49 protein-coding genes (1 of these 49 running past the window's edge) are annotated in these 57671 nt (G+C 66.8%); 23 read left to right on the forward strand and 26 right to left on the reverse strand.

The window, feature by feature from the left end; translation table 11 throughout:
• Positions 1–146 precede the first annotated feature (146 nt).
• Genes ACLQ62_RS09725 through ACLQ62_RS09745 form a run of 5 tightly spaced genes read right to left on the reverse strand, consistent with a single transcriptional unit; the run spans position 147 to position 6740 of the window.
• Positions 147–2360, reverse strand: coding sequence for an alpha-galactosidase (locus ACLQ62_RS09725; RefSeq protein ID WP_411721431.1), 2214 nt, complete (start codon positions 2358–2360; stop codon positions 147–149).
• A gap of 1 nt (position 2361) precedes the next feature.
• Entirely contained in the window at positions 2362–3657 is a 1296-nt protein-coding gene (locus tag ACLQ62_RS09730; protein ID WP_411721432.1) for an ADP-ribosylglycohydrolase family protein, read from the reverse strand.
• A 4-nt stretch (positions 3658–3661) separates the two neighbouring features.
• Positions 3662–4513, reverse strand: a complete 852-nt coding sequence (locus ACLQ62_RS09735) for a carbohydrate ABC transporter permease (protein WP_411721433.1) — start codon at positions 4511–4513, stop codon at positions 3662–3664.
• Positions 4510–5433 (reverse strand): carbohydrate ABC transporter permease, encoded by a 924-nt coding sequence (locus ACLQ62_RS09740; RefSeq protein ID WP_411721434.1) that lies wholly within the window; start codon positions 5431–5433, stop codon positions 4510–4512. The genes ACLQ62_RS09735 and ACLQ62_RS09740 overlap by 4 nt, the downstream gene beginning before the upstream one ends.
• A 29-nt stretch (positions 5434–5462) precedes the next feature.
• On the reverse strand, positions 5463–6740 hold the full coding sequence (locus ACLQ62_RS09745; protein ID WP_411721435.1) for an ABC transporter substrate-binding protein: 1278 nt from the start codon (positions 6738–6740) through the stop codon (positions 5463–5465).
• A 159-nt stretch (positions 6741–6899) separates the two neighbouring features.
• On the opposite strand from ACLQ62_RS09745, the gene ACLQ62_RS09750 reads away from it, so the two are divergent.
• Complete coding sequence (locus ACLQ62_RS09750) at positions 6900–8057, forward strand: ROK family protein (RefSeq protein ID WP_411721436.1); 1158 nt, start codon at positions 6900–6902, stop codon at positions 8055–8057.
• Positions 8058–8156: 99 nt separating this feature from the next.
• On the opposite strand, the gene ACLQ62_RS09755 is transcribed toward ACLQ62_RS09750, so the two are convergent.
• Together ACLQ62_RS09755 and ACLQ62_RS09760 are read right to left on the reverse strand one after the other, a co-directional pair.
• Positions 8157–9188, reverse strand: coding sequence for an isopenicillin N synthase family dioxygenase (locus ACLQ62_RS09755; RefSeq protein ID WP_411721437.1), 1032 nt, complete (start codon positions 9186–9188; stop codon positions 8157–8159).
• Between the two features lie 84 nt (positions 9189–9272).
• Complete coding sequence (locus ACLQ62_RS09760) at positions 9273–10322, reverse strand: hypothetical protein (protein WP_411721438.1); 1050 nt, start codon at positions 10320–10322, stop codon at positions 9273–9275.
• A gap of 351 nt (positions 10323–10673) precedes the next feature.
• Here ACLQ62_RS09760 and ACLQ62_RS09765 point away from each other — a divergent pair, with 351 nt between their 5' ends.
• Positions 10674–12326 (forward strand): alkaline phosphatase D family protein, encoded by a 1653-nt coding sequence (locus ACLQ62_RS09765; protein ID WP_411721439.1) that lies wholly within the window; start codon positions 10674–10676, stop codon positions 12324–12326.
• Entirely contained in the window at positions 12323–13609 is a 1287-nt protein-coding gene (locus ACLQ62_RS09770) for an alkaline phosphatase family protein (protein ID WP_411721440.1), read from the forward strand. The genes ACLQ62_RS09765 and ACLQ62_RS09770 overlap by 4 nt, the downstream gene beginning before the upstream one ends.
• A gap of 107 nt (positions 13610–13716) precedes the next feature.
• On the opposite strand, the gene ACLQ62_RS09775 is transcribed toward ACLQ62_RS09770, so the two are convergent.
• From ACLQ62_RS09775 to ACLQ62_RS09785, 3 genes are all read right to left on the reverse strand, one after another.
• Positions 13717–14691 carry an NAD(P)-dependent alcohol dehydrogenase gene (locus ACLQ62_RS09775; RefSeq protein ID WP_411721441.1) on the reverse strand — a complete coding sequence of 325 codons (975 nt, stop codon included), beginning with the start codon at positions 14689–14691 and terminating at the stop codon, positions 13717–13719.
• 195 nt (positions 14692–14886) lie between these two features.
• Positions 14887–16338: a flotillin family protein gene (locus tag ACLQ62_RS09780; RefSeq protein ID WP_411721442.1), complete on the reverse strand. Its 1452-nt coding sequence runs from the start codon at positions 16336–16338 to the stop codon at positions 14887–14889.
• A gap of 240 nt (positions 16339–16578) precedes the next feature.
• The gene (locus ACLQ62_RS09785) at positions 16579–16902 is read right to left on the reverse strand and encodes a nuclear transport factor 2 family protein (RefSeq protein ID WP_411721443.1); all 324 of its coding nucleotides are present in this window, start codon (positions 16900–16902) and stop codon (positions 16579–16581) included.
• A gap of 108 nt (positions 16903–17010) precedes the next feature.
• On the opposite strand from ACLQ62_RS09785, the gene ACLQ62_RS09790 reads away from it, so the two are divergent.
• The gene (locus tag ACLQ62_RS09790; protein ID WP_411721444.1) at positions 17011–17772 is read left to right on the forward strand and encodes an IclR family transcriptional regulator; all 762 of its coding nucleotides are present in this window, start codon (positions 17011–17013) and stop codon (positions 17770–17772) included.
• 238 nt (positions 17773–18010) lie between these two features.
• On the opposite strand, the gene ACLQ62_RS09795 is transcribed toward ACLQ62_RS09790, so the two are convergent.
• On the reverse strand, positions 18011–18832 hold the full coding sequence (locus tag ACLQ62_RS09795) for a nuclease-related domain-containing protein (RefSeq protein WP_411721445.1): 822 nt from the start codon (positions 18830–18832) through the stop codon (positions 18011–18013).
• An 86-nt stretch (positions 18833–18918) separates the two neighbouring features.
• Positions 18919–19842: a J domain-containing protein gene (locus ACLQ62_RS09800; protein WP_411721488.1), complete on the reverse strand. Its 924-nt coding sequence runs from the start codon at positions 19840–19842 to the stop codon at positions 18919–18921.
• Positions 19843–20075: 233 nt separating this feature from the next.
• Here ACLQ62_RS09800 and ACLQ62_RS09805 point away from each other — a divergent pair, with 233 nt between their 5' ends.
• The 4 genes from ACLQ62_RS09805 (at position 20076) to ACLQ62_RS09820 (ending at position 23452) form a co-directional block, all read left to right on the forward strand.
• On the forward strand, positions 20076–20753 hold the full coding sequence (locus ACLQ62_RS09805; protein WP_411721446.1) for a response regulator transcription factor: 678 nt from the start codon (positions 20076–20078) through the stop codon (positions 20751–20753).
• Positions 20746–22245 carry an ATP-binding protein gene (locus ACLQ62_RS09810; protein WP_411721447.1) on the forward strand — a complete coding sequence of 500 codons (1500 nt, stop codon included), beginning with the start codon at positions 20746–20748 and terminating at the stop codon, positions 22243–22245. Before ACLQ62_RS09805 ends, ACLQ62_RS09810 begins: the two co-directional genes overlap by 8 nt.
• A gap of 78 nt (positions 22246–22323) precedes the next feature.
• Positions 22324–22917 carry a PepSY domain-containing protein gene (locus tag ACLQ62_RS09815; protein WP_411721448.1) on the forward strand — a complete coding sequence of 198 codons (594 nt, stop codon included), beginning with the start codon at positions 22324–22326 and terminating at the stop codon, positions 22915–22917.
• 232 nt (positions 22918–23149) lie between these two features.
• The gene (locus tag ACLQ62_RS09820; protein WP_411721449.1) at positions 23150–23452 is read left to right on the forward strand and encodes a hypothetical protein; all 303 of its coding nucleotides are present in this window, start codon (positions 23150–23152) and stop codon (positions 23450–23452) included.
• A gap of 6 nt (positions 23453–23458) precedes the next feature.
• Here ACLQ62_RS09820 and nhaA read toward each other — a convergent pair whose 3' ends face one another.
• Together nhaA and ACLQ62_RS09830 are read right to left on the reverse strand one after the other, a co-directional pair.
• Positions 23459–24796, reverse strand: coding sequence for a Na+/H+ antiporter NhaA (gene nhaA / locus ACLQ62_RS09825; RefSeq protein ID WP_411721450.1), 1338 nt, complete (start codon positions 24794–24796; stop codon positions 23459–23461).
• Between the two features lie 129 nt (positions 24797–24925).
• A complete protein-coding gene (locus ACLQ62_RS09830) occupies positions 24926–26485 on the reverse strand; it encodes a CHAD domain-containing protein (protein ID WP_411721451.1) in 1560 nt (519 codons plus the stop codon).
• A 506-nt stretch (positions 26486–26991) separates the two neighbouring features.
• Between ACLQ62_RS09830 and ACLQ62_RS09835 the strand changes: the two genes are divergently transcribed.
• Positions 26992–27324, forward strand: coding sequence for a hypothetical protein (locus ACLQ62_RS09835; RefSeq protein ID WP_411721452.1), 333 nt, complete (start codon positions 26992–26994; stop codon positions 27322–27324).
• 200 nt (positions 27325–27524) lie between these two features.
• Here ACLQ62_RS09835 and ACLQ62_RS09840 read toward each other — a convergent pair whose 3' ends face one another.
• Positions 27525–28952, reverse strand: a complete 1428-nt coding sequence (locus ACLQ62_RS09840; RefSeq protein WP_411721453.1) for a lipase maturation factor family protein — start codon at positions 28950–28952, stop codon at positions 27525–27527.
• Positions 28953–29139: 187 nt separating this feature from the next.
• Between ACLQ62_RS09840 and ACLQ62_RS09845 the strand changes: the two genes are divergently transcribed.
• The 3 genes from ACLQ62_RS09845 to ACLQ62_RS09855 all read left to right on the forward strand — a co-directional run bounded on the left by ACLQ62_RS09845 (position 29140) and on the right by ACLQ62_RS09855 (position 35120).
• Complete coding sequence (locus ACLQ62_RS09845; RefSeq protein ID WP_411721454.1) at positions 29140–29715, forward strand: hypothetical protein; 576 nt, start codon at positions 29140–29142, stop codon at positions 29713–29715.
• 105 nt (positions 29716–29820) lie between these two features.
• Entirely contained in the window at positions 29821–33777 is a 3957-nt protein-coding gene (locus ACLQ62_RS09850; RefSeq protein WP_411721455.1) for a Pls/PosA family non-ribosomal peptide synthetase, read from the forward strand.
• Positions 33774–35120, forward strand: a complete 1347-nt coding sequence (locus ACLQ62_RS09855; protein ID WP_411721456.1) for a M1 family metallopeptidase — start codon at positions 33774–33776, stop codon at positions 35118–35120. Before ACLQ62_RS09850 ends, ACLQ62_RS09855 begins: the two co-directional genes overlap by 4 nt.
• Here ACLQ62_RS09855 and ACLQ62_RS09860 read toward each other — a convergent pair.
• Positions 35065–35721: a 4'-phosphopantetheinyl transferase family protein gene (locus tag ACLQ62_RS09860; protein WP_411721457.1), complete on the reverse strand. Its 657-nt coding sequence runs from the start codon at positions 35719–35721 to the stop codon at positions 35065–35067. The genes ACLQ62_RS09855 and ACLQ62_RS09860 overlap by 56 nt on opposite strands.
• Before the next feature lie 155 nt (positions 35722–35876).
• On the opposite strand from ACLQ62_RS09860, the gene ACLQ62_RS09865 reads away from it, so the two are divergent.
• Positions 35877–36425, forward strand: coding sequence for a pyridoxamine 5'-phosphate oxidase family protein (locus ACLQ62_RS09865; RefSeq protein ID WP_411721458.1), 549 nt, complete (start codon positions 35877–35879; stop codon positions 36423–36425).
• A 14-nt stretch (positions 36426–36439) separates the two neighbouring features.
• Here ACLQ62_RS09865 and ACLQ62_RS09870 read toward each other — a convergent pair whose 3' ends face one another.
• From ACLQ62_RS09870 to ACLQ62_RS09880, 3 genes are all read right to left on the reverse strand, one after another.
• On the reverse strand, positions 36440–36865 hold the full coding sequence (locus tag ACLQ62_RS09870; protein ID WP_411721459.1) for a hypothetical protein: 426 nt from the start codon (positions 36863–36865) through the stop codon (positions 36440–36442).
• 311 nt (positions 36866–37176) lie between these two features.
• Positions 37177–37728, reverse strand: coding sequence for a type 1 glutamine amidotransferase domain-containing protein (locus ACLQ62_RS09875; RefSeq protein ID WP_411721460.1), 552 nt, complete (start codon positions 37726–37728; stop codon positions 37177–37179).
• Between the two features lie 183 nt (positions 37729–37911).
• Positions 37912–38415, reverse strand: coding sequence for a MarR family winged helix-turn-helix transcriptional regulator (locus tag ACLQ62_RS09880; RefSeq protein ID WP_411721461.1), 504 nt, complete (start codon positions 38413–38415; stop codon positions 37912–37914).
• Positions 38416–38518: 103 nt separating this feature from the next.
• Between ACLQ62_RS09880 and ACLQ62_RS09885 the strand changes: the two genes are divergently transcribed.
• Both ACLQ62_RS09885 and ACLQ62_RS09890 read left to right on the forward strand, forming a co-directional pair.
• Complete coding sequence (locus ACLQ62_RS09885) at positions 38519–39136, forward strand: NADPH-dependent F420 reductase (RefSeq protein ID WP_411721462.1); 618 nt, start codon at positions 38519–38521, stop codon at positions 39134–39136.
• Positions 39137–39433: 297 nt separating this feature from the next.
• Positions 39434–41068, forward strand: a complete 1635-nt coding sequence (locus tag ACLQ62_RS09890; protein ID WP_411721489.1) for a stealth family protein — start codon at positions 39434–39436, stop codon at positions 41066–41068.
• A 108-nt stretch (positions 41069–41176) separates the two neighbouring features.
• Here the strand turns inward: ACLQ62_RS09890 and ACLQ62_RS09895 are convergent, their stop codons facing one another.
• A complete protein-coding gene (locus tag ACLQ62_RS09895; RefSeq protein ID WP_411721463.1) occupies positions 41177–42136 on the reverse strand; it encodes a phosphodiesterase in 960 nt (319 codons plus the stop codon).
• Between the two features lie 196 nt (positions 42137–42332).
• On the opposite strand from ACLQ62_RS09895, the gene ACLQ62_RS09900 reads away from it, so the two are divergent.
• From ACLQ62_RS09900 to ACLQ62_RS09920, 5 genes are all read left to right on the forward strand, one after another.
• Positions 42333–43799 carry a phytoene desaturase family protein gene (locus ACLQ62_RS09900; protein WP_411721464.1) on the forward strand — a complete coding sequence of 489 codons (1467 nt, stop codon included), beginning with the start codon at positions 42333–42335 and terminating at the stop codon, positions 43797–43799.
• 7 nt (positions 43800–43806) lie between these two features.
• Entirely contained in the window at positions 43807–44250 is a 444-nt protein-coding gene (locus tag ACLQ62_RS09905; RefSeq protein ID WP_411721465.1) for an SRPBCC family protein, read from the forward strand.
• A 184-nt stretch (positions 44251–44434) separates the two neighbouring features.
• Positions 44435–45955: an FGGY-family carbohydrate kinase gene (locus tag ACLQ62_RS09910; RefSeq protein WP_411721466.1), complete on the forward strand. Its 1521-nt coding sequence runs from the start codon at positions 44435–44437 to the stop codon at positions 45953–45955.
• Entirely contained in the window at positions 45936–46820 is an 885-nt protein-coding gene (locus ACLQ62_RS09915) for a hypothetical protein (RefSeq protein WP_411721467.1), read from the forward strand. The genes ACLQ62_RS09910 and ACLQ62_RS09915 overlap by 20 nt, the downstream gene beginning before the upstream one ends.
• Positions 46821–47427: 607 nt before the next feature.
• Positions 47428–48792 (forward strand): ABC transporter substrate-binding protein, encoded by a 1365-nt coding sequence (locus tag ACLQ62_RS09920; RefSeq protein WP_411721468.1) that lies wholly within the window; start codon positions 47428–47430, stop codon positions 48790–48792.
• A gap of 157 nt (positions 48793–48949) precedes the next feature.
• Here the strand turns inward: ACLQ62_RS09920 and ACLQ62_RS09925 are convergent, their stop codons facing one another.
• Both ACLQ62_RS09925 and ACLQ62_RS09930 read right to left on the reverse strand, forming a co-directional pair.
• Positions 48950–49918 carry a carbohydrate ABC transporter permease gene (locus ACLQ62_RS09925; protein WP_411721469.1) on the reverse strand — a complete coding sequence of 323 codons (969 nt, stop codon included), beginning with the start codon at positions 49916–49918 and terminating at the stop codon, positions 48950–48952.
• Positions 49918–50895, reverse strand: coding sequence for a carbohydrate ABC transporter permease (locus tag ACLQ62_RS09930; RefSeq protein ID WP_411721470.1), 978 nt, complete (start codon positions 50893–50895; stop codon positions 49918–49920). The genes ACLQ62_RS09925 and ACLQ62_RS09930 overlap by 1 nt, the downstream gene beginning before the upstream one ends.
• Positions 50896–51161: 266 nt before the next feature.
• Between ACLQ62_RS09930 and ACLQ62_RS09935 the strand changes: the two genes are divergently transcribed.
• A complete protein-coding gene (locus tag ACLQ62_RS09935; protein ID WP_411721471.1) occupies positions 51162–52196 on the forward strand; it encodes a LacI family DNA-binding transcriptional regulator in 1035 nt (344 codons plus the stop codon).
• 16 nt (positions 52197–52212) lie between these two features.
• On the opposite strand, the gene ACLQ62_RS09940 is transcribed toward ACLQ62_RS09935, so the two are convergent.
• The 4 genes from ACLQ62_RS09940 to ACLQ62_RS09955 form a co-directional block, all read right to left on the reverse strand.
• Positions 52213–52539: a Gfo/Idh/MocA family oxidoreductase gene (locus ACLQ62_RS09940; protein ID WP_411721490.1), complete on the reverse strand. Its 327-nt coding sequence runs from the start codon at positions 52537–52539 to the stop codon at positions 52213–52215.
• Positions 52540–52594: 55 nt separating this feature from the next.
• Positions 52595–53092, reverse strand: a complete 498-nt coding sequence (locus tag ACLQ62_RS09945; protein ID WP_411721472.1) for a bifunctional nuclease family protein — start codon at positions 53090–53092, stop codon at positions 52595–52597.
• Between the two features lie 57 nt (positions 53093–53149).
• A complete protein-coding gene (locus ACLQ62_RS09950; RefSeq protein ID WP_411721473.1) occupies positions 53150–53743 on the reverse strand; it encodes a helix-turn-helix domain-containing protein in 594 nt (197 codons plus the stop codon).
• 561 nt (positions 53744–54304) lie between these two features.
• Positions 54305–55828 carry a class I SAM-dependent methyltransferase gene (locus ACLQ62_RS09955; RefSeq protein ID WP_411721474.1) on the reverse strand — a complete coding sequence of 508 codons (1524 nt, stop codon included), beginning with the start codon at positions 55826–55828 and terminating at the stop codon, positions 54305–54307.
• Positions 55829–55986: 158 nt separating this feature from the next.
• On the opposite strand from ACLQ62_RS09955, the gene ACLQ62_RS09960 reads away from it, so the two are divergent.
• Both ACLQ62_RS09960 and ACLQ62_RS09965 read left to right on the forward strand, forming a co-directional pair.
• On the forward strand, positions 55987–56358 hold the full coding sequence (locus tag ACLQ62_RS09960) for a YccF domain-containing protein (protein ID WP_411721475.1): 372 nt from the start codon (positions 55987–55989) through the stop codon (positions 56356–56358).
• Positions 56359–56521: 163 nt separating this feature from the next.
• On the forward strand, positions 56522–57671 hold the 5' portion of the coding sequence (locus ACLQ62_RS09965) for a RecQ family ATP-dependent DNA helicase (RefSeq protein WP_411721476.1). 1010 nt of this gene lie beyond the right edge of the window; 1150 of the gene's 2160 nt are visible here — the first part of the coding sequence; the start codon lies at positions 56522–56524; its stop codon lies off the right edge, out of view.

Below are 57671 nucleotides of genomic sequence, written 5' to 3' on the forward strand. Positions count from 1 at the left end.
CCGCACTGATACCCGAGTAGAGGGTGCGGATGCCGACATCACCGGCCCCGAGGAGCGGCGTCTCGACATCGATAACGGATGCGACGCGCGGCGAGTCAAAGCGGACGAGATGGGGCACGGTGTGTTCTCCAGGGGTTGAGAGTCGATCAGGCGGGTTCGGAGGCAGACGTGGCAGGGCCGACGGCGACGAGCCGCACGACGAACGCCTGCTCCGGGTAGATGCGCGGCGCCTGCAAGCCCACGCGGGAAAGGACGGAGCCGCTAAAGGTCTGAGGCGCGGTGACCCAGTCGGGCTGACCGCTCGCGCTTTTCACCAGAGCCGCGCGCGACAGATCCACGGCCTCGACGCGGTACCGAATGTCATCGCGCAGGCCTGGCAGCCGAACCCGTCCGGGGTGCGCGGCAACGCCGGTCGCCATGCTGACAAAAGCGAAGAGCGCCTGCTCAGCGTCGGCACCGACAACCCCGTGCAGCCAGAACGCAGGGTCGGGATGATCGGCACGCACGACCGTGCCGGAATGCAGCAGTGACCGCTCGCTCTTGTACAGGGCGACCCACGCGGCGAGTTCGTCGAGCTCCTGCTCGCTCGCCAGACGCAGGTCCCACTCGATGCCGAAGGATCCGAACAGAGCGGTGGCCGCACGGAATGACAGGGAGTGCGTGCGGTGCGTGGTATGCGCGACCGGAGCGCCGACGTGGGACCCGATCAGTTCCGGTGGCAGCAGCTGTCCCGTCCAGCGCTGGATGGTCTGGCGCTCCAGCGCGTCGATACAATCGCTCGCCCAGACACGGTCGGTGCGCTCCAGGATGCCAAGATCGATGCGACCTCCGCCCGAAGCGCACGATTCGATCTCGAGCGCCGGGAAACGGCGGCGCAGCTCGTCGATCAGGGCATAGACAGCGAGCGTCTGCCGGTGCACGGCAGCCTCACCGGTGATGCGGTCGCCGCCCTCGACAAGGTCCCGGTTGTGATCCCACTTGACGTAGTCGACGCCGTAACGGTCGATCAGCTCACTCATCGACTCGAGAATGTACGCAAACGCATCCGGGTTGGCGAGGTTCAGCACCTGCTGGTTGCGCCCCGGGCGGGGCATCCGTTCACCCGAACCGAGAATCCAGTCCGGATGCTCGCGGGCGAGATCCGAATCCTCATTCACCATCTCCGGTTCGAACCAGAGCCCGAAATCCATGCCCAGCCCGCGGACGATCGACACGAGCGGGTCGAGGCCGTCGGGCCACACCTCGGTGTCGACCTGCCAGTCACCGAGGCCCGCTTGGTCGTTCCGGCGCCCACGAAACCAGCCGTCGTCGAGCACAAAACGTTCGACGCCGACACGGGCACCCCGCTCGGCGAGCTCGGTGAGCGCGGCGAGATCATGCTGAAAGTAGACCGCTTCCCACGTGTTGAGCACGACAGGACGAGGTGACGTCGGATGGCTGACCTGCGAGCGAAGGTGGCTGTGGAATCGACCGGCGACGGTGTCGAGGCCGTCGCCGTACGCGGCGAAGAGGGCGGGGCTGCGGTACGTCTCTCCCGGCGCCAGCCGCACCTCACCGGGCAGGTGCAGTTCCCCGCCGCCGAGGACACGCAGCCCCCCGAGCCCGAGCTCTGCGTACGTGCGATGGTTACCGCTCCAGGCGGTGTGCACCGCCCACACCTCGCCGCGTTGGAAGCCGAAGCCGGTCGTGCCTACAGCCAGCAGCAGGGTCGCGTCGGAACCGGTGCGGCCCCGTCGGTTCTCGCGCAGGTGGGTGCCTACCCCGAAAGGTGAGCGCTGCGGTGAGCGTTCGCGGAGGTGCCGGCCAGCGAAGTCGAGAATCTCCTGAGCCTCGGTGGGCACCGGAACAGTGAGCCGCACCCCATCCAGTTCGTATTCGTCCGTGCCGGTGTTCCGCAGCGATGCGTCCAGCCGCAGGAGACCGGAATCGAGGAGCGCGATGCTCACCTGGAGCGCGAGACCCGCAGCGGTGTCCGCGGCTTCGACCCGCAGCATCCGCTCCCCCGTTGCCTCGATCAGCTGACGCGAGGTCGCCTGGAACAGAGGCGAGAACCGCCGGCCTGAACGGTGCCCTTCAATTCCCGGCGTCCCGACCCAGCCGTCCGACGGCAGGGGCAGAACGGTGGGCGCGAGGGGAGCGCTCACTCCCTCGACGACGCCGATTCCGTCGGCGGCCGAGCGCAACGCGGCGAGATCGTCCCGATCGAGCGATACGGCCGCACCCCAGTAGAGAATGCGGGGCACAGTCGTCGCGGTGTCCACGACAAGGCTCACGCCGGCCGTGCTGAGGTGGAGGGGCAGATCCGATTCGGCGACCTGAGTTTCAGATGCGGCGGAGGCATCGATGTGGAGAGAAGACATGTCATTCCTTCTCGACGAGCCGCAGCGTTCGCGCCGTCAGTTCGTCGATTGTGATGCGGTCGAAGTCGCGCACGGCACTGCGAACGTGCACGGGTTCGGTGATGAGCAGGGACTCCGGGATGGCGGTCGAGCCGTGCAAAGCACCGAAGACGCTGCCGACGGTGGCCGCGTTTGAGTCGGTGTCACGGCCGCCCTCGATGGCAATACCCACCGCGCTGAGGAAGTCCTCGCCCCAGAGCAGCCCGGCAGCGATCTGTGCGGCGTTGTTGATGGTGTGCACCCAGCTATAGTGGCCCAGCTCCCGGTCGATCGTGTCGAGTGCGTCGACGTACGTCGCTCCCTGTTTGTGGAGTTGAAGCATCCGGGAAAGCGCCTCAGCAAGCCGTGATCCGGCGGGGACGACGACGAGGGAGCGTTCGAGCGCGTCGCGGGCGGATGCCGCGGCGAACGCCGCCGAGATCAGCGCCGCCGCCCACATCGCACCGTACATTCCGTTTCCGACATGCGAGAGCCGGGCGTCGGTGATGGCGAGGGCGGCGGCCGCACCCGGGTTCCCGGGATGCACGTAGCCGTAGACATCGACGCGAATGAGCGCGCCGATCCACTCCCGGTACGGGTTGCGGTGGGTCGCTGTGGCGGGCGGGGTGAAGCCGGCGAGGAGGTTGCGGTAGGCGGCCCGCTCCGCGGTGTACGTCTGAGTGAACGGCATCCGGTCGAGCCAGAGAGCAGCGAGCTGATCGGTGGTGAACTCGCGACCGTGACGCTCGAGCGCGAGCATCCCGAGGATCGTCCAGTCGATGTCGTCGTCGCGTGGGACCTCTTCGAACCGCCCAGCGGTTGCGATGGGAGCGGAGGGATGCAGCCCGGCGACGCCGTCGGGCAGCGGGTCGAGGAGCGGGAGGTAGCCCCGGAGCGGCCAGTGGCCTGCGGCGCGCAGGTAGACCTCCACTTCGGCACGGGTCAGGCCCTCGATCGGCTTGCCGAGCGTGTTGGCGACCGCGCGTCCAAGCCAGGCTCCGCGAATCTGATCGGGCAGGGCCGCAGCGTCGAACCCGGTGCGGGGTGCGGCGGCGCAGAGCGCGCGAAGCACCTGCTCGTCCTGTGGTTCGTCGTATGGCCAGTCCGGCCCGGGCCGCAGCTCACCGAGCCGGGCTTCGATGGTTCCCAGCAGTTCAATGTTCCCGGCCGCGGCCGCATCGCGGGCCACTTCGAGAAGATCCCCGACCGGATATCCGCTCACCTGCAGTTCCTCGGCCTCATCGGGAACGAGGTCACGGGCGTCAAGTACGTCGTGCATTTGTCTAACCTTTCACCGCGCCGGACATGAAGCCCTCGGTCACCTGGCGCTGCAACAGGATGAAGAGGAGGACCACGGGAAGGATCGTGATGAGCGCTCCCGCAGCGAGAGGGCCGATGTCAACGGATCGACCTCCGACGAACAGATAGAGTCCCGTGGTCAGCGGGCGGTATTCCCCGCTGGGCAGGTAGAGGAGCGGCACGAGGAAGTTGTTCCAGTTCGACAGGAAGCTGAACACGGTCAGGGTTCCGATGCCGGGTGCGGCCAGCGGCAGCATCACCTGCGCGAAGATGCGGGCCTCTGACGCACCGTCGATGCGTGCGGCCTGCTCGAGCTCATCGGGAAGGTCGGAGAAAAATGCCCGCATGAAGAAGGCGCCGAACGCCAGCCCGGTCGTCGTCAGCACAAGGATCGTGCCGACGAGGGTGTCGAGCATTCCCATGGTGCGCAGCTGAAAGTACAGCGGAATCATGTAGGCGAAGAACGGCACGAGCAGACCGAGCACCACCGCATAGAACAGGATGTTGCGCCCAGGGAACGGCAGGCGGGCGAACGCGTACCCAGCCATCGTCGACAGCACGACGGTGAGTACGGTGCTGGGGATGGAGAGCAGCACGCTGTCCCACAGGTACGAGCCGAACTCGCCGACCGTCCAGGCCTGCACGATGTTCTCGAACGAGAACGACGAGAAGAGGCCGAACGGATTGACCTTCACGTCCTGCTCCGTCTTGAGTGCGGTGGAGAGGATGAGGATCACCGGGAACAGCGACAGGAGTGACAGGACGATGAGAAGCAGGTGGTGCGAGGCGCGAACGACACGTCGGCGCGGCGAGATGCGGTTTCTCGGGATACTCATACGGACTCCTGAAGCGAGAGCCTGCGCTGCAGGCGGTTGAGCGCGATGGCGAAGGGAACGGCGAGCACGGTGATCACGAGCGCAAGCGCCGTGCCGTAGCTGATGCGGTTGAGCTGGAAGGCATTGCTGTAGGCGTAGGTGCCCAGCACTTCGGTCGCGTTCGACGGACCACCTCCGGTCATGATGAAGACGATGTCGAAGACGGCGAACCCGCCGACCAGCGTAAGCGTGACGATCATCAGGAACACGGGCATGATCTGAGGCAGCACGATGTACCAGACGCGCTGCAGAGAGTTGGCGCCGTCCATCCGTGCCGCATCGAGCAACTCGGCATCGACGTTGCGCAACGACGACAGCAACACGACGAAAACGAATCCGGTGGTCGCCCAGACCGCAGTCACGAGTACTGCATACAGGGCGGTGTTCGGGTTGCCGAGCCATCCTGTCGCGAAGGCGTCGAGGCCGACCAATCGAAGCAGCTGGTTGAGCCAGCCACGCATCGGATCGTAGATCCACCCCCACACCACTCCGGCCGCAACCGCGGGGAGAATGTACGGCAGGAACAGGGCGACACGGTACAGCGTGCTCCCGCGACGCACCCTCCACATCAGGAGGGCGAGCCCCAGGCCGATGACCACGGGTGCCGCCGTGCCGAGGACGATCCAGATGATGTTGTTCAGGAACGCCGGGCCGAGTGCGGGATCGGTGGCGAGTTCGAGAAAGTTGCCGAACCCGACGAACGCGGGCGAGGGGTCGACTCCGTTGTAGTCGAGCATCGAGTAGTAGATGGCGCTCCCGAGGGGGAACAGGAAGAAGACGATCACGAGTACGAGCAGTGGTGCTACGAGGGCGACGCCCAGGCGAGCCTGCGCTCGTCGGGTGACTCGCGGCGCTGAGTAACTTCTGGTCGATGAAGTCATCGTTCTGTCCTGTTTCCCCCTCGCCTTCATTACTTCCGTGCCGCTGTTTCGAGTTCTTCGGCTACTTGCTCCGGAGTCTTCTGCCCCGTGAACAGGGCCTGAAATCCGTCGTACATCGTCTGATTGAAGAGGTCGCTGGCGACCACGTCGATGTTCGTCCCGAGGTCGCTGGTTCCGCCGGCGAAGGTCGCAGTGTCATCGATCACCTGGGTGAGCAACGGCAGCGCCTCGACGTCCTTCGTGTCGATCGGGAACGGAGGGATGGTTCCGAGGTTTTCCACTCCCCACTTGCCGTGCTCCTCCGAGACCAGGAAGTCGACGAACTTGATCGCGGCATCCGGGCTGTCGGTGTTTGCGGAGACGAGCGGACCGGAGCCCAGACCGGCTGTGAAGATTCCGGGGCCGTCTTCGCTCGGGAACGGGATGTAGCCGACCTCGAAGTCGGTGTTCGCCTCAACCTCGGGGATGAACCAGCTACCGGTCGGCAACATGGCTGCCTCTCCGGAGTAGAACAGTGCGGCACCGGCGTCGTAGGAGATTGCGGTCGGGAACTCCGGCAGGTAGCCCGCGTCGTTGAAGCCGGCCCAGAGCGCCAGCGATTCGACGACCTCGGGCGACGTCCAGGAGGCCTTGCCGTCGATCAGGTCGGCGATACCCTCCGAACCCACTCGGCTCGAGAGTGTCATGCTCAGCAGGTGGCCTGCCTGCCAGCCTTCCTGGTCACTCACCGCGAACGGGATGACTCCGGACTCTTTGATGCCGGCGGCCGCCGCCTCGAGGTCGCCGAGGTTCTCGGGCTGGTCGATGCCGAGGTCGTCGAAGATCGTCTTGTTGTAATACACCCCGACCGTCTCGATGTCGCCCGGAATTCCGATCACCTTGCCGTCGACGGTGACGCGCTCCTTCGCGAACTCGTAGATCGGCCACTCGTTCTTCTCGTAGCTCTCCGTGAGGTCATACAGCAGTCCTGCCTCGGCGAGGCTGCCGGCGAAGCTCGGACCCGAGCCCCAGTTGAAGACATCCGGCCCGTCGCCCGACTGAAGCTGGGTCTGCAGGACGGTGCGCATTGTGTCGAAGGGCATCGCATCGATCTCGATAGTGATTCCGGGGTTCTTCTCTTCGAACTCCGCGACCCGGGCCTCGATCATCGGCATGAACTCCGGGTCCTCCTGCTGCTCGATCAGGTAACGAAGGGTGCCGTCGCCCTCCCCCGAAGAGGCAGTCGAGCTGCCCGGTGTGCATCCGCTGAGCAGCAGCGCTAGCGAGCCGATGCCTGCGACAGCGGCGAGTGAGTGGCGAGATGTCATTTCTGTCCTTGGGTGTGAGACGGTGGAGAACGGATGTCCGGTGACCCGGGTGACCTCCGCAAGTTTCGGTTAGAAAGTATTGCGGCTGATCACGCTCTAGACTCTGACTCAGACACCCCCACGTCGGGAGGATATGAGATTAACGGAGGGTAAATAGTTTTGGACCAAAACTATCTAGGTCTCGATCAGCCCACGCGCTATCCCCGCACCTCCCTGGCAGTCGCCGTCGAGGTGCTCGTGCATGGTCCGCGGTCACGCGCACAGCTCGCCGATCGCATGAACCTGTCCCCGGCCAGCCTGACGCGTCTTGTCAAGCCACTGATCGCCGGCGGTGTGCTGATCGAGGCGGAGCCGGTGCGGTCGTCGGCACTCGGTCGCTCCTCTTTGCTGCTCGACGTTGTCGATGATTACCGTTTCATCGGCGTGAAACTCACCGCAGACACCGCTTTCGCCGTACTCACCGATCTGCGCGCGCAGGTGCTCGATAGCGCATCGCTACCGCTGTCGGCGACCACTCCAGACGATGTGGTGCGCACGATCCAGGCCCTGGTTCGTTCACTGGCTCGAGGCGCAACCATCGACGGTGTGGGCATCACCCTCGGCGGGCGCGTGCGGAACGGTGTCGTCGTCGATTCGCCGTATCTGGGCTGGAAGCAGGTCGAGCTGCGGCAGCTGGCATCCGTTGTCCTGGATGCACCTGTGCACGTCGACAACGACGTGATCGGCTTGACGAACGCCGAGCATTGGTTCGGATGGGGGCGCGGGTTTCCCGGATTCGCCCTCCTCACCATTGGCGCCGGTATCGGCTACGGTCTCGTTCTCGGTGATGCACTCGTACCGACGGAGACCGGGCCCGTCGGGCACCTCCCGATCGACCAAGGCGGACCGGTATGCCCGTCAGGCCACCGCGGATGCCTCGCGGCCTACGCGACGGTCGGTTCGATCACCGCGGCCGCCTCCGTCGGGCACCAGCGCACGCTCGGTTTCGACGAGGTGATCGCGCTTGCCCAAGAGGGCGACCTGATCGCGACCCGTGTGCTCAGCGACGCAGCGTGGGCGGTCGGTCGCGCCGCCTCGATGATCAGCGACGTCACATCCGTACGCCGCGTCATCCTGTCGGGCGAAGCTGTCCCACTCGCCGAGACCGCGGGGGACTCACTCGCCGCAGGCCTCAACCAGTATCGCGCCGTGGATGTACCGCCGGTCGACGTCGTGATTCAGCCCGCTGACTTTTTTGAGTGGGCGCGGGGTGCAGCGGTCGTGGCTCTGCAGCGGGAGTTCCCTCGTGCGCCTGGACCAAGGGCAGGAATCGAGTGACGTCCTGAGAACGCCGGCCGAACTACTCTCGATGGCGGACTCCCGCACGGTTTCCAGCGGCGCCCGGAGGGGCCTTATCCGCGATTCACTTTTCTTCTCTCAGGCCGGGGTGCCGGGGGTCGAAGGTTTAAGCAGGTCCTTGTGGTGGATCTCCGCCACATTCGGGTGCGCCCGCAGGCGGTACCGGAGCGCGTTGTCTCCATAGGTGTCGAGGATCGGGCTGTTCGTCGGGTCGACCGAGAGGCCACGAGCCGCCGCGGCAAGTTCGGGGTCCAGCTCGAGTCTCGGCATCACCGTGTCGAGCGCCGGGTTGAAGAAGAACGGCACCGAGATGCGGTCCGACCCGATCGGCGGTGAGAACACCTTGTGCAGCGTCGCCTTGAGGTAGCCGCCGGTCGCGAGCTCGAGCATCTCGCCGATGTTCACGACGAATGCCCCGGGGATCGAGGGCGCATCGATCCACTCACCGTTGAACTCAACCTGCAGGCCTTCCTTGTCCGGCTCGACCAGCAGCAGGGTGAGCACTCCGCCGTCGCGGTGCGCCCCGACGCCCTGCTTGCGCTCGGCGCCGGACTCGCCGGGGTACCGCACGATCTTCGTCAGCGCGAACGGCTTGTCGGCGAAGGCTTCATCAAAGGCATCCTCGGGGGCACCGAGCGCCAACGCCCAGGCGCGCAGCAACCGCAGGGAGACACGGCTGAGTTCGTCGTTCCACCGCTCGGCGACCGTCTGCAGTTCCGGCAGCGACTCGGGCCACAGGTTGGGACCTTCGAGGCGCCAGTAGTCGGGCGTTCCTGCGGTCAGCTCGACGGCATCCCGTTCGGGTCCGATGTCGATCTGCTCACGCCAGTCAACGTCACCGTGGGTGAGTTCACCGCCGACGCGGGTGTACCCGCGGAACTGCGGGCTGTGCACGTTCTCGAGCTTGAGCTTCTCTTCGGTCGGCAGGTCGAAGAACCGGCGTGAGACATCGAGGAGGTCGTCGATGAGCTCCCGGTCGACGCCGTGGCCGACGAGGTAGAAGAACCCGACCTCATGGGTCGCACGCAGCAGGTCGGCACGGAACGCGGCGGCTTCATCGGCGCCGGCATCCAGTCGGGAGAAGTCGAGGATCGGAAGGCTTGAGCTCATGCCTCCATGCTGGCACGCCGAAGTGGATGCTCCGGCCAATGTGACGAGCGGCGGTGAGCAGGCCGGTGTCCCGATCCAGAATTGCTACTTCCAGTCATCACGTTGCTTCCGTCTGATCAAATACTCATGAAACTTCGGCGCCGTGTATTCATAAAGCCCCTTCTGTGTTCTGTAGACCACACCCTGTTCCGCGAGCCGGCCCATGAGAACGTTGACGTTGCCCTGCTTGCGAGAAGTGACCTTGTGTATGTCCGATGTTCGCAGCGGCGGATAGTCACACTCAGCAGTCAGCAGGAGCAGGTCTTGCTCAGCCGGGGTCAGGGAGTCAATCCTCGTATCGTAGAAGTCGTGGTCGAGACGTTTGAAGATAACCCCCCTCAAGCCCTCCAACAACTCGGGCGAAAGTGTCTCGAACTCGACGCTCTCCGCCTCCTCCCACAACTCCGCGCCCCACAGCTGCACGAAGTACGGGTACCCCTCCACATCCTCGATCACATCGCGAACGAGCTCATCGGAGGCGGTTTTCCCTGTTCCCTCCAACGGACGCAGGAAGGCTTCCCGGGTCTCCTCTCGAGACAGCCGCCCGACTTCTTCGCCGCGGAACATCCGTTCGCTGTAAGTGCGCGCCTTGAGAAGGTTCGCTTTCAGCGTCGGCAAACCACATAGCACGAGAGCCACAGGCACCTGTTGCTCCTGAAGGCGGTTCACTGCTGCAACGAGGAGCGAGAGCGGATGCTGCCCGTCACGATCCTTCTCGTCCACCAAAACTTGCGCCTCATCGAGCATGATGATGAGTCCCGGCTTCCCTGCAGAAAGAGCGATACGAGTGGTTTCCAGAATTTCACTCGCCAGATTCACCGTTTGGGAATCCATCGTCCCGCCGAAGCTCACCGTCACATCCTCGATGGTCACGCTGGCGAGCGATCGGACCGATTCGACGATGTTCTCGGCTCGTTGTTTCAGCTTCTGCATCCGGGAGATTTCTGCCCGAACGCTTTCCAACGCTGAACTGAGAAGACCGACGATTGCATCGTCGCGGTTGTGACGAGGCTCTAATTGCAGCCTGCATGCAGCCCAATTCAGTTCCCCTTTAGTCACCTCCTCGAAGTGCTTGAGCAACACGGTCTTGCCCACGCCCCGGAGCCCAGTGATTCGGTAATTAGCAGGAATCTCGGGGGCGCCACGCAGAATTGCACGAAGTATTCTCTCCTGAGATTCACGACCAGCGAGAAAGAGTGGTGCATTCGCGGCACCTGGACGATAGGGATTTTTCACTGCGCCCCGGCCCTCCGCTGACAACAAAACTTCTTGATTACTGACGATAATAACAGAAAGTAGTTAGAGGCGAATAGCCGGGCAAGGGAGAGCACCCACTCTCAACGAGCTAGTTGGCAAGGTTGAAGGTATGTGAATTTGACGAAAACGTTCAGTGCAGACGCCTCAGCAGGTTTCCACCCAGCAGGGGCGCCAATATCTAATGGAGACATGTCCCCTTTCACTCGCCGTGATGTCCTGCGTGCTGCCGGCACCCTCGCAGCGGCAGGCACTTTCGCCGCGGTCGGCGCCGACGCCAGCACACGAGCAGGCGCCGCTGTCACCGCCGCGCCGGCCGCAACAACCGCATTCCGCCACGGTGTCGCCTCAGGAGATCCGCTTCCCGATGGCATCCTGCTCTGGACCCGGGTGACTCCGACCGAGAACTCACTGCCAGGTTCAGGCCAGGGGCCACAAGTGAAGGTCACCTGGGAAGTATCCAACTCACCCGACTTCCGGCGCATCGTCGCCCGGGGAAACACACCCACCGGACCGGCACGCGACCATACCGTCAAGGCGGAAGCCAGCGGCCTGAAACCTGGGACGACCTATTGGTACCGCTTCACAATGGGCAAGGACGTGTCGGCCGTCGGTCGCACCCGCACAGCGCCCGCCCCCGGTGCGGCGGTGGACCGGCTGCGTATCGGCGTTGTGTCTTGCGCCAACCTGCAGGCAGGCTGGTTCTCCTCCTACCGTCACCTCGCGGCGCAGCAAGACCTCGACCTCGTCCTGCATCTGGGCGACTACCTCTACGAGTACGCTCCCGGCCAGTATCAGGCCCGGGATGTCGTCGTCCGGCCCCACGACCCGGCGGTCGAGATGACCGTCCTGGAGCACTACCGGCGTCGGCACGCGCAGTACAAGCAGGACGCCGACCTTCAGGCGCTTCACGCTGCCGCACCATTCGTCGTGACCTGGGACGACCATGAATTAACGAACGACGCCTGGTCCGGCGGCGCCGAAAACCACACCGAAGGCGCAGAAGGTTCGTGGGAGAACCGCCGCGCGGCAGCGCAGCAGGCCTACGCCGAGTGGATGCCGGTGCGCTACGACGCTGGCGGTCAGCTTTACCGCCGTCTCACCTTCGGCTCGCTGGCCAGTATCTCGATGCTGGACCTGCGCACCTACCGCGACGAACAGGCATCCGGTGTCACCGACGAAGCCATTGACAGCCCGGACCGCACCATCACCGGTGAAGCCCAAATGGACTGGCTGCTCGACGGGCTCTCGTCACAGGAGACCCAGTGGAAACTGGTCGGCAATCCCGTCATGATCACTCCGATTCGGTTCCCGTCCACCCTCAGCACGACTGAGGTTGGCGCGATGCAGCAACTCCTCGGTACGACAACGGTCGACGGTGTGCCTTACAACGTCGACCAGTGGGATGGCTACGGCGCCGACCAGTCCAGGGTCCTGCGTCATCTTCGCGACCGGGCGATCACTGACACGGTGTTCCTCACCGGAGACATTCACTCCGGTTGGGCCTGCGACCTTCCGGCGGACCCCCTGACCTACCCCCTCAACGGAAAATCCGTCGGTGTGGAACTGGTCTGCACCTCTGTCACCAGCGACAACCTCGATGACATCCTGCGGGTTCCCCCACGGACCGCGTCGCTTGCCGTCGAAGCGGCGCTCAAGGCCAACAACCCGCAGGTGAAATACCTCGACTTCGATTCCCACGGCTATTCGATGCTCGAAGTGTCTCCCAGTGGGGCCCGGATGGACTGGTACGTCCTTGAGGAACGGACGGACCCGGCCTCAGGTGCTTCTCTTCAGCAGTCCTGGCAGGTAGCCGCAGGAACGCAGAAAGTGACCCAAGCATGAGCGCATCCCTCCCCGTCAATGAGGGCGCAACCCGCCGGCAGATTCTCCGCTGGGGTGCCGTCGGCGGAGCCGCCGTCGTGCTTTCCGGCGCCCCGGAGGCCGCATGGGCGAAGCGCCGAGGACCGGCAGAGCGGGTACGGGCCTATGTGCTGGTTGTCGACGGCTGCCGTCCAGACGAGATCACCCCACTGCTCACTCCGCGCCTGGCGGCGCTTCGCGCTGGCGGCACCTCCTATCCGGCGGCACGATCGCTTCCGGTGATGGAAACCATCCCCAACCACGTCATGATGATGACCGGGGCCCGGCCCGACCGGACCGGGGTTCCGGCCAACAAAATCTTCGACCGGGCCGAAGGCGTCCAGCGCGACCTCGACCGGCCAACGGACCTCCGCTTCCCGACCATTCTCGAGCGGCTCAATAAAAAGGGCCGGACGACCGGCACCGTCCTGAGCAAGGAGTATCTCTACGGGATTTTCGGCGAGCGCGCTACCTACCGTTGGGAACCCTCGCCCATCGTTCCCGTCAGCGGACACGCTCCGGACGCCGCCACCATGGACGCGCTTCTCGCCATGGTCGATGCCGCTGATCCCGATCTGACCTTCGCCAATCTTGGAGACGTCGATCGACTGGGTCACAGTGACCTCAGCGGAACCACGCTGCAGGCGGCGAGAACTGCGGCATTGGTGTCCACAGACGCTCAGGTCGGCCGCTTTGTCGATCACCTCACCGAAACCGGCAAATGGGAAACCAGCGTGGTGATGGTCCTCGCTGACCACTCAATGGACTGGTCGATTCCAACGAATGTCATCTCTGTGGACCTGATCCTCAGGGCGCGTGAGGACCTGCGTTCGCAGGTGGTCATCGCGCAGAACGGGGGAGCGGACCTGCTGTACTGGACCGGCCCCGACGAAGCCAAAGCGTCAGCGCTGTCGGAGGTGTCCCGACTCGTGTCAGCGCACCCCGGCGTGCTCGCCGTCTCGGACCCAGGCAGCCTTCGTCTCGGGTCGGAAGCAGGCGACCTGATCGTCACCTGCCGGGCGGGCTGGCGCTTCTCGGATCCCTTTGTGTTGTCCAATCCCATTCCGGGCAATCACGGGCATCCGGCCACAGAACCCATCCCTTTCTTCATCGGCGGGGGCAGCCCACGTGTCCGTCGAGGAGCAGTCTCCTCCGAGCAGGCGCGAACCATAGACATCGCGCCGACCGTGGGCTACCTGTTCGGCTTGGGTGCACCGGCCGGCGGTTACGACGGTGCCGCCCGGAGCAGCGCCTTCACCGCATGAGACGGTGAGCGTGCAGTGACCGCCCGGACCCCCCGTCGGGCGGATGCCGCTGGCTCAGTCAGCGGGTGCGGCTCATGCTACCCACGCAGGTCGAGTACGGACACCGCTTAGACCGTCACGACGACCTTGCCGCGCGGGCTGCCCGCGTGGAGGTACTCGATCGCTTCTGCTGCCTTCTCGAGCGGGAACACCCTGTCTATCGCGGGCGTGATGCTGCCGTCGGCGAGCATGTCGCGCAGCGTTTCGAGAGCCGGCTGGTCCTCCTCGGAGATCAGGCCGATCAGTCTCTGGCTGGCGAAAGCCGAGACGAGCGGAGCGCGGAGCGAACGGCCGAAGCCGCCCAACAGCCAGCCACCGCCCTCACCACCGACGATGACGAGGGTGCCGTACCGAACCAGTACCCCGCGCAGGCGCGAGAGCGAGTTGTGCCCGGCCGTGTCGACGATGAGGTGGTAGCGCTCCCCGTCGTCGGTGAAGTCCTCCCAGTCGTAGTCGATCACGCGCTGCGCACCGAGGGTTCGCACGAAGTCGACCTTCGACGCGCTGCACACGCCGGTCACCGTGGCGCCGAGGGCAACCGCGATCTGCACAGCGAACGAGCCGACACCACCACCGGCGCCCAGGACCAGCACTCTTTCGCCCGCCCGCAGGCGACCGGCATCGCGCAAGGCGTGGAGTGCCGCACTTCCCGACACCGGAACCGCCGCCGCCTGCTCGAAGCTGATTGTCGCCGGCTTGAGGGCGAGCCGGTCCTCTGAGGTGCGCACGAACTCGGCGAAACTGCCCTCGAGAGTGGTGCCGAACACCTCGTCCCCCGGCTTGAACCGGGTCACGTTCTTGCCGACCTCGGCGACGAGGCCCGCGACATCCCGCCCCGGGGTTTTCTGCTTCGGCGCCCGCAGGCCGAAGCCGATCAGGCGCAGGAGGTACGGCTTGCCGGCCGTGACGTGCCACACGCCGGCGTCGACACCGGCGGCGCGCACACGGACGAGCACATCGTTGTCGCCGGGCGTCGGAGGTTCCCGCTCCTCGATGCGGAGCACCTCTGGCGCGCCGTACCGGTCCTGGGTCACTGCCTTCATGTCTGCTCCTCGGTGAGTCGAACGTCGGGTACCTGCTGCCTCAGCCGAAGTCTCGCAACAAACGAGGGGTTGCGATAGGGCCAGCGCCGAGCAGGAGCCGGCTAGCCGTGCCCTGCCGACATGCTCGCGCGGGTGAAAGTGTCGCGCGCGGGTGCTGATTCACGTACGCCACGCCAGAACACCCGCGGGACGGCTCTACTCGGCCGCTGCCGGCGCTGGGGCCGCAGCGTGTCCGTTCCCGTTGGTCGATCCGGCGCCCACCGGAACCGGCGCGGCGGCCGCATCGGCAGCAGACGACCGACCTCCGACGAATCCGTTGAGCAGAGCGGCGAGGTCGATGCCCGTCGAGTCCTTGAGCAGCTGGGTGACCTCGGTCACGTTGCCGACGACCTGTTTCGACAGGTGCGAGGCACCATCGGTGGAGATGACGGTGAGGTTGTCAATTGCGGCGTACGGGGCAGCCAGCTGGCGAGCGATCTCGGGCAGGATCTCGATCGCCCGCTGCTGCAGCAGCGCCTCGGACTCGTCCCGGAGTGCCGCGACCCGCAGCTCAGTGGCGCGAGCCTCGGCCTCACCCTTGGCGAAGATGGCGGCGGCCTCCGCCTCACCCTCCGCACGCGTTGCTTCAGCTTCGGCAATACGCCGGTCACGGTCCGCCTTCGCCTCTGCGACGACCTGGGCTGCGTGCGCCTCGGCGATCTGACGGATGCGGTAGGACTCGGCATCCGCTGTCTTGCGCACATCCGCGTTGAGCTGCTGCTCACGGAGGGCGGTCTCGCGCTGCGCGGTGACCTCACGCTGCTGCAGGATGCCCTGCTGGGCGAATGCTTCAGCGAGCGGCTTGGCGGCCTCGGCTTCGGCGAGCGCCTTGTCGGTCTCCATCTTGATCGACGCGTTCTTCAGCGACAGTTCACGGTTGGCGTCAGCGATGGCCTCGGCCGCCTCGATGCGGGCCTGCTCGGATGCGCGAGCAGACACCGACTCGGCGATCTCAGCGGCCTGGCGCACCCGCGCCTGCTCGGGTCGGCCGAGGTCGGTGATGTAGCCCTTGTCGTCGGCGATTTCCTTGATCTGGAAGGTGTCGACGTCGAGACCCTGGTTGAGCAGCGAGGTGCGGGCCGCTTCGATGACCTGCTCGGCGAGGCCGGCGCGGTCGCGGATGATCTCCTCGACGGTGAGGTTACCGATCGAGCTCCGCAACGAACCGGACAGCACCTCCTGGGTGAACGGTTCGATGTGCTGGTCCTGCCCGAGAAACCGCTGCGCCGCTGAGCGGATCGCACCGTCACTGTCGCCGACCTTCACCACGGCGACGGCCTCGATCCGGATCGTCACGCCGTTGCGGGTCTGCGCCACCACCTGGATGCCGATGGCGCGCGAACGCAGCGACATCGAGAATTGCTTCTGCAGGAACGGGATGACGAAAACACCGCCGCCCTGAACGACCTTTTGCCCGGTCAGATCGGTGATCGTGCGGCCGTCGGCTCCGACGGATTTGCGCGCGCGGCGCCCGGTGACGATGATCGCCTCGTCGGGCTGCGCGATCTTGTAGCGGCTCTGGACGAACCCGATGACGATGAGCACCACGACGATGCCCACCACAACGGCGAAGACAACCGGGCTGAACAAGACGGCTAGCAATTCCATGATTCCCCTCGACGCCGGCGGTCCTGACGGCGCCCCCAGCCTAGTGGGGCGGTATTTCCCGCCGTCGGGAACGGATGCCCCACGTTCGGGCGTTCGCAACAGCGGAGAACTCGGCTCATTCCGCGGGATTCGGGCCGGGACGGCCTGCTTCCGTGAGAATCTCCGCAGTAACGAACCGGCAGACCGCACCCGAGCCGGCGAAAGAGCGCCGGCTCACGCTTCGACAGGGCGGAAGAGGGCTCAGGCCGTGATCGTCATCTGCTGCACGAGGTCGTCCTCCACGGTGAAGCTGAAGTGGCTCTCCCCGGTGAAGCCCTCGCCGCCGACCGTTGCGGTGAACGTCGTGTACTCACCCGTCGTGATCTCGGCGGTCACGTCGAGGGTGACGTGCATGCCGATGAACTCGGCATCCGACCACTCCTGAATCTCCTCGCGACCGCTGAACACGCGACCGCGGTCGTCGACCGTGCCCTCCGGGGCGAAGGTGTCGAGAAAGCCCTGGCTGTCTCCGGAGTTGGCTGCAGCAACCAGCCGGGCCACCGGCTCAGGAAGTGTGGACGCCATGTCGGTCCCTCTCTCTCGCGTGACACTCACGTTAGACCCCGAACTGGGGAGCCGTAAATGGCATGCCTGCGGGGGTCAGAGGGAACTACCCTGACCACAGGGGGTTCGATGATGACGGGCGACCGGGACGGTACGCTGCTCGGCTCGGTCCAGCGCGCCATCGCCGTGGTCGACGTCGTCGCCAACGCGCGACGCCCCCTTCCGGTCAAAGCGATCGCCCAGGCATCCGGTCTCACCCTTGGCACGACGTACAACATCGTCCGCACTCTCGTTCACGAGGGTGTTTTGCAGCATGAGCCTGATGGGCTCATCCTCGGCCACCGGTTCTCGAGCCTGCAGCCGGAGCGGACGGATGGTGTCTTCCTGGCGAGGGCACGAGCCACCCTGCGTGAGGTCAGCGGGGAACTCGGCGTCGCTGCCTGCCTGTCCCGATTCGCAGACGGAGAAGTCCACGTCGTCGACATCGTGGAGGGTCCCCACAAGCCCCGGGTCCCTCTCTGGGTCGGGCCACAGGACAGCGCGCACGCTTCCGCCTTCGGCAAACGCATCCTCAGCGACCTGGCGACGGAAGACCGCCTCGACTACCTGGCGCGGCATCCGCTCAAGAAGTTGACCCGGAACACGATCAGCGACCGGCGCACGCTGCTGCAGCACCTCGACACGTACCGTTCCGCCTCGATCGACATGGAGGAGTACGTGCTCGGCTATCACTGCCTGGCTGTTCCCGTGCAGGCACCGGGCGTGATCGGCTCGCTCGCGGTGACCGCTCCGGCAGAGGCGGCGCCCATCGACGTCGCCCAGGTGGTGAAACGGATGCAGTCAGCCGCGTCACGCCTGTCGCTCACCCTGGGTGCGGACGGGCTCGCGTGAGCCGCTTTCACCATCTGAAAATGACGGCCTAGAAACGTGCGTGGCACCCCGACTAGCGTCGATCTGCGGCGTTGCGCCGATAAGCGCGCGCTGCACGAGCGCTCGGCGCTCGGACGACCCTTACCGGGGCTCGTCTTTCGGGGGGAAGAAGAGGTGTCGCGAGATTCGCACATCGCGACATCGTCCGGTCGAGGGGGTGTGTGCCGATCAGGTGCCGCCCCCTCGGCTGTCAACCGGGTTACGGCATCAGACTCGTCGAGACCGCGGTGAACACGGCCATCAGCAGCGGCGGCGCAAGGGCGATCATGGCGGCGGCACTCGCGACCAGGCCGCCGATCGACCAGAGGGAGCGCCGGGTGGCTGCGGTTCGTACCTCGCCATCGAGCGCGTCGAAGCGGGCCAGAAGTTGATCGCAGGGCGCAGAGGCCACCGTGCGCCAGGTGCCCGGATCGTCGACAAGACCGACGATGCGGGCGAGGTCATCCGGACCGAATTGCACCGGCCGCTTCAGCAGCCAGCGTCGCAGCCGACGGGCGTCGAGAACCGCGACGAGATCCGGCCGCTCCTTGACGACGAGCGAAGACGCACCATGGATCGCCACGACCGGCCGGACCCGACCGGGCAGACCCAACCTGGCATGCAGGAGCTTCGTCACCCGGGCGGCCTCGTGCTCGGCGTTGCGGATGTGAGGCTGACGCTGTCCGGACACCATCAGGGTCCGGTTCGCAACCCAGATCGGCTTGCCTCGATGGTGCTTCGTGTTGATCGTGAAGACACCGCCCGGGCCGACCACCAGGTGGTCGATGTCGGCCTCTTTCGTGCCGACCGGCAGGGCGTGAAAGACGGTCCATCCCGTGGGCAGCACATCGAGCATCCGCCCGACCGCGATCTCACCCTGGGCGCCGCGATACCAGGCGATTCCGCTGGTGCTGAGCGGTGACCGGCCGAAGAGGCGTGCCAGGCGACCGCGCTCGATCAGGTGAGCTGGATCGGCAAGGAGCTCTTCGATGACAGCCTGGGCAGCGTGGCGCTGCCGCATGCTCGTGGCTTGGATGGTCACTGGGCTCCCTTTGTAGCTGTTCTCCGACAGTACTGAGCCGCCTCAACGCCGCTGCATCCCCAGAACGGGCTTGCGACAGAGCTGTGTTACTCGACGAAACGGATGCCGTTCTGCAGTCGGGTGCGCAGGTCGAAGAGTTCATTTCCGCCCGCCCGGGTCAGGTCGGGCAGACCGGCGCGGAGGAACCCGGGGACGAACGACGCGCGGATGGCGAGGGTCGCCGCGCCCCGGCTGCTGCCCAGCTGGACGTATGGTGCTTCGAGGGCGGCGTCGGGGAGCACGATGGCCAGTCCGGTGAACTTGACGCGCAGCGAGCGGCTGAGAACCTTGGCGCGAGCGGCGAGATCGTGCATGGGCCGCTCACCGGCGAGGGCTTCGCCGATGAGTTCGCCGCGTTTGATCTTCACCGGGGCGCCCCAGTCCTCGGAGAGCAGGGCGAACAGCCCGGTCGGCCCCAGAACGATGTGGTCGATTTTCTCGTCCGGGGCTCCGGTGGCGACGTCGTGCCAGACGGTGAAGCCGAGGCCCAGCTCGGCCAGGTTGCGGGCGGTGGACTCCTCGGCGAGCGCATCCGCGAGGAGATGCCGGAGTTCCCGCGGGGCGGTGCGGACGAGCGCCGGGTCGTAGGGGTCGGCTTCGACGCCGCGGCCGGTCCACTCCCGCATGAGCCGCAGGTAGCGTTCGCGCCGCCAGCCGCCCGGATGCCCGTACGAACGTGCCCGGGGGCGCGAGTCGGCCTGCGGTTTGGCTGCGGATGCTGCCCAGGTGTGGTGTTCCTCCTGTGTAGCCGTTCCCGTGGAGCGGCCGCGGTCGTAGGCGGCGCGCCCCTCGACGGTTCCGACCCGTTCCCAGGCGAGTTGCACGGCGGTGAACCGCACGGCGTCCCCTCCGGTGTCCGGGTGGGTCTCGCGCATCAGCCGGCGGTAGGCGCGACGCAGCTCGTCCTGGCCGGCTGTCGGGCTCACGCCGAGGACCTCGTAAGGCGTCGCGGAGATCGGGCTGTCTGGCATCCGCTCGCTTTCGGGTGGGGAAATCTGCAGCTTCACGATACCGAGGAAATCTGGGAGGCGGTTCTTCGACCGGACGCCGTCCGCAACTTCGGAGATTTCTTTGAGACGGGGCGTTCTTGAATCTGGACCGGCTCGATCGGAGCAGAATCTCCGAAGTTGCAACCACGACCTCGAACTTAGCTTCAGCCCCGCTTCAGCGCGGCTCGGGCAGAATGAGCGGGGAGGTGATCGGCATGCGGCTGCTCGTGGTCGAAGACGAAGTCCGGCTTGCCGATGGCCTGCGCCGCGGACTCGAGGCCGAAGGCTTCGCTGTCGACGTTGCGCCGACCGGCACCGACGGACTCTGGCTTGCCCGCGAGAATCAGTACGCGGCGATCCTGCTCGACATCATGCTCCCCGGGATGAGCGGGTACCGCGTCTGCGAAACCCTGCGTGCCGAGAAGAACTGGACGCCGATCCTCATGCTCACCGCCAAGGACGGCGAATGGGATCAGGTCGAAGCCCTCGACACCGGCGCCGATGACTACCTCACCAAGCCGTTCTCGTTCGCGATCCTGCTCGCCCGGGTGCGCGCCCTGGTGCGCCGCGGTGCCGCCGAACGTCCCGTGGTGCTGGAGGCGGGTGACATCCGGGTGGATCCTGCCGCGCGGAGGGTGTGGCGCGGTGAGACGCCGGTCGACCTGACCAGCCGTGAATTCGCGGTGCTCGAGTACCTGATGCGAAACCTCGGGGCCGTCGTATCGAAGCGTGAGGTGCTCGACAACGTCTGGGACTTCGACTTCGAGGGCGACCCGAACATCGTCGAGGTGTACGTGCGGCACCTGCGCAACAAACTCGACCGGCCGTTCGGCCGCGAAGCGATCGAGACCCTCCGCGGTGCCGGATACCGATTGGCAGCCAACGGTGGCTGACGAACCCTCCGTCGACCCGGGCGCTCGACGCCGCATCTCGCTGCGGACCCGGATCGTGCTCGCCGCCACCGCGGTCGTCGCCGTCGCGCTCCTCCTCGGTGCGGTCGGATTCGTCGTGCTGCTGCAGGAATCACTGCGCGACGGCGTGCAGGCGACCGCTGAGCAGGGCCTCAACGACCTCGTGGACCGGGTGGGGGTTTCGGGTCTCGAGTCCGTGTCGACGGATGCCGCTCCGCCCGCTGACCCGGACGATGACGCCGAAGTCCCCGACGACGAGGATGACTCGGACGACGACAGCGGCAACGACGATTCGAACGACGACCCGGTCACCCAGAGCACCGAGAAGTTCCTCTCCAATTACGACGATGACGAGGCATTCTTCCAGGTGGTCGACGACGACGGCACGGTCGTCGCCGCGAGCGACAACGCCACAGGAATCGGAACCATTCAGGCCCCGCCAGCCGGCGAGGCACTCACCCTGCCGCTGCCCGGTGAGAGCGGCGAGTTCCTCACCGTCGCCGCCGAGTCCGGCGACCTCTCGATCGTCACCGGCCGCAGCATCACCGCGATCGGCGAGACCACCGCCACCGTCACCCGGTTGCTCACCGTTGCGCTGCCGATCCTGCTGCTGTTCGTGGCCTTCACCACCTGGTTCGTGGTCGGCCGAGCCCTTCGACCGGTCGAGCGGATGCGACGCGAAGTCGACGAGGTGACATCCGCGAACCTGCACCGCCGGATCGCCGACCCGGGATCCCGCGACGAGATCGGCCGCCTCGCCACCACCATGAACCGGATGCTCGACCGGCTCGACGCCTCGCAGAAGACCCAGCGGCGCTTCATCTCGGATGCCTCGCACGAGCTGAAATCACCGCTCGCGTCGATGAGGCAATACGCCGAAGTCGCCCAGGCGCACCCGGATCGGGTCGGCGTCGGTGAACTCAGCGATGTCGTGCTCGATGAGGGCGCTCGGCTGGAACGGCTGGTGCAGGGCATGCTCGTGCTCGCCAGGGCTGATGAAAACGCCCTCGCGGCAAGCCGCACCGCCGTCGACCTCGACGACCTCGTGCTCACCGAAGCACGCCGGCTCAAGGACACCACGTCGCTCTCCATCGATACCGGGTCCGTCGGACCTGCGCGGGTTCTCGGCGACGTGGGCCTGCTCGGCCAGGCCCTCCGGAACCTCGCCGACAACGCCGCCAGGCACGCGGCCGGCCGGGTGCGGTTCGAGCTCTCCGAATCGGACGGGCAGGTGCTGCTTGCGGTGGCCGACGACGGCAACGGCATCCCCGAGGGCGCCAGGGACCGGATCTTCGAACGGTTCGTGCGGCTCGACGAGGCCCGTGCCCGCGAGTCCGGCGGCAGTGGTCTCGGCCTCTCGATCGTGCGGGAGATCGCGCTGGCGCACGGCGGTTCCGTCGCTGTGGCCGCGGGTGCGCTGGGCGGTGCCCGGTTCGAATTGCGGATGCCTGCAGCATCCGATTCGCCTTCCTGAAATTGTCTTCAGGAGGCTTCAGGCTGGCTTCAGCGGGTGCCGGGCACAGTGGAATCACACCACAACAAGGAGGCTCTCGTGAAGAAGAAAACCGTGATCATCGGATCCGCACTCGCCGCTGCACTCCTGCTCGGAGGAACGGGTGCCGCTGTCGCCGCCAACAGCTCGACCGATGACGACACAGCCCTCACCGGAACGACGCTCGAGAAGGCCTCGAAGGCCGCACTGGCCGAAACCGGCGAAGGACGCGTGACCGACTCGGAGACCGAGGACGGCGGCTATGAGATCGAGGTCACCCTCGACAACGGCAGCCAGGTCGACCTGTGGCTCAACGAGTCCTTCGCGGTCGTGCGCGTCGACTCGGATGATGACAACGGCTCCGATGGTGACAACGGGGCCGACGACGACGGGGCCGACGACAACGGAGGCGACGACATCTCGTCGACGGGCTCCGACGACGACGGCGCTCTGACCGCCGACGAGCGCGCCAGTGCCGAGACGGCGGCTCTCGCGGCTGCCCCAGGAACCGTGACAGAGGTCGACCGCAGCGATGACGACGGCTCCGCTTTCGAGGTCGAGATCACGCGCGAAGACGGCACCGAGGTCGAGGTCGAACTCGACACTGGCTTCGTGGTCGTTCACGTCGACGAGGATGACGGCGACGACAAGTAATTCCGCGAACAGAGGGGCCGGGCGCCGTGCGCTCGGCCCATTGTGCAGGCTCAGGCGGGATATGCCGAGCTGCGCCGGCCTGCTCGCGTTTGTAACGCCGGAGATTTTCGCAAATCAGCCCCGGTTGAGGCCGAAGCGCGCTCTCGAAGCCACAATCGCCGCAGTTGCGAACACAGCGAGCCGAAACGCAAGGGGGTTCTCAGCCGAAATACCCCGACGTAGCCTCGGACCCATGAGCGACGAGACACTGAACCCTCCCGGCACCGTCCCCAGCGGCGACCCGGTCAAGAACCCCCCGACCGACGGCAACCTCAGCGACCGGGAACAGACCGACAAAGACATGTCGTACAGCCCGTCGAGCGGCCGCGAGACCGAGGAGCTGCAGGACGCTCCGGACTCTCAGGCGTTCGAGGACGGCGACATCGATGCAGCCAACGTGAACCTGCTGCCGGGCACCGGTGGACCGGACGATGTCGGCGACATCGAGGTCGACCCGGACGAGATCGACCTCGAAGGCAACGCCGGCATCAGCTGACAGCGGTCAGGACTCACGCTGGTAGACGTCCGGGATCCCGTCGCTGTCGGCATCCGCTCGTTCGTCCTCCTCGATCCGGCGGTAGCGCCGGTTGCGGCTGACCAAAACGACGGATGCCAGCACCGCGGCGAGCACGGACGCCAGCAGGATGCCGACCTTGGCGTGGTCGTTCTGCATCGCGCCGCCGAGGCCGAAGCTCAGTTCGGCGACGAGCAACGACACGGTGAAGCCGATGCCGGCGAGAAGCCCGATGCCGATGAGGTCGATCCAGGCGAGGGACGTGTCGAGCCTCGCGCGCGTAAACCGGCTCATCAGCCAGGTCGTCGCGACAATGCCGATCGGTTTGCCGAGCACGAGAGCGACGATGATCCCGATCGTGACCGGGTCGGTGAGGGCGGAGGTGAGCCCTCCCCAGCCGCCGATCGACACGCCGGCGGCGAAGAACGCGAACACCGGGACAGCGAAACCAGCGGAGATCGGGCGGAACCGGCGTTCGAAGGTTTCGGCGAGGCCAGGGCCGGCAGCCGGTCCCCCACCGGCAGCGCTGCGGAAAACAGGTACGGCAAATCCGAGCACGACGCCGGCGATGGTGGCGTGCACTCCGGAAGCGTGCAGCAGCCCCCACGCGAGAACCCCGAGCGGCAGCAGGATCAGCCACGCGGCGCTCGGGTGCAACCGGAAGAACCGACGGTAGCGGTACGCCACGAACGCGTACACCGCGACCGGGAGAAGGAACAGGACGAGCGGGAGCAGCGCGATCTGGTTGGTGTAGAACACGGCGATGATCGTGATGGCAAGCAGATCGTCGCCCACGGCGAGGGTGAGCAGGAAGATCCGCAGGGCGCTCGGCAGGTGGGATCCGATGATGGCGAGCACCGCGACGGCGAACGCGATGTCGGTCGCGGTCGGGATGGCCCAGCCGCGGATCGCCTCCGGGTCGTTGAGGTTGATCGCCGCGTAGATCAGGGCCGGAACGATCACCCCGCCCGCCGCCGCCGCGACCGGGATGACCGCCTTGCTGAACTGGCTGAGGTCGCCGGCGACGAACTCGCGCTTCAGTTCGAGCCCGACGAGGAAGAAGAAGATGGCGAGGAGCCCGTCAGATGCCCAGGCGCCGAGGCTCAGTTCGAGGTGCCACGGTTCGTAACCGACGCGTAAGTCGCGGATCGCGAAGTACGCGTCGGATGCCGGCGAGTTGGCCCAGATCACGGCGATCACGGCCGCGGCGACGAGGAGCAGTCCGCCGACGGTCTCCTTGCGGAGGATGTCGCCGATGCGCACGGCTTCGGAGTAGCTGCCTCGGCCGAGGAAACTGGGCGATGGTTTCGGCGGGGTGCTGGCCACGGGGGCTCCTTGCTGCGCGGGTCGACAAAACAGTGCCGACCAGACTTCCCGGCTCACCGGCATCCACTCTACAACTCAGCCGTTTGCGTCGTCCCAACGAAGCACGCAACGGATGCCGTCCGGTCGGGCTCAGCGGAGGTTGCGCACGGCTTCCAGGGCGATCGTCGATTCGGCGAGCGCCGCGGTGCCGCTCCGCGTGCTCAGCTCGGACAGGGCCGTGTAGATCGCCGTTTTCTCCCCGGCGGCTTCGGCACTGCCGGCGGTGCGCGCGAGGTGGCTGCCGAACAGGACGCAGTCGCGGTGTTCGCCCAGCGTGTCCTGCACACGCTCCCCGGCCTCAGCGATCGACGTCGACCGGCCGACGCCGGCGGCCTCGGCTGCTTCAGCCGCGTAGCGCAGGCGACGACCGGCCCTGCGGACCGCGTGAAGCTGCGACTCGAGGTCCCCGCCCGCTGTCGTGGCGGCATCCGCTCGTTTCTGCACCCGCCGGACCTCGCGCGCCAGCACCTTATTGACGACCTTCTTCACCGACGTAGCGGCGTCATCGGTCAGCGGAGGATTCGCGACGAACCCGTCGAGGTCATCGAGCAACCGGAAGTACTCCGGCGACGAAACCACCGTCATGAGGTGGCGGTGGGCCTTCGCGTAGTGGTCGCGAGAGCCGTCGACCAGCCGGGCCCGGGCGTCCGCCTGGGGCTGACCGAGTTCGTCGAGCAGCGCTTCGGCGCGAAGGGCCTGCACCTCGAGGTCGCGCGCGTTGCCGAGCGCAGAACCGAGGGTGCTGAGGCGGTCGCGCAGGTTCTCGGTGACGCTTCTGTCGAACAGGCCTCGGTAGGCAGCGAGCACGCTGCGCAGGCGCCGCACGATCGTGCGCATGCGGTGCACGGCGTCGGGCTCGTCGGCGCGGGCGGCCGGGTCGGCCTGTTCGAGAGCGTTCACCAGGTCTGCGACCGCCCCGACGATGACAGCGGATGCGTCGCCGCCGGCCGCCAGGCGCGTCGCGTCCGGCGTGGCGGCTTTCAACGCGACACCCGGAAGCACTTCGGTGAGAGAGTCCGCTCCAAGCGCGCGGGCGATCTTCGCGACGCTCGACGAGGGGTGAGCGCCGGCCTCGGCGATGAGACCCTCGATCTGGTCGAGGAGGGCTGTGCGGCCGTCCTCGGTGTCGGGGGCGCCGTCAAGCAGCTCGACCTCCCACTCCCGCCAACTCCGCTCGCCACCATGGCGCGCGTCGATGGCGGTGACCTCGTCGTCGGCGATCTCGACGACACCGGTGCCGTCGGCATCCAGCAGGTGAATCGCTGTGCGCCTGGTCGAGATGCGGGCGAGGGGAGTGAGTTCGCGGTCACGCACCCACGCGCGAATCGGTTCGAGGATCGCATCCGGCACCGTCCCGGTATCGTCGCCGAGCGGCCAATGCAGTTCGGTGCGGCCCTCCGCCGCGGGTTTCTTGATGTGCCAGCCGGCGTCCCCGCCGCCGGTGCGCCGCCGAACGACGATGCGCCGCACCGCGAGGTCGACGGTGTCGGTGTCGTAGTACACGGCCTCGAGATCGACCGGCTCCCGGGTTTCGACCGACGCGATCCCGTCGACGGCACTGAGGTCCGGAACGTTCGCGCCCTCCTCAACGTCATACTTGCGCTCGATCTCGCTCTGGGAGTGGTGGCCGGCCTCGGCGATGTTCGTCATACCCCCATTGTCGACCGCGGGGCTGCCTGGTTGCCACCGCGGATGCCGAGGGTTGCGGCGGGGACGGATGGCGCGGGTGCTCTGGTCGCGCGCCGGTGCACTTCCTGCAGCGCGGGGCGAAAACACCCGCGCGCCAGCCGAAAACGGACGCTGCGGGCATGCGGATGCTGCCTGGTTGCCACCGCGGATGCCGAGGGTTCCGGCGGGGACGGATGGCGCGGGTGCTCTGGTCGCGCGCCGGTGCACTTCCTGCAGCGCGGGGCGAAAACACCCGCGCGCCAGCCGAAAACGGACGCTGCGGGCAGGCGGATGCTGCTTGGGCTCCGGCCGCGGACGTTCGCGGGGGTGTCCCGTGCCGCGCGGGTGCTCTGGTCGCGCGCCGGTGCACTTCCTGCAGCGCGGGGCGAAAACACCCGCGCCTGCGCAACGGCAGACGACGGATGCCACGCCGCCGGCCGCTCCGTCAAGGCCTCGCTCGGCGTGCTGCCGCGGCGTAGCCTCGCCGCATGACCTCCAACGATGCAAGCGACTTCGGCCGCGAAAACAACCCGCTCAGCGCCGACCCCATCAACACCGTGGACAGCGCGGTGCCCGGTGTGCAGTCCCACGTCCCCGGTGAAGACGACTCCGACAGCTCGGTCGGCGGTGTCGCGCCGGGCGGAACGGCGCTCGATCACGCCGGAGACACCGACGCTCCCGGCGAGCAGGGGCTCTCGAACGCTGGGGACTCGATCGGCGACGCCGGCTTCGGCGCCGACCAGGGCATCGGCGACGGCACGGGCCTCGGCGAAGGCAACGGGAACGCGGGCCAGTCATCGGACGACAGCCCGGACCAGTAGCGGCGCCTACCCACCCGGTTCGGACCACTGCAACGGCACACCGCGGGAGTGCGTCCGCAACGAATGAACACGCGGTGCGAGCGCGAACGGATGCGGCGGGCGACGGCCGCTGACCGGTCGCGCGGGTGTTCCGGGTTCGCGTGGGTGCGATCGCAGCAGCGCGACGCACAAAGACCCGCGCGAGCCGCGAAACGGATGCCTCACCGCGGCAAAGCCACCGGGTCGAGGAGCGATCCGACCGGGCTGCGCACCCACCAGGCTCCCGTGGCCCGGTGTTCGGCCGGCGTCGAGTATCGATAGCGGAACGCGCGGGCGCGAATCCAGCGAGGCGGAGCATCCGGGAACGGGTTCTTTCCGATCAGCCGGAGGGTGCGCCGGTCGCCCTCAAGGAGTTTCACGACCAGCATCTGGAACCACCGGGAGTCCGTCGACCCGAGGGCGAGGAACCACATCAGCCAGTCCAGCCGCAGGTGGTACGGCGCGACCTGCGGCGGCATCCGCTTCACGTTGCCCGGTTTGCCCTTGAATTCGTAAGGGATCCATTCCGAAGCGGGCCCCGGCCGCTCGTCGGAGCATCCCTCGACGATGATCTCGATGCGCTCCTTCGTCACCGTGCCGAACGCTCCGTACGCGTTGACGAGGTGATACCGGTTGAAGCTCGCGTTCATCAACTGATGCCGGGCGAACAGGTTGGCCAGCGGCCGCCAGCTGAGCACGAGCAGGAACGCGACGACCGCGATCACGAGCACGTCGAACCACAGCGGCGTCGGCGGGAACTCGGTGTCCAGGCCGTCGAAGGAGAGCACCGCCCGGATCGTGCCATCGTCGATGGCGCAGAACGCGAGCACGATCGTTATCCAGTTCAGCCAGGCGAAGTTGCCGGTGAACACGAGCCACAACTGGGTGAGGATGATGATCGTCGCCGCAACGGATGCCACCGGCTGCGGTGCGAACAGGAAGAACGGCACCACGAGCTGCGCGAAGTGACTGCCGAGCACCTCACCACGGTGGAACCACTTCGGCAGGTGGTGCACGAACCAGCTGACCGGGTTCGGCATCGGCTGGGTCTCGTGGTGGTACATCAGCGCGGTGAAATCGCGCCACTCCCGCCCGCCACGCATCTTGATCATGCCAGCGCCGAACTCGAGCCGGAACACCAGCCAACGCAGGAACAGCAGAACGAGAAACGGTGGCGCGACCTGGTCCGAACCGAGGAACGCGACGACGAACCCGGCCTCGAGCAGCAGGCTCTCCCAGCCGAAACCGTAGAACGCCTGGCCGATGTTCACGATCGAGAGGTACAACGCCCACACCACGAGGAACGAGATCATCGGGAGCCACGCCGGCCCGGATTGCGGCAGGCCGACGACGAGCGTCGCCGAGATTCCCGCGCCACCCGCCGCAACGGCGAGGAGACGGTCGTCGCTGTAGCCCCGGTGGAACAGGCTCGGGAACTGTCTGAAGCTGACCCGGCGCAGGAACCACGGCGCCGGCAACAGTCCTCGCTCGCCCAGAAGCGCCGGAAACTGGTTGGCCGCCGACACGAATGCGATCAGGTACAGCGCCGCGATGCCACGCTGGAGGACCTGGCGGGCGAGCTCATAGTCCTCGGCGGCGAACCACTCCACAAGCCGACGTTAGACCCGTGGCGGTTCCGCTTCAACGGGTTGAAACAGACAGGCCGGGGCGGCGGCCTGCGCAGGAACGCCTGATCAAAATGCAAGAGCACGGATGTTTCTCTGCACTGCCCAGACAACAGTGCCAGTATCGACAGATCGGAATCGGTCATTTCGGCCGGACTAGAAGGGACACGTCATGGCACAGGTGAGCAAGAACCAGAAGGCCGCGAAGGATGCGCTCAAGGACGCCCGCGAGGCGATCAAGGCAGCGATCAAGGCCGCCAAGAAGTCGGACAAGAGCGCTCGGAAGGACGCCTCCGCGCTGCAGGCAGAACTCAAGAAGGGCCTCCCGGCGTCGAAGCGCAACACCGTGCTGAAGCCGGGCACCAGCAGCAAGACGGTCAAGACAGCCAAGCCGGCCAAGGACACCAAGCCGGCCAAGGGCGCCACGAAGGACAAGGGCGCCACGAAGACCTCGAGCGCCACGTCGAGCAAGGCCGCCGACACGTCGCCCGCGAAGAAGGCCACAGAAGCGAAGCCAGGCACCAGGGTCGCGAAGACGGCCAAAGCTGAGAAGACAGCCAGGAGCACCTCGGCCGCGCTGACGAAGCCTGCCACCTCGGCAGCGGCGTCATCGGCCGCCACGAGAGGTCGGCGCAAGTCGGCGGAACCCACGGTTGCACAGCTGCGCGAGCAGGCCAAGGCAGCAGGGCTCTCCGGGTTCTCGGGATTGAACAAGGCAGCGCTGCAGGACCTCCTCGGCTCCCGCTGACGCCTCGATTCGTTAACCTCCCGTTTCCCCTGGCCCACTAAGGTAGGCGGGGTTTGCGGGCGGATGGCGCCTGAGCGGCACCGAAGAAACTGAACGGGATTATCTATGAGCGACGATTCCGGACAGACGGTGCTGCTGGCTGGCGCGCGAACGACTCCTGGGCGTACGCTGCTCGACATCCTGCGGGACAGCGTTCTCCGGCACCCGGAAGCGTCGGCCATCGAAGACGCGGACGGCGCGCTCAGCTACCGGGAACTCATGGCCCGGGTCGTTCGTGTTGCTGCGCGCCTGCGCACCGACGGCGTCCAGCGCGGCGATCGGGTCGGCATCCGGATGCCGTCCGGGTCATCGGACCTGTACATCTCGATCCTCGCGGTGCTCGCCGCCGGCGCCGCGTATGTGCCTGTCGACGCGGATGACCCCGAAGAACGCGCCGACATGGTGTTCGGCGACGCCGGAGTCTGCGGCGTCATCACCGCGGGTGGCAGGTTTGTGGCGAGCGGGAGCGAGACTCAACCGCTCGAGCCGTTGTTCGATCCGCTTCCGCCCCATGCGAGCACGCACAATTTGCCGATCGCCGCTCCGCCGCGCCCGGAGGATGATGCGTGGATCATCTTCACCTCGGGGTCGACCGGCCGGCCGAAAGGCGTCGCCGTCTCGCACCGTTCAGCGGCGGCGTTCGTCGATGCGGAGTCGCGCCTGTTCCTCCAGGAGGAACCCATCGGCCCAGGCGACCGGGTCCTTGCCGGGCTTTCCGTCGCGTTCGACGCCTCCTGCGAAGAGATGTGGCTGGCCTGGGCCCACGGCGCCTGCCTTGTGCCCGCCCCGCGCGCGCTCGTGCGCACCGGAATGGACCTCGGCCCCTGGCTGACGGCGCGCGGCATCAGCATCGTGTCCACAGTGCCGACCCTGGCTGCGCTCTGGCCGGCGGAGTCGCTCGAGAATGTGCGCCTGCTGATCTTCGGCGGCGAAGCCTGCCCACCGGAACTCGCCGCCCGGCTGGCCGTCGACGGCCGCGAAGTGTGGAACACCTACGGCCCGACCGAAGCGGCCGTCGTCTCCTGCGCCGCGATGCTCGACGGGTCTGACCCGGTGCGCATCGGCCTGCCGCTCGACGGCTGGGACCTCGCCGTCGTCGCGCCGGACGGATCGCCCGTGGCCGAGGGCGACGTCGGTGAGCTGATCATCGGCGGTGTCGGGCTTGGTCGCTACCTCGACCCGGAGAAGGACGCGGAGAAATACGCGGCCCACGACGTTCTCGGCTGGAAGCGGGCGTACCGCAGCGGGGACCTGGTGCGGTTCGAGCGCGCCGGCCTCGTCTTTCAGGGCCGTGCCGACGACCAGGTGAAGGTCGGCGGGCGGCGGATCGAGCTCGGCGAGATCGAGGCGGCCCTGCAGTCCCTCGACGGCGTCGCCGGTTCCGCGGTGGTCGTGCAGAGAACGGATGCCGGCAACCAGGTCCTCGTCGGATACCTCGCGATGGCCGACGGGGTCGCCCTGGACCGCACACGCGCCCTCGCGCGGCTGCGGGAAGAACTACCGGCCGCCCTGGTGCCCCTGCTGGCCGAAGTGGGCTCGCTGCCCACCCGCACCTCCGGCAAGATCGACAAGGCCGCGCTGCCCTGGCCGCTTCCCGGCGTCCTCGCCGATGCCGAAGCATCCGGACTGAGCCCGATGCAGGCGCGCCTGTCGACCCGCTGGCAAGCGGTGCTGGGCATCCCGGTTCCCGACAGCGACGCGAACTTCTTCGACCTCGGCGGTGGGTCGCTCGCCGCCGCACAACTGGTCAGCGCCATTCGCGAGGACGATCCTGGGTTCACCGTCGCCGACATCTACGCCCACCCGCGGCTCGGCGCGATGGCCGACGAACTCGAATCCCGGATTCCGGAGATCCCTCCGGTTCCGCGGGAGTACCACCGGGTGGTTCCGACCCCCCGACGGATGCAGGTGCTGCAGACCGTCCTGTCTGCGCCGCTGCAGGTGCTCGCCGGCATCCGCTGGCTGCTGTACATCCTCGTCGCCGGCACCGTGCTGAGCTGGTTCAGCGGCTTCGAGGTGCTGCCGACGGCATCCCTGTGGTTGCTGATTCCGGCGTTGGTTCTCTTCGCCACGCCGTTCGGCCGCATGGCCATCGCCGTCGTCGCGGCGCGGCTGCTGCTTGCCGGCCTCCGCCCCGGCGACTACCCGCGTGGCAGCGGTGTGCACCTGCGGCTCTGGCTGGCGGAGCAGATCGCCGAACAGGTCGGCGCCGTCAGCATCTCCGGCGCTCCGTGGATCAGCTACTACGCCCGCGCGCTCGGTGCGAAGATCGGCCCGGACGTCGACCTGCACACCCTCCCGCCGGTGACCGGGATGCTGCGGATCGGGGCCGGCGCAGCGGTCGAACCCGAGGTGGACCTCGCCGGTTACTGGATCGACGGCGACATCGTGCGCATCGGTGAAATCCGGATCGGCGCTCACAGCACAGTCGGAGCACGCAGCACCCTTCTTCCCGGAACCAAAATCGGTCGGGACTCCGAGATCGCACCCGGATCCGCTGTCTTCGGCCGGGTTCCGTCCGGCCAGCTGTGGGCCGGATCACCGGCGCAGCGGGTCGGTAAAGCGCGAAACTGGTGGCCCGACGAGCGACCTCCGCGCAACACCCGATGGCTCGGCGCCTATGCGGCGAGCTCGGTCGGCGTTGCCGCGCTGCCGGTTCTCGCGCTGCTTGCCGGTTCCCTCGTGATCGCCGCCGGCATCCGTTACTCGGAGTCGCTAGCCGAGGCCGCTCTTCGCGGGTTCGCGCTTCTCGTGCCGGCCACCCTCCTCGCCGGCGTTGTGCTCGCCGGTCTCGTCGTCGTGCTGGTGCGACTTCTGGGCATCCGCGTGCGTGAGGGCACCTACCCGGTGCGCAGCCGCACCGGCTGGCAGGTGTGGAGCATCGAACGCCTGCTCGACCTCAGCCGCACCCTGCTGTTCCCGCTCTACGCCAGCCTGTTCACCCCGGTCTGGTTGCGGATGCTTGGCGCGAAAGTCGGGCGTGACGTGGAGGCATCCACGGTGCTTCTCATCCCGTCGATGACGACCGTCCGCGACGGCACGTTCCTCGCCGATGACACGATGATCGCGCCGTACGAGCTGGGTGGCGGTTGGCTGCGGATCGCCAAGATCGACATCGGCAAACGGGCGTTCGTCGGCAACTCAGGGATCGTGCCCGCCGGGCACAAAGTCCCGAAGGACGGGCTCATCGCCGTGCTGTCCTCGGCACCGCTCAAGTCGAAGGCCGGCTCGTCGTGGCTGGGCTCGCCGGCGGTGCGCTTGCGCCGCACCGTCGCCGCAGCGGACGACACGTTCACCTTCAACCCGCCCGCCCGGCTGCGGTTGGCCCGGTCGCTCTGGGAACTCGGGCGGATCGTGCCCGTTTTGGTCACGGCGGCGCTCGGTCTCGCCGTTCTTCTCGCCATGGCTGTGCTCGTGGAGTACACCGGGGTGTGGTGGGCGGTGCTCCTCAGCGGCGTCGTGATGATCGTGGCCGGTGCTGTCGCCGCGGGCATCACGACCGCCGCGAAGTGGCTGCTGGTTGGCCGGATGCGTGCTGTAGAGCATCCGCTCTGGTCCTCGTTCGTCTGGCGCACCGAGGTCTCCGACGTGTTCATCGAAATGCTGGCGGCACCGTGGTTCGCGAACGCCGCCGCCGGCACACCCGCCCTCGTCTGGTGGCTGCGCAGCATGGGGTCGACGATCGGCCGCGGAGTGTGGATCGAGACGTACTGGCTGCCCGAGTCGGACCTCGCCACGCTCAAGGACGGAGCCACCGTCAACCGGGGCTGCGTTGTGCAGACCCACCTCTTTCATGATCGAATCATGAGCATGGACACCGTCACCCTCGACGAGGGAGCCACCCTCGGTCCCCACAGCGTCATCCTCCCGGCCGCCCGGATCGCGGCGCACGCCACGGTGGGCCCGGCGTCGCTCGTGATGCGGGGTGAAGTGGTTCCGCAAGGATCCCGGTGGAGCGGCAACCCGATCGGCCCGTGGCGTGAGGTGACCGTCCGCGACTACCACGTCGACGCGACCCGATGACAACGATGACGACGGCAGGATCCCGCACCGCCGGTGACCCTTACGTGCCGGCGAGCGGCAATGGCGGCTACCGGGTGGCGCATTATGCGCTCGATCTGCGGTACCGGGCGGCGACGAACCGGCTGGATGCCACGGCCACGATCACCGCGATCAGCAGTCAGGAGCTCAGCCGGTTCACGCTCGACCTGAGCCGGCTGCAGGCCTCCCAGGTGACGGTGGACGGCCGCAAGGCCGGCAAAACCCAGTCCAACGGAAAACTCGCAGTCGTCCCGTCGACGCCGATCGCCACAGGAACGACGTTCACCGTCGTGATCGACTACTCCGGATCGCCCGCTCCCCGCCGCAGCCCGTGGGGGCTCGTCGGGTGGGAAGAACTCGAGGACGGCGTGATCGTCGCATCGCAGCCGACCGGGTCGCCAACCTGGTTCCCCTGCAACGACCACCCTGCCGACAAGGCGAGCTACAGCATCCGCGTCACCACTGAACAGGCCTACACGGTGCTCTGCAACGGTGTGCTCACCGCCCACACGGTGGCGGCCGGGCGGGGCACCTGGCAGTACGAGCAGGTCGAGCCGACGTCGACGTATCTGGCGACGGTGCAGATCGGGCGGTATTCGATGGAGGAGATCGCGCTCGGAGACGTGCCGGGGCTGCTCGCCTACCCGCGACGGCTCCAGGCACGCGTGCACGCGGATTTCGCTGACCTCCCGGCGATGATGGGATGCTTCGAGGCCGCGTTCGGTCCGTACCCGTTCGCCAGCTACACGGCGGTGATCACGGCTGATGACCTCGAGATTCCGCTCGAAGCACAGTCGATGGCGATCTTCGGCGCCAACCACATCGACGGCGTGGGCGGTGAGGAGCGACTCGTCGCCCACGAACTTGCCCACCAGTGGTTCGGCAACAGCGTCGGGGTTCGCTCCTGGCAGCACATCTGGTTGAACGAAGGGTTCGCCTGCTACGCCGAATGGCTCTGGTCAGAGGCCAGCGGCGGACCGTCGGCGGATTCTCTCGCCCGGAACTTCCACTCGGTGTTGCGAGCACTTCCGCAGGACATTGTGCTCGGCGATCCGGGCCCCTCCGACATGTTCGACGACCGCATCTACAAGCGCGGCGCGCTCACCCTGCACGCTCTGCGAGCCGTGCTCGGCGATGAGGCGTTCTTCGCCATGCTGCGCGATTGGGTTTCCGCGCACCGGCACGGCGTCGTCGACACCGCCGGATTCCAGACGCACGTCGCCCGGTTCAGTACCGCCCCGCTCGACGGCCTCTTCTCCGCCTGGGTGTTCAACGCGGCTCTGCCTCTCCTCCCGGTCGGATCGACTGGCCGAGGGCGACGCTGACGACGAAATCGCCGTTCACCGGGATATCCACGAGGCGATAGAGAGTCCCGTCCAGCTCCGCCCGACGCCCGTCGACCTGCACGTTCGCTGGATCCACCCGGAGTCCCCGTCCGTCCGCCTTGAGCACGGCTTCGACCTGGGTCCAATGGCGGAGCGGATCCTCCTCGTGCCCGGTGAGCTGACGAATCGCCCGAACGCGCTCGTCGGTCCCTGCCCGTGGCTCCACATCCACACCGATCGAGATCCGGTCCGCCGCCCCGACAACGAGCATCCCAGCGCAGGCCGACACGCTCAGCGTCAATGCGCGGACGTGATCGGTGCCGCCGACGACGACCGGTCGTCCGTGCGGGCCGCCACAGTCGATGCACCGGGCGGCGATCTCCACGGCCGGGGGACTCACTGCGGCCAGCCCGCCGACCAGCTCGCGGAGCAGCATCCGCCCCCAGAGCAGCCGTTCTCGGGCCAGCGAGGGAATCGTGGCGTCCAACCGCGCCCGTTCCTCAGACGACAACAGCGTCAGCGCTTCGTCCTCCCGCCCGGCCAGTGCAGCCGGGTCCGCCCACCGCACCCACGCGTCGCTGCCGAGTTGGAGGGAAGTCACCTCCCCATTCTCGCCGGTCGTCCACGAGCGGTCCGCGCGATGCTGTCAACGGGTAGAGGGGCACGGCTGCGGCGGCGTACCGTGCACCACGAGATCGACGCCGTGCTGCGCGGCGTGCTCGATCGTGCATCCGCCAGAAATCGAGGAGGACTCCCATGACGTTCAGCGACGACGAGATCGCAACTCCGGTCACCAGGACCGTGCCGACCGAAACCTTCATCCCGGCCGACGACGAGGACATGAGAACGATCGCCGGCCTGGTGAAGTCCGCGAAGATCGCCCTCGTCACCACGATCACCGCGAGCGGGCACCTGCACAGCCGCCCGCTCGCCGCCCAGGAGATCGACTTCGACGGCGACCTGTGGTTCTTCACCCAGGACCCGAGTTCGAAGGTCGACGACATCCGTCAGAACAACCAGGTCAACGCGGCGTTCGAGTCGGGCAAGGGCTACCTGTCGGTCGCGGGAACCGCGAGCATCGTCCACGACAAGGCGAAGATCGACGAACTCTGGACACCCGCCGTCGAAGCGTGGTTCCCCGAGGGGAAGGACGACCCGACGGTCGCGCTCATCAGACTCAGCGCCGAATCCGCCGAGTACTGGGCCTCGAACGAACCCGGTGTCGTGACCGCGTTCAAGATCGCCAAAGCCGTCGTCACCCACACTCAGCCGGACGTCGGCGGGAACAAAGCGGTGGACCTCTAGACCGCTCCATTCGTTCAGGCCACCAGGTAATCTTCGGCGGCGATCCACCGCACGCCGCGCTTGTGGCTGAGCAGTTGTGCCCGCACCGAAACTCCCGCGGTGACACAAGCACGGTGCAGTTGCTCTGCCCAGGCGCAGTCCGCCGGGGTGAGGCGGTCGCTCGCGTAGCGCTCCCAGACGAAGATCACCTGGGCGGCTTCCGCGACCTCGAGGATCTCCTTTACGCTGACGGCGAGGGCCTGAGCGTTGCCGCCACCGGGGGACTCCGGATAGTCAGCCATCGGAAGAATCAACGGCAGCTGGACATTTCGGTCGTCGAGGAACAGCATCCACACCTGCCGTGTGCATGCGCGCCCAACGAGAGCCTGCACGCGCCGTTCAATGAGCTCGTCGGAGACGAGCGGTAGTTTTCTCGCCGTTTCGGCGCTGATCTCTGTCATGCCTACCAGCGTGACGACCCGGGCAGACGCATGCGGCGGCATCCGCGCTTCTGTGGAGAAACGGATGCCTGTGGACAAGTCCGCTTGGATGAGACACCTCGCGTTCGCGCGGGCGAAATTGCCGCACGCGGGTTCAGTTTCGCCAGCGTGCGGCAAAAAGACCCGCGCGGATCGGCGGAGCGCCTGGCAGATCAACGTGACCGGATGCTGTCGCGCGGGTGGGTCTTGCGTCGCGCCGGTGCAACTTCGCCAGCGCGTGGCCGAAACACCCGCGCGAGGCATCCGCAGCCCCTCCGACGGATGCCGCACCGCTACGCGGTCTGGCCCTCGTGCTCGCCCTCGCCGATCTCCTCGACGAGTTTCGCGTTGAACGCGGGCAGGTCGTCGGGCGTTCGGCTCGAAACCAGGCCACTGTCGACCACGACCTCCTCGTCGACCCAGTTGGCGCCGGCGTTGATCAGGTCGGTCTTGAGGCTCGGATAACTCGTCAGTTCCCTGCCACGGACGACATCCGCTTCGACCAGCAGCCAGCCGCCGTGGCAGATGACCCCGACGGGTTTGTGATCCTCGAAGAACGAGCGAGCGAGCGTCACGGCATCCGGGTCCATCCGCAGGTGGTCGGCGTTCACCACTCCGCCGGGGAGAACGAGCGCATCGAACCGGCTCGAGGAGGCATCGGCGGCCCGAACGTCCACCTCCTGCGTGTGACCGTTCTTACCGGTGAGCGTGCCGAGCTTTGGGGCGACGAGAACGGCGCTGGCGCCGGCATCCGTCACCGCCTGCCAGGGGCTCGTCAACTCCGAGTCTTCGAAACCATCCGTGAGGAGGAAGGCGACCTTCTTGCCTGAGAGTGTGTTCGTCATGGTGCTCCTTTCCGGCTGGCCACGTTACGCGCGGCGGCGGAGGCACCGCGCGGCCTTGACGACGGGCGCGGGCACCGGCTACCCGGCACGCTGGTGAAATTGCAGTGCGCGGGTGCACGTTCAGCAGCGCAACGCCGGAACACCCGCGCGGATGCCGTCGGCCGGCGCCCGAGAGCCCCTTGCTCAGGCGGTCGGCTGGGTCTCGCCGAGCGCCGCAGGGTTGAAGCGGTGCTCGGGGTCGATGGTGCCCAGGATGCGGTCCATGATGCGGTTGAGGTCGTCGACATCCTCTGCGGTGAGCGGATCGATGACGTTCTCGCGCACATTGGCGACGTGACCGGGAGCTGTATCGACGACTTTCTCGAAGCCGACATCCGTCAGGCGCGCGTTGGTCGCGCGGCGGTCCTCGAGACACGGGGTGCGCTCGACGAGCCCGCGCTTCTCCAGCCGCGAGACGACGTGGGAGAGGCGGGGGAGTGTGGCGTTGGTTGCCGATGCCAGCCCGGTCATCCGGAGGGTGAGGTCCGGCGCCTCGGACAGCATCGCCATCACGAAGTACTCGAAATGACTGAGTTCGGCGTCACGCTGCAATTGGGAATCGAGCACGCCGGGGAGCAGTTCGACCACGGCGACGAACTTCTTCCACGCCCGAAGTTCATCCGTATTGAGCCAGCGCACATCGTTCATGAGAAATACTCTATCAAATACTTGACGCTACAACCAAGTATTGATATGGTTACTTGTATCAACAACTAATCGGGCTGGCGCCCGGACCACTGAGGAGATCATCATGACGAACGTCACCATCATCGGAGCAGGCAACATGGGCTCGGCCATCGCAGGGATCGCCCTCGCCGGCGGCAACAGCGTTCAGGTTCTCGCCCGCGAGGCCGACAAAGCTGAGGTCAACCCGCAAGTGACCGCCGGAATCGTCGGCGACGCAATCTCGGGTGACGTCGTCATCCTCGCCCTCCCTTACCCGGCTGTTGCCGAGGTTCTCGACACCTACGCCGGACAGCTCGATGGCAAGGTCCTCGTCGACCTGACCAACCCGCTCGACTTCTCGACCTTCGACGACCTCGTCGTCCCGGCTGACAGCTCGGCTGCCGCCGAGTTCGCTGCCACCGTGCCCGGCGCCCACGTCCTCAAGGCGCTCAACACGAACTTCGCCGCCACCCTCGCGACCGGCTCGGTCGGCGACGACGCCAAGACCACCGTGCTCATCGCCGGTGAGGACGCCGACGCCAAGGCCACCTTCGCGTCGATCATCGAAGGCGGCGGACTGCACGCCGTCGACGCCGGTTCACTCAAGCGCGCACGCGAGCTCGAGGCCCTCGGCTTCCTGCAGCTGACCCTCGCCGCCGGAGAGAAGATCTCCTGGACCGCCGGTTTCGCGCTCGTCAAGTAACCCAACGAGCCGAACAATCGATGGCCTCGGTCCGCTTCGGCGGACCGAGGCCATCCTCGGTTTCGCGGGGGCATCGCACAGAAAGCGCAACCCGCCCTCCCTGAGCGCGGTCGCCCGTAGAATGGGCAAGCAGCGGTGATCTCCGTCGTGCCGCAAGCGCTCCAGGACAGCGCATTCTTCGCCCAGGGGCGACCATTCGGGAAGGGTGGCGATTTGACCTCAGTTAACAAACATCACGCAACGAAAATCGAGGCGTCAGCAGACGCGTTCCGCCGCGACGACCCGATCACTGCATCAATGCCGATCATCAGTGACGCCCCCGAACTCGTCCTCCTTTCGAGCGGCATCCGCGCGAACCGCTTCTCGCGCGACGACGTCGTGCTCCGTAAGGGCGAATACACCCTGATCAACGGTCACCTCACTCCGCGTGAGTCGATGATCACCGACCTGCTCTCGCTGCGCGGAGTGCTCGAACGGCACGAGATCCCCTACCTGCTCGTCCGAGGCAGCGCCGACAACCTCGTCCTCGCCGTTGACCGCAAGTGCCGCAAGCAACTGACCGCCGCCTTCGGCGTCGCGTACGACAACGAACCGTTCTACGCCAAGCAACTCGACCCCGCCGCGATCCGCTCCGGCAAACGCTCCAAGAAAGCGGATGCCCCGTCGGCGCTTCTCGCGGACGGTGCGCTCACGACGTTCCGCAAGGCATCCGTCTTCCGCCTCTACCGCCCACGCATCGAGCCGATCGGCCGGCTGCGGTACGGACCGGACACCGCCGTTCAACTCGAACTGTGGCGGTTCGATGAAGACGAAATCGTCGCCCCGGTGGAGAACGCGCTCATGCGCCGCAATCTGCCCCGCTCCGAGGCTCTCGAGGACACGGTGGAGATGTTCGGTCAGACCTGGCCGACGCTTCAGAACATGTTCGCCGAGCTGGCCAGCGACGTCAGCTTCGACATCGACATGGTCTTTTCCTGGGTCGATGGTTCCAGCGCCGAGTTCCAGCGCGCCCGCGCCAAGCGCATGCAGAGCTACGTCGTCGGCGACGGCGACGATTCCGAGGCCCGGTTCCGCCAGATCAACGAACTGAAGTACGCGCTTCGCAGCGTGTACATGTTCGCCCCGTGGGTGCGCCGCATCTTCATCGTGACCGATTCGCCGCGGCCGGAATGGCTCGCAGAGCATCCGTCGGTCACCCTCGTTCGCAGCGAGGACCATTTCGCCGACACGAGCGTTCTGCCGATCCACAACTCACACGCCGTCGAAGCGCAGTTGCACCACATCGACGGGCTCGCCGAGCACTTCCTCTACTCGAACGATGACATGTTCTTCGGCCGGCCGATCAAACCCGAGGTGTTCTTCTCGCCAGGCGGAATCACCAAGTTCGTTGAAGCATCCACCCGGATCGGCCTCGGCGAAAGCGACCCCTCTCGAAGCGGATACGAGAACGCCGCCCGCGTAAACCGCCGCCTGCTTCGCGAGCGTTTCGGCAAGGTCACCACGAGGCACCTCGAGCATTCGGCTGCGCCCATCCGCAAGAGCGTCCTTCACGAAATGGAGCGCGAGTTCCCGGAGGACTTCGCGCGCACAGCGGCCAGCAGGTTCCGCTCGGCGACCGACATCTCGGTGACGAACTCGCTGTACCACTACTACGCGCTGATGACCGGGCGAGCCGTCGTGCAGACGAACGCGCGGGTGAAGTACATCGAAACGACCCTCAAGTCGGCTTTGCCGTCGATGGAACGGCTGCTCAAGCGCCGCGACCAGGACATGTTCTGCCTCAACGACGGCTCGAAGCCCGAAATCTCGGTTGAGCAGCGCACCGAGGCGGTCACGACCTTCCTCGAGCACTACTTCCCGTTCCCCGCGCCGTGGGAGACCGAGGTCGCGATGCACTCGGCGGATGCCGCCTCAGCGACGGATGCCGGCTAGGACGCTTCGGCCCGCTGCGGCGTTTTCACGCGAAGCGGACGGATGCACCCGGTACGCCGGGTGCATCCGTCCAAAGTGAGTGAGTAGACATCCGCCGCGGGTGGCGACTCAGGTCAGAACAGGGATCGACTCCGTCGGCGGCGACTGCGACGGAACCAGCGGGTCGATGTCGAGCTGCACGAATCCGCTCGACTCATCGAACCGCACTCCGAGGGCGCTGAGCCGACGAGCGCTCTCGTCCGCGTCGATGTAGTCGAGCGTCGGGAAGCTGCCCAGCGGCACCACCGAGTGCAGCACCGTGTTCGGGTAGACGTGCACGAGATTGAAGGCACGGGCACCGTCGCGGCCGCGGGTACCACCCACCGGAACCGTCAGATCCTGGGTGTAGCAGGTGGCGGATGCCACGGACACCGGGATTCCGGCGAACGTCGCCGTCGATGAATAGTGCAGGTGACCGGCGAGGATGCTGCGCACATCGGTGCCCTCGAGCACCTCGGCAAGGTCCTTCTGGTCCCGAAGCTCCACGCTCGCGGCGAGGTCGAGCACGCTGGGCACAGGCGGGTGGTGCATGGCGAGGATTGTGCCATCCGGTGCCGGAACGGAGAGTTCCTCGGCGAGCCAGTCGAGCTGGTCGCCGGTGACTTCGCCGTAGTGGTGGCCGGGAACGGTGGTGTCGAGGGTGATGATCCGAAGACCGTTGACCTCGTACACCCGGTCGACCGGGCGTTGGGTCGGCACTTCGTTGAAGAGCCCGGCCCGGAAGGCCTCGCGGTCGTCGTGGTTGCCCATCACCCAGATCACCCGAGCACCGAGGCGCCTGGCGGCCGGGTCGACGATGCGGCGGAGGCGTTCGTAGGCCTCGGGTTCGCCGCGATCGGCGAGGTCTCCGGTGAAGACGATGGCTTCGGGGCGACCCCCTGAAGCCTCAAGCTCGGTGAAAACCTGCCTGAGGTGCGTCTCGCTGTCTACCTGGTCGTAGAGCTTGTGGCCTCCGGCCAGCAGGTGCGTGTCGCTGATGTGAAGTATGAAGTGATCCGGCCTGGGGTACTCAGCCGTTCGCGTGGTCACAATCCGTCCAATCGGGTTTGGCGGTGGTGCTCTTTCGTAAAACACCTTAGTTCCGTTAACAGCCCATTGGAGCAGACAATTCCAAACGATCCATGAACGGCACGCGTCTGGTCGGTTACCCGTGCCCCGGTTCGGGCCAGCCGACGGCCGTCAAGGGGTCGCCCGGCGCACGGCGCCGGTGACATACTGACGACCGATGACTTCGCCAGACGCAATCGTGATCGGGTCAGGCCCGAACGGCCTCGCCGCCGCCGTCACCCTCGCTCGCGCGGGAGTTTCGGTCCGCGTCTACGAGCGGGAGAACACGATCGGGGGAGGGTCGAGGACGTCGGAAGTGACGCTCCCCGGCTTCCGTCACGACATCTGTTCCGCCGTGCACCCGATGGCCTATGCCTCCTCGTTCTTCCAGCAGTTCGGACTCGTCGACCGCCTCGACTTCGTCACTCCTGAGCTCGCCTACGGTCACCCGCTCGACGGCGGCCGCGCCGGCCTGGCCTGGCGCTCGCTCGAGCGCACCGTCGAGGGCCTCGGCACCGACGGCCGCGCCTGGCACCAACTCTTCGCCCCACTGTCTGAGCACGCGGATGCCGTGGCGCAGTTCACCGCGTCGTCCATGTTCCGCGTGCCGAAGCATCCGTTCACCCTCGCCCGGTTCGGCTTGCGGGCCCTCGAGCAGGGCAGCCCGCTGTGGAACGCGCGCTGGCGCGAGGATCTCGCCCCTGCGCTACTCACCGGTGTGCTCGCACACACCATCCGCCCACTGCCCGGTTTCGCACCGACGGCCGCCGGGCTCGTTCTCGCCAGCTACGCCCACGCCTACGGCTGGCCCATTCCGGTGGGCGGGAGCCAGGGGATCGTCGATGTGATGGCGGCGGATGTCGTCGCGCACGGCGGCGAAATCGTCACCGGTTCCGAGGTCACGAGTCTCCGCGAGCTGCCGCCGAGCCGGGCCGTGCTGTTCGACACGAGTGCCCGCGGCCTCGAACGCATCGCCGGGAACCGCCTGCCGGCCGGTTACCGGCGCAGACTCGCTCGGTTCAGCTACGGCAATGCCGTCGCGAAGGTCGACTTCGCGCTGTCCGGGCCGGTGCCGTGGACGAATCCCGAGCTGGCGCATACCGGTACCCTGCACCTCGGCGGAACCCGTGCCGAGATCGCTCGTGCCGAACGGGACGTCGCACGCGGCAGGCATCCGGAGAATCCGTACGTGCTGGTCTCGCAACCGTCGAGTTTCGACCCGACTCGTGCACCGGAGGGCAAACACACCCTCTGGGCGTATACGCACGTGCCTCGCGGGTCGAGAATCGACCGTACCGAAGCGATCACCCGCCAGATCGAGCGGTTCGCGCCCGGATTCCGCGACCTCATCCTCGCTTCAGCGTCGAAGACCGCCGTCGACTACGAGCAGTACAACCCGAACTACATCGGAGGTGACATCTCCGCCGGTGACGTCGATCTGATGCAGCTCCTCGCCCGCCCGGTTCTGGCTGCGCAGCCGTGGCGGACTCCGCTCGAGGGCGTCTACCTCTGCTCATCGTCGACGCCGCCCGGCCCTGGCGTGCACGGTCTGCCCGGCTGGAACGCCGCCCTCCTCGCGTTGCACGACGTCTTCGGCATGACCGCACCGCCCTCGCTCGCGCCCGACACCGTTCCCGAACCGTAGGAGAGCCATGTCCGTCAACTACCGTTTCATCGAGGCCACGCCCGACGACGTGTTCGCGGTCCTCGCGAACGGCTGGCTGTACCCCAGCTGGGTCGTCGGCGCTTCACGCATGCGAGACGTCGATGACGCCTGGCCGGCTGAGGGCTCGAAGATCTTCCACTCGTTCGGCGTCTGGCCGTTCCTCATCAACGACTCGACTTCGGTCCTCGAATGGGATCCTCCCTTCCACATGAAGATCAAGGCGCGGGGCTGGCCCATCGGCGAGGCCTATGTGACCATCGATGTGAAAGAGCGCAAGGACGGATGCGTCGTCCGCATCGGTGAGGATGCCGTACGCGGTCCGGGGCGCTACATCCCCGCGCCGCTTCGCCAGCTCATGCTCCACGCCCGCAACACCGAGACGCTTCAGCGGCTCGCCTTCCTCGCCGAAGGTGGGGCGACCGCGAACTGACGCCGCTCAGCGCGCGGGGTTGCTCGACACTCAACAGGGCGGACTGGGCTCGATAGACGCCCGACAGGAGCAACTGCGCCTTTTCGGGTGGCGCATCCGGTTGAGTGTGCGCCTCAGCTCTCCCCGGTCGCCCCGGCGGCCCGGACCAGTGGCGCGTTCGTTCAGCAACGGACAGAATTGACGCATGAGCACCGCGGCTCCTCCAGCCCTCGGCGGCCGGAACGGGAACCCGGTCACCGCGATCGGTGTCGACATCGGCAGCACGAACACGAAAGTGGTGCTGCTCGAGATCGCGGATCGCTCGGGCGTTCCCCGTGAACGCGGCATCCGCTCCTTTCGCACCCCGGATCTGCCTGGCGAACTCGGTGGCGCCGTGCTCGCCGCCATCCGCGGGCTGACGTCGTCGCAGCACGGACACCCGGTCGCCGTCGGCATCGCCTCGATGGCCGAAGGCGGGATCGTGCTGGACCGGGACGGGCGACCGGTCGGCCCGATCGTCCGCTGGACGTCCGCCGACTCGTCGCCCGGCCTGTTCGACGAGCTCGGATCGGCCGAGCGAGAGGAGCTCTGCCTCGCGACCGGTGTGCCCGCGACGCCGAAGGTTCCGCTCGCGACCTGGCACCGGCTGCAGTTCTCAGAACCCGACCGGTGGCGCAAGCTGGCCCGGTGGGCGGGCATGGCGGATTTCATCGGGCTCGTGCTCACTCGCGAACTGGCAACGGATCACACCCTGGCCGGCCGGACCATGGGATACCGGCTCCCCGCAGCCGGCACCCCCGTCGGCGAAGGCTTCGATGACGACCTGCTCGGCGTCGCCGGGATGTCGGCCGAGCGGATGCCGCGAATTCTGGCCCCCGGCGAGCCGGTCGGGACCCTCGTCCCCGGCGCCGCGGAGGCCGCGGGGCTCGCACCGGACACCCCGGTTTTTCTCGCCGGCCACGATCATGCGGTTGCCGCGTGGGCGGCCGGCGTGCGGAAGCACGGGCAGGCGGCCGACTCACTCGGCACAACCGAGGCACTCCTCCGCGTGGTGGGAAGTCCGATCGACCGCTCCGCCGCCCTCGCCGACGGAATGAGCGTCACCCGCACAGTCGCCGGCGATCTCGAATGCCTTCTCGCCGGAGCGAGTGGCGGGACGGTGATCGCCCGCTGGATCGCCGCCCATCCCGAAAAGGATGCCGATGTGCTGTTCCGCGCTCTCGAACTCGAAGGCCCCGGCGACGCCTTCGTGCTGCCGTACCCGCGCGGGCGCCAGTCCCCGCAGCCCGACCCGGCCCCTCGCGAACTCCTCGTCGGACGAACCGAGACGACGGCCGAGCACCTTCGTGCGGTCCTCCTCGGCCTGACCCTGCACCTGCGCTGGATGGACGAAACCCAGAACCGGATCCTCGGCTTCGCACCGACGGGCTTGCGGATCGTCGGCGGCGCCGCGGCTCACAACGCCGCCTGGAACCGATTGAAGTCGCGGCTTCTGCAACCCCCGCTCGCCGTGGTGGAGGCCCGCGAACCGGTCGCCTCCGGTGCCGCCCTGCTCGCCGCCGTCCGGATCGGCGCAGCACTCCCGGACGCTGCCCTTCCCTCTCTGCCGTTTGCGTCACATCCTCACCCGCGAGCGGACGAGCTTCTCACAGCCTTCATCGAGGCAGCGACGTCCACCAGCCCGTCCCCATCAAGAGCCGACAGCGATGACCCCGCCCACGCTTGACAGCATCGCCCGCCCGTCCGGGGCCCTGGCGATGGTCGCGATGGACCAGCGCGAAAGCCTGCGCACGATGTTCGACGCCGCCGGCGCCGGTCGACCGCCGGACCGGATCCTCATCGATTTCAAACGGAACGTCGCGGATGTCCTCGGCCCGCTGGCATCCGGATTCCTGCTCGATCGTGAGTACGGTTTCGACGAGATCCGCGCGCGACTCGCGCCGACGGCCGGGCTCATCCTCGCCGCCGACGCGCTCACCCAGGATCACGGAGCACCGGTCGAGGAAACCGGGCTCGACCCCGTGGTCCTCGAGCCCGACTTCGACCTCGGCGGGGTCGTCGCGTTGAAACTGCTGATCATCTGGCGGCGAGACGTCCGTCGCGACGAGCGCGTTCAGCTCGCGCATGACTTCGCCACCGCGGCCGCCGAGCGCGGGCTGCTGTCGGTGCTCGAACCCGTCGTCCGGGCCACGCGAGACGAAGCGGATGCCGGGATCTGGGACCGTGAGGAAGCGATCCTCGAATGCGCTGAAGAGCTGTCGGTGGTCGGCCAGTCGCTCTACAAGGTGCAGGTTCCCCTCGCGGGCTTCGGCACCCCAGCCGAGCAGCGCGAGGCAAGCATCCGTCTTGGCCGCTCCATCACCGGGCCGTGGGTGGTGCTGTCGCAGGGCGTGGAGCAGCGGAACTTCCGAGCCGCCGTCGAAGCCGCCTGCCACGGCGGCGCGAGCGGCTTCCTCGCCGGACGCGCCCTGTGGAGCGATGTCGTCGGCGCCCACGACGTGGCTGCAGCCCTTCGCGCCAAGGCCGTCCCTCGACTCGAACAGCTCATCTCCATCGTCGACCGTTACGCACACCCCTGGAGCGAATCATGACCCGTGTCGGACTGCTGCACACCGTCCCCGCCCTCGCCGAGGCTTTCTCGACAGCGATCCTGAGGGCCGGACGGATCACCGAGTTGACCGCATTCGGGTCGGGATGATGCCGAACGGTGCGACCGGGACCTTCCGGTCGTCGATCGGATTCGCCGGGGTCCTCGTCCCTGCTCCGACGGAACCCGTCCAGCTGGTGCGGCCGGCTCGCTCGTCCGCCCTCCTCGGGGTGGTGGGTGACGCTGACCCCGGCCGGTTGGTCGGTGCTCGAAGATTACCGCAGAGACCTGGTCGCTTCCGGCGCAGCCGGAGAGCACGGTCCGGCAGCCGCCGCCTGGTGGAACGAACCGATCTTCTGCGGCTGGGGTGCCCGGTGCGCCCGCCGACATGGGAACGATCCCAGACCGAGCGGCCGGGTACTCACACTCGGCCCATCCCGGGCGGTAACGGTATGGCCACGGCGGGCGCAGAAGCGTCCGCAACCCCTTGTCTGAGGGAGGGTGCTGCATTAGCTTGCACCGTGTGGAAAGGATTCCAGCTTCTCCGGGAAACCGCGTTCACATCGACCGGCGATGACGCCGAGCTTGATCTCTGATCGAAGGGAAAACACATGAAAACGAGGCAGAACGTGCTTCTCGCCTTCACAGCGACGGCATCCGTCCTCGCGCTGACCGCCTGCGGTGGCGGCGCTGGAACGACTGAGGACACATCGTTCAGTGACAGTCCTTCCGGCGCTCTCTCCGCCTGGGGGTTCGACAACGCGGACGAGGTGGGCACGTCCCGGCTCGACCACGCTGAGGCAGAACTCAGCGACATCGACATCAAGATCGACCAGACCGCATTCGACGCGCAGAAGTTCACCACTCGCGTCGCCAGCGGCAACGTACCGGATGTCGTGCAGATGGACCGCCAGTTCGTTGGCACGTATGCGGCGCAGGGGCTCATCATCCCGCTCGATGAGTGCTTCGCGGCACATGGCGTGGACCCGGACGAGCAGTACTACCCCTCGGTCATGGACGATGTCACCTGGGATGACAAGGTGTGGGCCGTTCCGCAGTTCTATCAGCCACCGGCGATCATGCTCAACAAGCGCGTCATGGACGCCGCCGGCGTCACAGCCGACCAGATCGACACGTCAAAGCCTGACGTGCTCCTCGACGCCATCGCGAAGATGTACAAGGAATCGGGCGGCAACCCGAGTGTCCTCGGCTTCGAATCGCAGGGCGTCGACCAGGCTGGCCTGTGGATGCTCGGCCAGGGCGGCAGGCTGATGGACGACGAGGGTGTTCCTGCCCTCGACGACCCGAACAACGCTAAAGCCATCGACCTCATCAAGCAGCTCTTCAACGCGCAGGGCGGATACGCGAAATACAAGAGCCTCACCGACTCATTCGACGTGTTTGGGGACAACAACCCGTACGTGGCCGACCAGTTGGGCGCTCAGATCAGGCAGCAATGGTACGTCAATGTGCTGACGCCGTACGTCGACCAGGTGGACATCGAGACGGTGCCGTTCAAGAACGCCGAGGGTGAACCCTTCACGGTCGCCAGCGGAACGTCCTTCGTTATCCCGGCCGGCGCGAAGAACGCGGATGCTGCATGCGCGTGGGCGCTGAACCTCACGTCGGAGGATGCCTGGATGGCAGCGGGCGAGGCTCGGGCGAAGACCATCGCGGACGAGCCCGGCGCTATCAACACCGGCCTCTTCACGGGGTCACCGGCCGCCGACGAGGCCATCCGGGACGAGTTCGTGAAGGAGAGCGGCAACGACGGCTTCGACCAGTCGATCGCGACCTTCTACGAGATCGTCGGTGAAGGCGAGTCGTACGGTGCATCACCCGCCGGCCAGGAGATCCAAACGGAACTGAAGAACGCCGTGACCTCAGCGCTCCTCGGTGACAAGACGTCGGAGGAAGCTCTCGCCGACGCTCAGGAAGCTGCGATGCGGGCCTATGACAAGGCGGTGCAGGAGTAGTCGACAGCAACGCTCCTCTGCGCCCGCCGCTTCACCCACTCCGGACCGGAACACCCGGCGTACCGCATGAGCCCGTCCGCAACGGGTGACAACGCGACCCGTGGCATCCGCACACGCAGAAGGGCCCCGGCTTGCAGCCCGGGCCCTCCAGCGGAGGCTATCCCTTGCGACCCTGGGTGGCCACACCCTCGATGAAGTACCGCTGACCGAACGCGAAGATCAGCAGCATCGGAATGGTGATGATCAGCGACGCGACCATGACGTACTGGTAGTCGCCGTGCCCACCGGCCGTCGGGCTGTACTTCGTCATCGCGTACGCGATACCGAGCGGAGCCGTGAACTCTTCGACGGTGCCGGCGTTGAGGTAGATCAGCGCCGCCTGCAGGTTGTTCCAGCTCGCCTGGAACTCGAACACGAACACGATGATGAACGAGGGGATCGAGAGCGGCATCGCGATCCGCCGGAACAGTCCCCAATAGCTCGCCCCGTCGATGCGCGCAGCCTCGAACAGTTCCCGAGGCAATCCGAGGAAGAACTGACGCTGCAGAAAGATGTAGAACGCCGAACCGAACAGGTTCGCTCCCCACAGCGGTACCCACGTGCCGATGAGGCCGATCTCCTTCCAGATCAGGTACTGCGGGATCATCGTCACCGCCCCGGGCAGCATCATCGTCGCGAGGACAAGCCCGAACAGCAGGTTCCGGCCCGGGAACTTGAAGTAGGCGAAGCCGAACGCGACCACGGAACTCGCCACGGCCACCGCCGTTGCCGCGAGCAGCGCGATGGCGACGCTGTTGAACATCCAGTTGGTCAGCGGCAGCTGATCCCACACTTCGATGTAGTTCTCGGGCAGGAACGTTCGTGGCCAGAGCGCATTGTCGAAGACCTGCCCGCGCGGCTTGAGGCTCGCTGCCAGCAGCCACATGAACGGGTACATGAAGAGCAGAGCAAAGAAGATGAGCGCGATCCACAGGAAAACCTTCCCGATCACGCTCTTGGGCTTGTACCAGCGGTCCGGTTTGCGCTGCGGAAGGTCCGCGCGCGGCGGCGGTCCGGTCACGGCTTGTTCGCCGATGACCTGGCCCCGCAGGCGGACAGCTTCCGGCGAAGACTCGGTGAGGCTCATCAGTGATCATCCCCTTCGTAGTACACGAATCGGTTCCCGAACTTCATCTGGATGAAGGTGATGAGCATGATGATCATGAAGAGCAACCACGCCATCGCGGCGGCGAAACCGAAGTCGAATTGCCGGAACGCCTGCTGGAACAGATACACCGCGTAGAACAAAGACGACTCAGGTGACGAGTTCGATTGATCTCGCCAGAACAACAGATACGCCTGGTCGAATGTCTGGAACGCGGCGATCGTGAGCACGATCAGATTGAAGAAAATCGCACTCGAGATCATCGGGATCGTGATGGTGAAGAACTGCCGGACGGGTCCCGCCCCGTCGAGCGCGGCCACCTCATACAGATCCCGTGGCACGTTCTTGAGCGCCGCCAGGAAGATGACCATCGTGCCGCTGACCGTCCACAGGGTCATGATGACGATCGACGGCTTCACCCAGGCCGGGTCGACCAGCCACTGCGGTCCCTCGATCCCGATCACTGCGAGACCCCGGTTGATGGCACCGGAGTTTCCGTTCAACAGCAAGAGAAAAACGGATGCCGTCGCGACGGTCGGCGTCATTTTCGGCAGGTAGTAGACGGTGCGGAAGAAGCTGGCTCCCTTGCCGACCCGAGCGAGCAGCATGGCCAGGAACAACGCGAAAGCGAGCTCGAGAGGGACGGCCATCAGCGCGTAAACGAGGGTGTTCATCAGTGAGAGACCGACCTTGGGGTCCTCGAAGAGTTGCGCATAGTTGGCGAAGCCGACCGGTGTGGCCGTGTTTCTGGCGAGGTTGTAATCGCTGAACGAGATGATGAGGCTGTAGACCATCGCTCCGAGGGTGAAGACAAGAAAGCCGGTGATCCATGGGGCGATGAACAGGTACCCGGCGATGGACTCGCGCCGGTTGTACTTCGACTTGAACGCCGCGTTCCTTTTCGCACGCTTCGACATCGGCGCCGGGGCTGGGCTGTCACGGCGAACTTCGGTAGTCATCGAGTTCCCCCGGGGTTGAAGCCCAAATCACGGACATCGCTGTGTTTCATCGCATTCCCCTTGTCCAAGGTTCGCTTCCCAGGAGAAGCTGAGCGGCCGAGATGTGGCATCGTTGCCACAGACGGACTATAAAACTGGCGCGGTGGAGCCACAAGACCTTGGCAAGAGTCGCGAACCGGCTATTATGCGGTTCGCCAGCGGGCTATCCTGTGGCTCGTCGGCCGGTTCTGTTCCCGCCGCGCCGACCGATACCGAGAGGAACGTTCATGGCTGGATCCGGGGCAGCAACGCCGGCTCACCGCGCGACGTTGAAGGACGTCGCTCGCATGGCCGGGGTGTCGCAGTCGACGACGTCGCGGGCGATGAGCGGTGAAGGTTACGTCGCCGAGGCTGTCCGCCGGCGGGTCCTCGCGGCCGCCGACGACCTTGGCTATGTTCCACACGCGATGGCACGCAGCCTCCGCAAGCAGGTCAATCGTTCGATCGGCGTGCTGGTCTCCGACCTTCGCAACACGTTCTACGCCGACCTCGCGGCAGGAATTGCGAGCCGGGCCCGAAGCCAGGGTTACACGATGATGCTCGTCGACGATGAGGGCCTCGCGGACGTGGAACTCGGCGCCGCCGAAGCGTTCGTCGCGACCCGGGCGGCGGGAGTGATCGTAACGCCGCTGTCTGCCGTCGTCTCCACCTATCTCCTCAAGCAGAACATCCCGGTCGTGGAGGTCAATCGTCAATTCTCCGCCGGCCGATGCGACGGAGTCATCATCGACAACGCTGACATCGCGAAACGGATGACCGACCACCTGCTCGACCTGGGCCACACCCGTATTGCACTCCTCATCGACGAAACGAGCTGGACGACCGGAGCTGAACGGTTCGCCGGCTACCAGCGTTCGCTCCAGGAATCCGGGATCCCCGCCGACCCGGCACTGGTCGTGTCGGCCGGCTGGGGGGTCGACGACGCGCGAAAGGCTTCGGTGAACATGCTCGCCCGGCGCGATCACCCGACGGCGGTCTTCGCGGCGAACAACGTGCTCGCCGAGGGTGTGTGGCGTGCGGCAAGCGACCTGGGACTCCGCATCCCCGAAGACTTCAGCCTCGTGTCGTTCGACGATGCGCAGTGGATGAGCATGGTCACCCCGGGTATCACCGCTGTGTCGCAGGACGCCGTCGCGCTCGGCGGTACCGCGATGGATCGCCTGCTCGAACGCATCGAACAACCGAGCGCCGACGCCGTGACCGTCGTGCTCGATTCTCAGATCCGTCCGCGCGGCTCAACCGCCGGTCCGCGACAGTTCTGATCGGATTCCTTCCGATTCAGCACTGCGTCGCCAGATGCGCGCCGGAGCGAAGCTTCCCGGCGGTCAGCACGCAGGCGACTGACCGTGTGCGAGCGGATTCGTAAGCGGCGAGGATGATCCCGAGTACGTCGATGCCGTCTTCGTGGTTGTGGATCGGGCGCGTCCCCAAGCGGATGCTGTCGGCGAAGTGCGCAATCTCCGCCTCGAACTCGTGCACCGGTGAGAAGTCGACCACCACCGGGTCCGAACCGCGGAGGGTGTAGCTGAGGCTCACGCCGTCGCTCGTCAGCGAACCGCGTTCACCGACCACGGAGAAGCGCTCGGTGTTGGCCGGCTTCCGGATGCCTCGACGAGCGCCACTTCTCGGCGTATCTCGTTTCGGAAACGGTCGCGTGCGCTCAGCCCTGGAAGTCTTCCGGGTCGACCTCGTCCAGGAACTTCCGGAACTCGTCGAGCCGCTCCTCCTGCTCCTCCGGGTCGGTCCTGTCGCCCTCGTCGACGATGCCTGCCTCTTCGAGAACCTCGTCGTTCACCCAGATGGGCGCGTCCACCCGGGCAGCGATGGCTATCGCATCCGAGGGGCGGGAATCGATGGCCAGTGCCCCCTCTCTTGTGCGGAGCGTGATCTCCGCATAGAACGTGCCGTCCTCGATCTTCGTGACATCCACGCGTTCGACGGTGGCACCGACCGCCTCCAGCAGAGTCTTCATGAGGTCGTGAGAGAGCGGGCGGGGCGCCTCAGCACCCTCCACGGCGATGAGGATGGATGTCGCCTCCTGCGCGCCGATCCAAATGGGAAGCATCCGTTCGCCGTCGGCCTCGGTCAGCGGTTTCAGGAGGATGAGAGGCTGGCCGCGGGAGTCCAGCGCGACGCCGACGATACGAACCTGAACCATGGCAACCTCCCCTGGGGGCAACGGGCCTGAACCTTCATGGTAGGTCAGCCGGGCGTTCTAAACGAGCTGCCTGGCAAGGAAAGCAGCCTCCGTCCGGGTGGACGCCCCGAGCTTGCGGAGGATGGCGGAGACATGCACACTCGCCGTCTTCGAACTGATGAACAGCTGCTCTCCGATCTGCCGGTTGCTGAGCCCCTGGGCGATGAGCTCGAGGACCTGCCGTTCGCGGGCCGTGAGCTCCGTGGCATCCGTTCGCGCGGCGCTGTCGTCGAGGGGGATGCCTGCGCGCGACGCCACCACCTCCGCCTCGGCCCGGACGAAGCCGGCACCGAGGAGGTCGGCTTCAGCGATCGAGTCCACGAGGGAAGTTGCTGCAGCCGAGCGGTTGCCTGATTCTGCCTGGGCGCGGCCGAGGCGGAGCAGCAGATACGGGCGGAGATGCGCGGGCGCGGCGCTGTCGGCAGCCTGGGCGACGGCGCGCTGCCAGGCGTCGGGATCGTTGCCGGCCGCGGCCGGGCCGGAGAGTTCGGCATCGATCACGGATTCCCACAGCCGGCTGGTCGGCCAGAAAGCCAGTCCCGCGGTCAGGGCCCGGATGTGTGCTTCGGCGGCGACATCGTCGGCTTCGGCGAGCGGCGCGGAGCCCGGCAAGGGCGCGGGCTGCCGTGGCGAGGAGCGGCAGGTCGTATCCGGGGTACGGGCGGCGATCCGGTTCGAACAGAACGGAGACGTCGGTCCAGGCCTGCTTCGGGTCGTGCCTGGCCAGGGCCAGTTCGGCTGCTGTGCGTGCATGGCCGAGTTTCACCTGCAATTCGACGTCGGCCAGTGCGAGAAACCCGGCACGCATGCTGCGGTAGGCCTTCGTCGCCCCGTCGACGTCTCCTCACCAGATCATTAGGAACAGTCGCGCCCGCTGCAGGTAGGCATCGAAGGCAGGGGGAGGCAGGAGCGTGAGCGCCCGGTCGATGAGGCGGTCAGCGCGCTCCCAATCGCCGAGGGCGATCAGCGGGTCGATGGCGTTCGCCTGGAGGACGATCCGGGAACTGCGTTCGACTCCGAGCTCATGGGCACGCGCAACGCCGAGTTCGGCGATGCGCAGCGTGGCTTAGGAGCGCACGCAACAGGAAACGGTGCCCAGAAATGCCCAATTCCTACTGCTGGGTGTGTAACGCCGCCGTTCCGCCCGGTTGAGCGTGCGCGCTCCCACTGTTCTTAATGGGGTGGCAGCAGGAATCCGTCCTCGACGAGCGCCCGCACCCGCGGCAGCAGTTCGTCGAGCAGTTCGAGGTAGTCGGCGTCGAGCAACTGGGCGATCGCGCCGACCACCGCCGCAACCGAGAGGTCGCCGTCGCTCGCACCGACCAGGGCCGAGAGTCCCGTGTCCATGCGGACGGTGCGGCCGAAGCCGCCGCCCTGGCGCAGCACCATGGCGGTCGGATGCTCGGCGCCCGGCCAATAGTGGCGTTCCTCGGTGACGTCCGGGGCGACGGTGAGCTGGGCGAGGCCGAGTTCCTCGTTCGATCGGACCGCCTGCCAGTCATGGCCGGCGAGAGCGGCGGCGAGGTGCACGCCAAGGCCCGTTTCGTTGGAGCCGAGGGAACCGTGCAGTCGCTCGAGGCGACGCAGTGTCGGGGGGCCGGCCAGCGGCATCCGGAGTGTGATGTAACCGAAGCCGACCGAGGTGACGCGGCGGGCGGCGAAGTCGTCGAGCCACGCTGTGTAGAGGCGTTCGAACTCGGGGGTGCCGGAGCGGGTGCCGCCGTCGCGGATCCAGGTTTCGGCGTATTGGGCTGGGTCCTGAACGTCGCGTTCGATGATCCAGGCGTCGAGGCCTGTGCCGTCGACCCAGCCGCCGACGCGGCGGAAGGCGTCCTGGCCGACGCGGTACTCCCAGTTGCCGAGCAGTTGGGCGACCCCACCGGGGTGCAGGTGTGCCGCGGCGCCGCGGATCACTGCTTCGACGAGCGCGTCACCCTCCATGCCGCCGTCGCGGTACTCGTAGGCGGGAACACCCTCCATCCGCGGCGTGATGACGAACGGCGGATTGGAGACGATCTGGTCGAAGCGTTCTCCGCGCACCGGCTCGAACAGGTCGCCGTGCCGGAATTCGATGTTGGAGATACCGTTGAGTTCCGCATTGATTCGCGCGAGCACGAGGGCACGCTCGGAGATGTCCGTGGCGACGACCGAGACGGCATGCCGGGCCGCGTGCATCGCCTGGATGCCGCATCCGGTACCGAGGTCAAGGACGCTGCCCACCGGAGTCTGCATCATCAGGCCGCTCAGCGTCATGGACGCGCCGCCGACACCGAGCACGTGCTCCTCGCCGAGCGGGCGGCCGAGGGCGAGCTCGCCGAGGTCTGACACGATCCACCAGCTGCCGGCACCGGCTGCGTCGACGAAGCTGTACGGGCGCAGGTCGAGGAGCGGTCGAACGTCGGCGCCGTCCGAAGCGACGAGTCCGAGTTCGGTCGCGCCGGCGACGCCGAGAGTCGGCAGGGCCGCGTTCAGCTCGTCCGGTCCGACCGGCAGGCCGAGCACGAACAGCCGGGCGAGCGTCGCGGATGCGTCGACTCCCGTCTCCTCGCGTCGCGCGAGGGCACGCAAAGCCGGGACCCTCTCGTTGCGGTGCAGCGCGGCATCCGCTTCGTCGCCCCACAGGGCGGTGAGCGTCGTCACCGTGAACCGGGCGGAGTCGAGGTCGGATCGGAGGCGGTGCACGAGCTCTGAAATCACGGTCCCCAGTCTGGCACCGTGTGGCAGTGCTCATGACTCCGCCAAACCGCGCCGGTTGTGCTGCATGTGCCCCCGGACTGGCCGTTCCCGACTCGATTGGCGGAATTGTGCGCACGAACCGCCTGACCCACAGCCGCGAGTGCGAGACTGGTCGCATCATGAAGACTCTGTTGAACATCATCTGGGTGGTTCTGTCAGGATTCTGGCTGTTTCTCGGCTACATGCTCGCCGCGGCCATCATGTGCATCCTCATCGTCACCATCCCGTGGGGCATCGCGGCCGCCCGGATCGGTGTGTACGCGCTCTGGCCGTTCGGCAAAGAGGTCGTCGATCGGCCGACCGCCGGTGTCGGCTCGGCGATCGGCAACGTGATCTGGCTCATCCTCGCCGGCTGGTGGATCGCCCTCGAACACATCGTCGTCGGCGCGCTCCTCTGCGTAACGATCATCGGCATCCCCTTCGGCTGGGCGAACTTCAAGATGGTCCCCCTCGCACTCCTCCCTCTTGGAAAGCAGATCGTCGACAACTGACGGATGCCGCGGGCTGGCCCCATCGGGGGCGCTGTCACGTTCGCGCGGGTCTTTTTGCAGCGGGCGGGTGAAGCGGCACCCGCCCGGAGCGATTCGACCCGCGCCACCGATCCGGCGGATGCCGCAGGGCCCGCCTGTCAGCAGCACCTGCGAAGCTGGACGCATGACGAACACCGCCACCGACACCCGCGCGAACGCCCTCGAGATCCTGCGGACCCTCGTGGGTTCACCAGACGCCGACTTCCACGAGGGCCAGTTCGAGGCGATCGAGACGCTCGTCGCCGACCGTCAGCGCGCGCTCGTCGTCCAGCGCACCGGCTGGGGCAAGTCAGCGGTCTACTTCGTCGCCACTCTGCTGCTGCGCCGCCAGGGCGCCGGTCCGACGTTGCTCGTCTCACCGCTCCTCGCTCTCATGCGCGACCAGGTCGAAGCCGCCGCCCGTGCCGGCGTTCGCGCCGTCGCGATCAACTCCGCCAACCCCCACGAGTGGGGCGACGTGCTGCAGAAGCTCGACGCAGACGAGGTCGACGTTCTCCTCGTCTCGCCCGAGCGGCTCAACAACCCGCGGTTCCGCGAGGAGCAACTGCCGAAGCTCATCCCGCGCACGGGCCTGCTCGTCGTCGACGAAGCACACTGCATCTCGGACTGGGGCCACGACTTCCGCCCGGACTACCGCCGCCTCCGCGACCTCATCGCCGAGATGCCGCACGGCGTTCCGGTTCTCGCGACGACCGCCACCGCGAACTCCCGCGTCGTCATCGATGTCGCCGAGCAACTGGAACAGGCCGGCGGCGAACCGGTCGTGACGATCCGCGGGCCGTTGGCGCGAGCATCCCTCAGACTCGGCGTGCTGCGCCTGCCCGATGCCGGCGCACGCCTCGGCTGGCTGCTCAGCCACCTCGGCGACCTGACCGGCTCCGGCATCATCTATGCGCTCACCGTCTCAGCCGCCGAAGACACCGCTCGGCTGCTGCGCGAGGCGGGTCACGAAGTGCAGGCGTACACCGGGCGAACGGATGCCGGCGACCGGGAAGGACTGGAACAGGCGCTCAAGAACAACCAGGTCAAGGCGCTTGTCGCGACGAGCGCGCTCGGCATGGGCTTCGACAAGCCCGACCTCGGTTTCGTGATCCACCTCGGGGCGCCGTCATCCCCTGTCGCCTACTACCAGCAGGTGGGCCGGGCCGGCCGGGCCGCGAGAATCGCCGGCAAGGTGGCCAGCGCGGATGTGCTGCTCCTCCCCGGCACCGAGGACGAAGCGATCTGGCAGTACTTCGCCACCTCCTCGATGCCGAACGAGCAGAAAGCCCTCG

Source organism: Mycetocola sp., from assembly GCF_046716805.1.
Taxonomy (GTDB): domain Bacteria; phylum Actinomycetota; class Actinomycetes; order Actinomycetales; family Microbacteriaceae; genus Mycetocola_A.

Bases quoted from the DNA above. Each gene is read 5' to 3' on its own strand.
- ACLQ62_RS09805 (WP_411721446.1), top strand. From the start codon at position 20,076: ATGCGGCTGCTCGTGGTCGAAGACGAAGTCCGGCTTGCCGATGGCCTG.
- ACLQ62_RS09835 (WP_411721452.1), top strand. From the start codon at position 26,992: ATGACCTCCAACGATGCAAGCGACTTCGGCCGCGAAAACAACCCGCTC.
- ACLQ62_RS09755 (WP_411721437.1), bottom strand. From the start codon at position 9,188: ATGAGCTCAAGCCTTCCGATCCTCGACTTCTCCCGACTGGATGCCGGC.
- ACLQ62_RS09770 (WP_411721440.1), top strand. From the start codon at position 12,323: ATGAGCGCATCCCTCCCCGTCAATGAGGGCGCAACCCGCCGGCAGATT.
- ACLQ62_RS09735 (WP_411721433.1), bottom strand. From the start codon at position 4,513: ATGAGTATCCCGAGAAACCGCATCTCGCCGCGCCGACGTGTCGTTCGC.
- ACLQ62_RS09820 (WP_411721449.1), top strand. From the start codon at position 23,150: ATGAGCGACGAGACACTGAACCCTCCCGGCACCGTCCCCAGCGGCGAC.
- ACLQ62_RS09780 (WP_411721442.1), bottom strand. From the start codon at position 16,338: ATGGAATTGCTAGCCGTCTTGTTCAGCCCGGTTGTCTTCGCCGTTGTG.
- ACLQ62_RS09845 (WP_411721454.1), top strand. From the start codon at position 29,140: ATGGCACAGGTGAGCAAGAACCAGAAGGCCGCGAAGGATGCGCTCAAG.
- ACLQ62_RS09775 (WP_411721441.1), bottom strand. From the start codon at position 14,691: ATGAAGGCAGTGACCCAGGACCGGTACGGCGCGCCAGAGGTGCTCCGC.
- ACLQ62_RS09870 (WP_411721459.1), bottom strand. From the start codon at position 36,865: ATGACAGAGATCAGCGCCGAAACGGCGAGAAAACTACCGCTCGTCTCC.
- ACLQ62_RS09900 (WP_411721464.1), top strand. From the start codon at position 42,333: ATGACTTCGCCAGACGCAATCGTGATCGGGTCAGGCCCGAACGGCCTC.
- ACLQ62_RS09885 (WP_411721462.1), top strand. From the start codon at position 38,519: ATGACGAACGTCACCATCATCGGAGCAGGCAACATGGGCTCGGCCATC.
- ACLQ62_RS09865 (WP_411721458.1), top strand. From the start codon at position 35,877: ATGACGTTCAGCGACGACGAGATCGCAACTCCGGTCACCAGGACCGTG.
- ACLQ62_RS09890 (WP_411721489.1), top strand. From the start codon at position 39,434: ATGCCGATCATCAGTGACGCCCCCGAACTCGTCCTCCTTTCGAGCGGC.
- ACLQ62_RS09725 (WP_411721431.1), bottom strand. From the start codon at position 2,360: ATGTCTTCTCTCCACATCGATGCCTCCGCCGCATCTGAAACTCAGGTC.
- ACLQ62_RS09740 (WP_411721434.1), bottom strand. From the start codon at position 5,433: ATGACTTCATCGACCAGAAGTTACTCAGCGCCGCGAGTCACCCGACGA.
- ACLQ62_RS09790 (WP_411721444.1), top strand. From the start codon at position 17,011: ATGATGACGGGCGACCGGGACGGTACGCTGCTCGGCTCGGTCCAGCGC.
- ACLQ62_RS09785 (WP_411721443.1), bottom strand. From the start codon at position 16,902: ATGGCGTCCACACTTCCTGAGCCGGTGGCCCGGCTGGTTGCTGCAGCC.
- ACLQ62_RS09935 (WP_411721471.1), top strand. From the start codon at position 51,162: ATGGCTGGATCCGGGGCAGCAACGCCGGCTCACCGCGCGACGTTGAAG.
- ACLQ62_RS09880 (WP_411721461.1), bottom strand. From the start codon at position 38,415: ATGAACGATGTGCGCTGGCTCAATACGGATGAACTTCGGGCGTGGAAG.
- ACLQ62_RS09925 (WP_411721469.1), bottom strand. From the start codon at position 49,918: ATGAGCCTCACCGAGTCTTCGCCGGAAGCTGTCCGCCTGCGGGGCCAG.
- ACLQ62_RS09765 (WP_411721439.1), top strand. From the start codon at position 10,674: ATGTCCCCTTTCACTCGCCGTGATGTCCTGCGTGCTGCCGGCACCCTC.
- ACLQ62_RS09960 (WP_411721475.1), top strand. From the start codon at position 55,987: ATGAAGACTCTGTTGAACATCATCTGGGTGGTTCTGTCAGGATTCTGG.
- ACLQ62_RS09945 (WP_411721472.1), bottom strand. From the start codon at position 53,092: ATGGTTCAGGTTCGTATCGTCGGCGTCGCGCTGGACTCCCGCGGCCAG.
- ACLQ62_RS09920 (WP_411721468.1), top strand. From the start codon at position 47,428: ATGAAAACGAGGCAGAACGTGCTTCTCGCCTTCACAGCGACGGCATCC.
- ACLQ62_RS09850 (WP_411721455.1), top strand. From the start codon at position 29,821: ATGAGCGACGATTCCGGACAGACGGTGCTGCTGGCTGGCGCGCGAACG.
- ACLQ62_RS09855 (WP_411721456.1), top strand. From the start codon at position 33,774: ATGACAACGATGACGACGGCAGGATCCCGCACCGCCGGTGACCCTTAC.
- ACLQ62_RS09830 (WP_411721451.1), bottom strand. From the start codon at position 26,485: ATGACGAACATCGCCGAGGCCGGCCACCACTCCCAGAGCGAGATCGAG.
- ACLQ62_RS09800 (WP_411721488.1), bottom strand. From the start codon at position 19,842: ATGCCAGACAGCCCGATCTCCGCGACGCCTTACGAGGTCCTCGGCGTG.
- ACLQ62_RS09730 (WP_411721432.1), bottom strand. From the start codon at position 3,657: ATGCACGACGTACTTGACGCCCGTGACCTCGTTCCCGATGAGGCCGAG.
- ACLQ62_RS09915 (WP_411721467.1), top strand. From the start codon at position 45,936: ATGACCCCGCCCACGCTTGACAGCATCGCCCGCCCGTCCGGGGCCCTG.
- ACLQ62_RS09930 (WP_411721470.1), bottom strand. From the start codon at position 50,895: ATGACTACCGAAGTTCGCCGTGACAGCCCAGCCCCGGCGCCGATGTCG.
- ACLQ62_RS09875 (WP_411721460.1), bottom strand. From the start codon at position 37,728: ATGACGAACACACTCTCAGGCAAGAAGGTCGCCTTCCTCCTCACGGAT.
- ACLQ62_RS09745 (WP_411721435.1), bottom strand. From the start codon at position 6,740: ATGACATCTCGCCACTCACTCGCCGCTGTCGCAGGCATCGGCTCGCTA.
- ACLQ62_RS09905 (WP_411721465.1), top strand. From the start codon at position 43,807: ATGTCCGTCAACTACCGTTTCATCGAGGCCACGCCCGACGACGTGTTC.
- ACLQ62_RS09910 (WP_411721466.1), top strand. From the start codon at position 44,435: ATGAGCACCGCGGCTCCTCCAGCCCTCGGCGGCCGGAACGGGAACCCG.